Annotated in this window: 58 protein-coding genes (1 of these 58 running past the window's edge); 19 read left to right on the top strand and 39 right to left on the bottom strand. The window is 39.6% G+C overall.

Annotated elements, in window-relative coordinates; translation table 11 throughout:
• The 3 genes in view from H5092_RS18695 to speA are tightly spaced (at most 60 nt apart) and all read right to left on the bottom strand, a layout consistent with a single transcriptional unit that may run on beyond the window.
• Positions 1–816, bottom strand: partial view of an acetyltransferase gene (locus tag H5092_RS18695; RefSeq protein WP_182734556.1) — the 5' portion only. Its footprint begins 105 nt before the window's first position; the window shows 816 of its 921 coding nt (coding positions 1–816); its start codon is at positions 814–816; the stop codon falls past the left edge of the window.
• 18 nt (positions 817–834) lie between these two features.
• Entirely contained in the window at positions 835–1,719 is an 885-nt protein-coding gene (locus H5092_RS18690; protein ID WP_182734575.1) for an acyltransferase, read from the bottom strand.
• A 60-nt stretch (positions 1,720–1,779) separates the two neighbouring features.
• The gene (gene speA / locus H5092_RS18685; protein WP_002959544.1) at positions 1,780–3,660 is read right to left on the bottom strand and encodes a biosynthetic arginine decarboxylase; all 1,881 of its coding nucleotides are present in this window, start codon (positions 3,658–3,660) and stop codon (positions 1,780–1,782) included.
• 199 nt (positions 3,661–3,859) lie between these two features.
• Here speA and speE point away from each other — a divergent pair, with 199 nt between their 5' ends.
• Positions 3,860–4,723 (top strand): polyamine aminopropyltransferase, encoded by an 864-nt coding sequence (gene speE / locus H5092_RS18680; RefSeq protein ID WP_182712831.1) that lies wholly within the window; start codon positions 3,860–3,862, stop codon positions 4,721–4,723.
• A 180-nt stretch (positions 4,724–4,903) separates the two neighbouring features.
• Here speE and H5092_RS18675 read toward each other — a convergent pair whose 3' ends face one another.
• The 3 genes from H5092_RS18675 to H5092_RS18665 all read right to left on the bottom strand — a co-directional run bounded on the left by H5092_RS18675 (position 4,904) and on the right by H5092_RS18665 (position 8,416).
• Positions 4,904–6,505, bottom strand: coding sequence for a methyl-accepting chemotaxis protein (locus H5092_RS18675; RefSeq protein ID WP_182734554.1), 1,602 nt, complete (start codon positions 6,503–6,505; stop codon positions 4,904–4,906).
• A 65-nt stretch (positions 6,506–6,570) separates the two neighbouring features.
• On the bottom strand, positions 6,571–7,803 hold the full coding sequence (locus tag H5092_RS18670; protein WP_182734552.1) for a hypothetical protein: 1,233 nt from the start codon (positions 7,801–7,803) through the stop codon (positions 6,571–6,573).
• On the bottom strand, positions 7,793–8,416 hold the full coding sequence (locus H5092_RS18665) for a methylamine utilization protein (protein ID WP_182734550.1): 624 nt from the start codon (positions 8,414–8,416) through the stop codon (positions 7,793–7,795). Before H5092_RS18665 ends, H5092_RS18670 begins: the two co-directional genes overlap by 11 nt.
• A 158-nt stretch (positions 8,417–8,574) precedes the next feature.
• On the opposite strand from H5092_RS18665, the gene H5092_RS18660 reads away from it, so the two are divergent.
• Positions 8,575–10,617, top strand: a complete 2,043-nt coding sequence (locus H5092_RS18660; protein ID WP_182734548.1) for a glycoside hydrolase family 97 protein — start codon at positions 8,575–8,577, stop codon at positions 10,615–10,617.
• 19 nt (positions 10,618–10,636) lie between these two features.
• On the opposite strand, the gene envZ is transcribed toward H5092_RS18660, so the two are convergent.
• Positions 10,637–11,953, bottom strand: coding sequence for a two-component system sensor histidine kinase EnvZ (gene envZ / locus H5092_RS18655; protein ID WP_182734546.1), 1,317 nt, complete (start codon positions 11,951–11,953; stop codon positions 10,637–10,639).
• A gap of 5 nt (positions 11,954–11,958) precedes the next feature.
• A complete protein-coding gene (gene ompR, locus H5092_RS18650) occupies positions 11,959–12,678 on the bottom strand; it encodes a two-component system response regulator OmpR (protein WP_182734543.1) in 720 nt (239 codons plus the stop codon).
• 195 nt (positions 12,679–12,873) lie between these two features.
• On the opposite strand from ompR, the gene greB reads away from it, so the two are divergent.
• The 4 genes from greB (at position 12,874) to H5092_RS18630 (ending at position 16,909) form a co-directional block, all read left to right on the top strand.
• Complete coding sequence (gene greB / locus H5092_RS18645) at positions 12,874–13,353, top strand: transcription elongation factor GreB (RefSeq protein ID WP_002959554.1); 480 nt, start codon at positions 12,874–12,876, stop codon at positions 13,351–13,353.
• 116 nt (positions 13,354–13,469) lie between these two features.
• Complete coding sequence (locus tag H5092_RS18640; protein ID WP_182734534.1) at positions 13,470–13,781, top strand: hypothetical protein; 312 nt, start codon at positions 13,470–13,472, stop codon at positions 13,779–13,781.
• A 50-nt stretch (positions 13,782–13,831) separates the two neighbouring features.
• On the top strand, positions 13,832–14,413 hold the full coding sequence (locus H5092_RS18635; protein WP_182694446.1) for a CBS domain-containing protein: 582 nt from the start codon (positions 13,832–13,834) through the stop codon (positions 14,411–14,413).
• Between the two features lie 168 nt (positions 14,414–14,581).
• Positions 14,582–16,909 carry a Tex family protein gene (locus H5092_RS18630; RefSeq protein ID WP_182734532.1) on the top strand — a complete coding sequence of 776 codons (2,328 nt, stop codon included), beginning with the start codon at positions 14,582–14,584 and terminating at the stop codon, positions 16,907–16,909.
• Positions 16,910–16,980: 71 nt separating this feature from the next.
• Here the strand turns inward: H5092_RS18630 and H5092_RS18625 are convergent, their stop codons facing one another.
• The 3 genes from H5092_RS18625 to bioH form a co-directional block, all read right to left on the bottom strand.
• Positions 16,981–17,835, bottom strand: coding sequence for a putative metalloprotease CJM1_0395 family protein (locus H5092_RS18625; RefSeq protein ID WP_182734530.1), 855 nt, complete (start codon positions 17,833–17,835; stop codon positions 16,981–16,983).
• A gap of 4 nt (positions 17,836–17,839) precedes the next feature.
• Positions 17,840–18,148 (bottom strand): hypothetical protein, encoded by a 309-nt coding sequence (locus H5092_RS18620; protein WP_002959563.1) that lies wholly within the window; start codon positions 18,146–18,148, stop codon positions 17,840–17,842.
• Between the two features lie 90 nt (positions 18,149–18,238).
• Positions 18,239–18,976 carry a pimeloyl-ACP methyl ester esterase BioH gene (gene bioH, locus H5092_RS18615; protein WP_182694084.1) on the bottom strand — a complete coding sequence of 246 codons (738 nt, stop codon included), beginning with the start codon at positions 18,974–18,976 and terminating at the stop codon, positions 18,239–18,241.
• Positions 18,977–19,050: 74 nt separating this feature from the next.
• Here bioH and H5092_RS18610 point away from each other — a divergent pair, with 74 nt between their 5' ends.
• Complete coding sequence (locus H5092_RS18610) at positions 19,051–19,728, top strand: ComF family protein (RefSeq protein WP_182694083.1); 678 nt, start codon at positions 19,051–19,053, stop codon at positions 19,726–19,728.
• Between the two features lie 212 nt (positions 19,729–19,940).
• On the opposite strand, the gene H5092_RS18605 is transcribed toward H5092_RS18610, so the two are convergent.
• Positions 19,941–22,496, bottom strand: coding sequence for a M14 family zinc carboxypeptidase (locus H5092_RS18605; protein ID WP_182734528.1), 2,556 nt, complete (start codon positions 22,494–22,496; stop codon positions 19,941–19,943).
• Between the two features lie 146 nt (positions 22,497–22,642).
• On the opposite strand from H5092_RS18605, the gene nfuA reads away from it, so the two are divergent.
• Both nfuA and H5092_RS18595 read left to right on the top strand, forming a co-directional pair.
• Positions 22,643–23,218, top strand: a complete 576-nt coding sequence (nfuA, locus tag H5092_RS18600) for a Fe-S biogenesis protein NfuA (RefSeq protein ID WP_002959571.1) — start codon at positions 22,643–22,645, stop codon at positions 23,216–23,218.
• Positions 23,219–23,227: 9 nt separating this feature from the next.
• A complete protein-coding gene (locus tag H5092_RS18595; RefSeq protein ID WP_002959572.1) occupies positions 23,228–23,497 on the top strand; it encodes a hypothetical protein in 270 nt (89 codons plus the stop codon).
• A 9-nt stretch (positions 23,498–23,506) separates the two neighbouring features.
• Here the strand turns inward: H5092_RS18595 and H5092_RS18590 are convergent, their stop codons facing one another.
• Positions 23,507–24,841 carry an MATE family efflux transporter gene (locus tag H5092_RS18590; protein WP_259398401.1) on the bottom strand — a complete coding sequence of 445 codons (1,335 nt, stop codon included), beginning with the start codon at positions 24,839–24,841 and terminating at the stop codon, positions 23,507–23,509.
• Between H5092_RS18590 and H5092_RS18585 the strand changes: the two genes are divergently transcribed.
• On the top strand, positions 24,821–25,858 hold the full coding sequence (locus H5092_RS18585; protein WP_182734526.1) for a polysaccharide deacetylase family protein: 1,038 nt from the start codon (positions 24,821–24,823) through the stop codon (positions 25,856–25,858). The two genes, H5092_RS18590 and H5092_RS18585, sit on opposite strands and share 21 nt — an antisense overlap.
• On the opposite strand, the gene H5092_RS18580 is transcribed toward H5092_RS18585, so the two are convergent.
• From H5092_RS18580 to H5092_RS18520, 13 genes are all read right to left on the bottom strand, one after another.
• Positions 25,848–26,879, bottom strand: coding sequence for a chemotaxis response regulator protein-glutamate methylesterase (locus H5092_RS18580; protein WP_182734524.1), 1,032 nt, complete (start codon positions 26,877–26,879; stop codon positions 25,848–25,850). The genes H5092_RS18585 and H5092_RS18580 overlap by 11 nt on opposite strands.
• A gap of 8 nt (positions 26,880–26,887) precedes the next feature.
• The gene (cheD, locus tag H5092_RS18575; RefSeq protein WP_039489124.1) at positions 26,888–27,505 is read right to left on the bottom strand and encodes a chemoreceptor glutamine deamidase CheD; all 618 of its coding nucleotides are present in this window, start codon (positions 27,503–27,505) and stop codon (positions 26,888–26,890) included.
• Positions 27,495–28,319, bottom strand: coding sequence for a protein-glutamate O-methyltransferase CheR (locus H5092_RS18570; RefSeq protein WP_033020851.1), 825 nt, complete (start codon positions 28,317–28,319; stop codon positions 27,495–27,497). Before H5092_RS18570 ends, cheD begins: the two co-directional genes overlap by 11 nt.
• Positions 28,320–28,402: 83 nt before the next feature.
• Positions 28,403–30,709 (bottom strand): methyl-accepting chemotaxis protein, encoded by a 2,307-nt coding sequence (locus H5092_RS18565; RefSeq protein ID WP_182734522.1) that lies wholly within the window; start codon positions 30,707–30,709, stop codon positions 28,403–28,405.
• Between the two features lie 45 nt (positions 30,710–30,754).
• Positions 30,755–31,240 (bottom strand): chemotaxis protein CheW, encoded by a 486-nt coding sequence (locus tag H5092_RS18560; protein WP_002959588.1) that lies wholly within the window; start codon positions 31,238–31,240, stop codon positions 30,755–30,757.
• On the bottom strand, positions 31,237–33,327 hold the full coding sequence (locus H5092_RS18555; protein WP_182716561.1) for a chemotaxis protein CheA: 2,091 nt from the start codon (positions 33,325–33,327) through the stop codon (positions 31,237–31,239). Before H5092_RS18555 ends, H5092_RS18560 begins: the two co-directional genes overlap by 4 nt.
• 10 nt (positions 33,328–33,337) lie before the next feature.
• Positions 33,338–33,700: a response regulator gene (locus H5092_RS18550; RefSeq protein WP_002959593.1), complete on the bottom strand. Its 363-nt coding sequence runs from the start codon at positions 33,698–33,700 to the stop codon at positions 33,338–33,340.
• A gap of 8 nt (positions 33,701–33,708) precedes the next feature.
• The gene (locus H5092_RS18545; RefSeq protein ID WP_002959595.1) at positions 33,709–33,981 is read right to left on the bottom strand and encodes an STAS domain-containing protein; all 273 of its coding nucleotides are present in this window, start codon (positions 33,979–33,981) and stop codon (positions 33,709–33,711) included.
• 151 nt (positions 33,982–34,132) lie between these two features.
• Entirely contained in the window at positions 34,133–34,750 is a 618-nt protein-coding gene (locus H5092_RS18540; protein WP_024595084.1) for an SCO family protein, read from the bottom strand.
• Positions 34,747–35,676 carry a heme o synthase gene (gene cyoE, locus H5092_RS18535; RefSeq protein WP_182716562.1) on the bottom strand — a complete coding sequence of 310 codons (930 nt, stop codon included), beginning with the start codon at positions 35,674–35,676 and terminating at the stop codon, positions 34,747–34,749. The genes H5092_RS18540 and cyoE overlap by 4 nt, the downstream gene beginning before the upstream one ends.
• A gap of 12 nt (positions 35,677–35,688) precedes the next feature.
• Positions 35,689–36,678, bottom strand: coding sequence for a heme A synthase (locus H5092_RS18530; protein ID WP_165744789.1), 990 nt, complete (start codon positions 36,676–36,678; stop codon positions 35,689–35,691).
• A 38-nt stretch (positions 36,679–36,716) separates the two neighbouring features.
• Positions 36,717–37,211, bottom strand: a complete 495-nt coding sequence (locus H5092_RS18525) for a hypothetical protein (RefSeq protein WP_024595087.1) — start codon at positions 37,209–37,211, stop codon at positions 36,717–36,719.
• On the bottom strand, positions 37,201–37,941 hold the full coding sequence (locus H5092_RS18520) for an SURF1 family protein (protein ID WP_182720115.1): 741 nt from the start codon (positions 37,939–37,941) through the stop codon (positions 37,201–37,203). The genes H5092_RS18525 and H5092_RS18520 overlap by 11 nt, the downstream gene beginning before the upstream one ends.
• Positions 37,942–37,955: 14 nt before the next feature.
• Here H5092_RS18520 and H5092_RS20845 point away from each other — a divergent pair, with 14 nt between their 5' ends.
• Positions 37,956–38,264 carry a DUF2909 domain-containing protein gene (locus H5092_RS20845; RefSeq protein ID WP_182693455.1) on the top strand — a complete coding sequence of 103 codons (309 nt, stop codon included), beginning with the start codon at positions 37,956–37,958 and terminating at the stop codon, positions 38,262–38,264.
• Here the strand turns inward: H5092_RS20845 and H5092_RS18510 are convergent.
• The 5 genes from H5092_RS18510 to lexA form a co-directional block, all read right to left on the bottom strand.
• The gene (locus H5092_RS18510; protein ID WP_002959610.1) at positions 38,167–39,042 is read right to left on the bottom strand and encodes a cytochrome c oxidase subunit 3; all 876 of its coding nucleotides are present in this window, start codon (positions 39,040–39,042) and stop codon (positions 38,167–38,169) included. The two genes, H5092_RS20845 and H5092_RS18510, sit on opposite strands and share 98 nt — an antisense overlap.
• Positions 39,043–39,077: 35 nt before the next feature.
• Positions 39,078–39,608 carry a cytochrome c oxidase assembly protein gene (locus H5092_RS18505; RefSeq protein ID WP_182693454.1) on the bottom strand — a complete coding sequence of 177 codons (531 nt, stop codon included), beginning with the start codon at positions 39,606–39,608 and terminating at the stop codon, positions 39,078–39,080.
• The gene (gene ctaD / locus H5092_RS18500) at positions 39,608–41,200 is read right to left on the bottom strand and encodes a cytochrome c oxidase subunit I (protein WP_002959615.1); all 1,593 of its coding nucleotides are present in this window, start codon (positions 41,198–41,200) and stop codon (positions 39,608–39,610) included. The genes H5092_RS18505 and ctaD overlap by 1 nt, the downstream gene beginning before the upstream one ends.
• Positions 41,200–42,342, bottom strand: coding sequence for a cytochrome c oxidase subunit II (gene coxB / locus H5092_RS18495; protein ID WP_182693453.1), 1,143 nt, complete (start codon positions 42,340–42,342; stop codon positions 41,200–41,202). Before coxB ends, ctaD begins: the two co-directional genes overlap by 1 nt.
• A gap of 481 nt (positions 42,343–42,823) precedes the next feature.
• Positions 42,824–43,441: a transcriptional repressor LexA gene (gene lexA / locus H5092_RS18490; protein WP_024595093.1), complete on the bottom strand. Its 618-nt coding sequence runs from the start codon at positions 43,439–43,441 to the stop codon at positions 42,824–42,826.
• A 167-nt stretch (positions 43,442–43,608) separates the two neighbouring features.
• Between lexA and H5092_RS18485 the strand changes: the two genes are divergently transcribed.
• Positions 43,609–44,049: a PaaI family thioesterase gene (locus H5092_RS18485; RefSeq protein WP_149603343.1), complete on the top strand. Its 441-nt coding sequence runs from the start codon at positions 43,609–43,611 to the stop codon at positions 44,047–44,049.
• On the opposite strand, the gene H5092_RS18480 is transcribed toward H5092_RS18485, so the two are convergent.
• Positions 44,050–44,430, bottom strand: coding sequence for a hypothetical protein (locus H5092_RS18480; RefSeq protein WP_024595094.1), 381 nt, complete (start codon positions 44,428–44,430; stop codon positions 44,050–44,052).
• Positions 44,431–44,743: 313 nt separating this feature from the next.
• Here H5092_RS18480 and H5092_RS18475 point away from each other — a divergent pair, with 313 nt between their 5' ends.
• On the top strand, positions 44,744–45,469 hold the full coding sequence (locus H5092_RS18475; RefSeq protein ID WP_182734520.1) for a hypothetical protein: 726 nt from the start codon (positions 44,744–44,746) through the stop codon (positions 45,467–45,469).
• Between the two features lie 62 nt (positions 45,470–45,531).
• Here the strand turns inward: H5092_RS18475 and H5092_RS18470 are convergent, their stop codons facing one another.
• Complete coding sequence (locus H5092_RS18470; RefSeq protein ID WP_024599636.1) at positions 45,532–45,852, bottom strand: chaperone modulator CbpM; 321 nt, start codon at positions 45,850–45,852, stop codon at positions 45,532–45,534.
• Positions 45,852–46,820, bottom strand: coding sequence for a DnaJ C-terminal domain-containing protein (locus H5092_RS18465; RefSeq protein ID WP_182734518.1), 969 nt, complete (start codon positions 46,818–46,820; stop codon positions 45,852–45,854). The genes H5092_RS18470 and H5092_RS18465 overlap by 1 nt, the downstream gene beginning before the upstream one ends.
• A 231-nt stretch (positions 46,821–47,051) precedes the next feature.
• Here H5092_RS18465 and H5092_RS18460 point away from each other — a divergent pair, with 231 nt between their 5' ends.
• The 3 genes from H5092_RS18460 (at position 47,052) to H5092_RS18450 (ending at position 49,784) form a co-directional block, all read left to right on the top strand.
• The gene (locus H5092_RS18460; protein ID WP_149603346.1) at positions 47,052–47,705 is read left to right on the top strand and encodes an endonuclease; all 654 of its coding nucleotides are present in this window, start codon (positions 47,052–47,054) and stop codon (positions 47,703–47,705) included.
• 100 nt (positions 47,706–47,805) lie between these two features.
• A complete protein-coding gene (locus H5092_RS18455; protein ID WP_182692764.1) occupies positions 47,806–49,413 on the top strand; it encodes a S41 family peptidase in 1,608 nt (535 codons plus the stop codon).
• Positions 49,413–49,784, top strand: a complete 372-nt coding sequence (locus H5092_RS18450) for a hypothetical protein (protein ID WP_182712894.1) — start codon at positions 49,413–49,415, stop codon at positions 49,782–49,784. Before H5092_RS18455 ends, H5092_RS18450 begins: the two co-directional genes overlap by 1 nt.
• A gap of 71 nt (positions 49,785–49,855) precedes the next feature.
• Here the strand turns inward: H5092_RS18450 and hmpA are convergent, their stop codons facing one another.
• Both hmpA and H5092_RS18440 read right to left on the bottom strand, forming a co-directional pair.
• Positions 49,856–51,037 (bottom strand): NO-inducible flavohemoprotein, encoded by a 1,182-nt coding sequence (gene hmpA, locus H5092_RS18445; RefSeq protein WP_182734516.1) that lies wholly within the window; start codon positions 51,035–51,037, stop codon positions 49,856–49,858.
• A 20-nt stretch (positions 51,038–51,057) separates the two neighbouring features.
• Positions 51,058–52,290 carry an NnrS family protein gene (locus tag H5092_RS18440; RefSeq protein WP_182716568.1) on the bottom strand — a complete coding sequence of 411 codons (1,233 nt, stop codon included), beginning with the start codon at positions 52,288–52,290 and terminating at the stop codon, positions 51,058–51,060.
• A 279-nt stretch (positions 52,291–52,569) separates the two neighbouring features.
• Here H5092_RS18440 and norR point away from each other — a divergent pair, with 279 nt between their 5' ends.
• The gene (gene norR, locus H5092_RS18435; protein WP_182716569.1) at positions 52,570–54,126 is read left to right on the top strand and encodes a nitric oxide reductase transcriptional regulator NorR; all 1,557 of its coding nucleotides are present in this window, start codon (positions 52,570–52,572) and stop codon (positions 54,124–54,126) included.
• A gap of 32 nt (positions 54,127–54,158) precedes the next feature.
• Here norR and H5092_RS18430 read toward each other — a convergent pair whose 3' ends face one another.
• Positions 54,159–55,058 (bottom strand): LysR family transcriptional regulator, encoded by a 900-nt coding sequence (locus H5092_RS18430; protein WP_138489798.1) that lies wholly within the window; start codon positions 55,056–55,058, stop codon positions 54,159–54,161.
• A gap of 119 nt (positions 55,059–55,177) precedes the next feature.
• Between H5092_RS18430 and H5092_RS18425 the strand changes: the two genes are divergently transcribed.
• Positions 55,178–55,744 (top strand): NADPH-dependent FMN reductase, encoded by a 567-nt coding sequence (locus H5092_RS18425; RefSeq protein ID WP_008138682.1) that lies wholly within the window; start codon positions 55,178–55,180, stop codon positions 55,742–55,744.
• A gap of 21 nt (positions 55,745–55,765) precedes the next feature.
• On the opposite strand, the gene H5092_RS18420 is transcribed toward H5092_RS18425, so the two are convergent.
• On the bottom strand, positions 55,766–56,206 hold the full coding sequence (locus H5092_RS18420) for a TerB family tellurite resistance protein (protein ID WP_154904115.1): 441 nt from the start codon (positions 56,204–56,206) through the stop codon (positions 55,766–55,768).
• Positions 56,207–56,305: 99 nt separating this feature from the next.
• Here H5092_RS18420 and H5092_RS18415 point away from each other — a divergent pair, with 99 nt between their 5' ends.
• On the top strand, positions 56,306–56,686 hold the full coding sequence (locus H5092_RS18415; RefSeq protein ID WP_039489163.1) for a hypothetical protein: 381 nt from the start codon (positions 56,306–56,308) through the stop codon (positions 56,684–56,686).
• 2 nt (positions 56,687–56,688) lie between these two features.
• Here the strand turns inward: H5092_RS18415 and H5092_RS18410 are convergent, their stop codons facing one another.
• A complete protein-coding gene (locus tag H5092_RS18410) occupies positions 56,689–57,279 on the bottom strand; it encodes a hypothetical protein (RefSeq protein WP_182734514.1) in 591 nt (196 codons plus the stop codon).
• Between the last annotated feature and the right edge of the window lie 392 nt (positions 57,280–57,671).

The raw sequence follows: 57,671 nt of genomic DNA, 5'->3' as shown, positions 1-57,671 counted from the left end.
ATGTTGAAAATTAACTTTAAATACGTCATCGCTTTGATAGCTGCCCTGCATGCTTTTATTAATGGGCGTTACGTTTATTGAAACATAAATAGAATCTAGCTCACCTTTTAACAAGTTACGACAAACATGATCTGTTTTACCGCTATACACTAAACTTGTATTAAGCATGGCATCAAATTGGTTGGCTAATACTTCAAGCGCAAAAGCGATGCCGCCAGCTTTAGGCTTTAATAAATACTTAAAAGGACTTTGTTGCAGATTATGTTTGGCTGGCGTATAGCGTGTACCTTCAACAAAATTAATGATGGTAGTAGGATGATGACGAAAATTACGACAGCTACGCTTGGTGCGCTCTACATCTAATCCTTTCAACTTTGGGTTTTTAGCTAGTTGCGCTTTGCTTACCCGTTTCATAAACGGCATACCCATAGCCCACGCACCAGTCCCAATAAAAGGCATGTATTTTAACCCGTCTTTTAAAAAGAACTTAGGGGCAGGCAATGCATGTAATGAGCTAAGTACGGTTATATCTAACCAACTCGCGTGGTTACAAATAAGTAAATACCAACTTTTTGAGTTTAAGTCGCCACTTATATCAACCACAATATTAGGGCAACCTAACCAAAGCCCTAAACGGTTGCCGTTACACCAACCTCGGTAAGCGCTGTGTAATATAGAGTTAACCACAGGCAAAGGCAGTAATAACTTAATAAGGCCCAGTACAAATACTAGCGAGCCAAAAAATATCATGTTAGAAAACAATACGCAGCCTACAATTAAGCCGTTAAGCCAATTGGGTAACCACTTTTTTAGCATAACTGTAAGCTCATATTTTTACCTTTTACTTATGGTTTTTTCGAGCGATTGCAGTGTTTGCTCTTTGTTTTCCCATAAGCGGTTTAACTCGCTTTGAAAGCGAACTCTAAATTCAGAATCACCTGTGTAGTCACCAATAAGTTCTTCGCTTACCGGCCTTACTTCCACGTGTACGTTGATATTTTTTACCTTACCACCAGCAAAATCCATAAAAGTAGGAATGCCATCAGGGTAGTGAATTGTTACGTTAACCACTTTAGTAATTTGCTCGCCCATTGCTTGCATTACAAAAGCAATCCCGCCCGCTTTTGGTTTTAATAAATGTGGGAACGGGCTATTTTGACGCGCATGCTTTTGCGTAGTAAAACGAGTGCCTTCTACAAAGTTAACTACGGTTACTGGCATTTCTTTAAATTTTTCACACGCTTTACTCGTGGTTTCTAAATCTTTGCCACGCAACTTTGGATTCTTTTTTAATTGGCTTTTGCTCGTGCGAGTCATAAACGGAAAATCAAGCGCCCACCAACACAAACCTAAAATAGGCACGTAAATAAGCTCTTTTTTCAAAAAGAAGTTTAAAAATGGAATTTTTCGATTAAACACACGTTGTAATACTAAAATATCGACCCAGCTTTGGTGATTTGCTATTACTAGGTACCAATCCTTTAGTTTAAGGTCTTCAAGGCCAGTTACATTAAGTTTAGTTGGCGTAAATAACTTTTGATTTAAGCTATTAAAGGTAACCCAAATAGTTGCAAATTGCTTAGCTGCCCAGCTCATAAGCTTTTGTAAAGGCTTAATAGGGATAAGCTTTATAAGCCCACAAACAAAAATAGGCACAAACCAAAAAAGTGTGTTTATTGTGTAAAAAATAATACTAAATACACTGCGAATAACTGACATTACTTCCATTCCTTTAAACATTGCGCAGCCACTAATACTGCGCTTTCAGTTGCTTACAAATTAATCTTCAAAATAGGTATAGCCTTCAAGGCCTGCATTAAGCTCAGCTAAGTAACCTTCTTTACACTGCGCTGATACATCAAGCTTATTAACTTGGTACGCAAAGTTGTCAGCTAAAATGGCGCTATCATAGTCAACAAACTTTAATACATCCTTAACGCTATCACCTTTTATAGCATTGGTTAACACATAACCTTCATCGTTAAGCTCTACATGCACTGAATCAGTGTCACCAAATAGGTTATGTAAATCGCCTAAAATTTCTTGATATGCACCCACCATAAACATCGCAATATGGTATTGCTCGCCATGTTTATATTCTGGAATGGGTAAGCTAGTTTCGATACCAGCACCTTCAACGTATTCACGGATTTGCCCGTCAGAGTCACAGGTAATATCTTGAATAATCGCGCGCTGAGTCAATGGTTGAGTTAAGTTTTCGATTGGCATAACCGGAAACAACTGCTGAATACCCCATACATCAGGCAATGACTGAAATAATGAAAAGTTAACAAAGAGTTTATCGGCAAGCTTTTCGTTTAAATCGTCGAGGACTTCACGGTGCGCGCGCGCGTTATTACTAAGCGATGCACGTACACGATGTAAAATAGTAAAGTAAAGCTGCTCTATTTTCGCCCACTCTAGCATGCTTACTAAGCCATGAACGTACTGATCGTGCGCTTCGCTAAATAAGTGCATAGCGTCGTGATAAATCTCAAGTGCCATACGCGGGTTTAAACGCTGTAAACACTGCCACATTTCATCAAGCACTAACGCGCTATTTTCAAGCGGTGGCTCTGGATTTAAATGATTGGGCGCTTTTTCTACGTCAATTACATCGGTAATTAATACCGCATGGTGAGCGGTTAAAGCGCGCCCCGATTCGGTGATAATGGCCGGATGCGTAAGGTTATGCTGATCGCACACCTCTGCAAATGCATTCACTACATTACGCGCGTACTCTTCTACGGTGTAATTCATTGAACACGCACTGCGTGAGCCTGAGCCCTCGTAATCAACGCCTAAGCCGCCTCCTACATCAACGGTGTTTAACGGTACGTTTAATTGTGTAAGCTCAGCAAAGTGGCGTGCACATTCACGCAAAGCACGGTGAATATCACGAATGTTGGCAATTTGAGAACCAATATGAAAATGCACCATTTGCATTAAGTGCAGCTTATTATGCTTTTTCAGCACTTCAACAGCACTTAGTACTTGGCCTGCCGTTAAACCAAACTTACCTTTTTCGCCGCCCGTGTTTTGCCACTTGCCTTTGCCTACTGAGTTTAGGCGAATGCGAATACCAATAGCAGGTTCTATGCCTAGGTTGTCTATTTCTTCAAGTAGTGTGGTTAGTTCTGAAAGCTTCTCTACCACAATTTTTACGCTGTGGCCCATTGCTTGACCAATACATGCTAAGCGTAAAAACTCACTGTCTTTATAGCCGTTACACACAATAGTGATTGGCTCTTTTGCTACGCCCAAAATAGCCATAAGTTCTGGCTTTGAGCCTGCTTCTAGGCCAACAAGCCCGCTTGGATGCGCTAATAGCTTACTTACTACAGAGCGTTGCTGATTTACTTTAATTGGGTAAACACAGGTGTATTTGCCATTATATTCACGATTTGCTCGCGCTTGCGTAAACGCATTAGTAAGTGTGTCTACACGATTTTTTAAAATATCGGTAAAGCGCACTAAAACCGGCAACGTTAAACCTTGTTGTTTAAACTGCTCAGTTAATTGCGTTAAAGAAATGGCCGGTTTTGTTTGGTCGCCATCTGGGTAAGCCACCAGTTCGCCTTGTGCGTTAATATCAAAATAACCATCACTCCAATGAGCAACGTTATAAGTGGCGCGTGCTGTTTCTAAACCCCAGGTCATGGCAACTCTTCTTTAGTCAATTAGGTATAAAGGCGCATTTTAATACGTCACTATCCACTAGGCTAACAAAAATTGAACTTTCACTCACTCCTAACTAACTTTATTCGTCAAATCAGTTAAAATGTCATTGAGCAAAACGCCAAGCACTGGCAGAATTGCCCCTTTTTCATACTCAACCTAAAAAAGTGTAATAGTAACTATGGCAAATTTAGATCAAAGTAAGTGGTTTACTGAAATTAGCGACCGCGATGGCAGCGCATTTTCATTACGTATTAATAAAAAGTTAGATGAAAAACAGTCTCCTTTTCAAAAGGTAGAAATGTTTGAAACCACAGACTTTGGTAATTTAATGATCATCGACGGGTGTACTATGGTAACAACCCGCGAAAACTTCTTTTATCATGAGATGATCAGCCACCCTGCACTTTTAGCGCACCCAAACCCTAAAAACGTCGTTATTATTGGCGGCGGCGACTGCGGTACTTTACGCGAAGTATTAAAACACCCAGGCGTAGAAACTGTAACGCAAATAGATATAGACGAAGTAGTAACGCAAATGTCGTTAAAATACTTCCCAGAGCTTTGTGAATCTAACAACGACGCCCGTGCAACGGTTATGTTTGACGACGGTATTAAATACATGCGCGAAGCCGCTGGCGAATCTATCGACGTGGTTATTGTTGATGGCACCGATCCGGTGGGTCCAGGTGAAGGTTTATTTAATCATGCGTTTTACACAAGCTGTTTAGATGCACTGCGCCCAGGTGGTGTTTTAGTACAACAAAGCGAATCACCTCTTATGCATATGCCATTATTAGTTGAAATGCGCGAAGCAATGCTAAGCGTAGGCTTTAACGATTTACAAACACTGCCATTCCCGCAACCAATTTACCCAAGCGGTTTATGGTCGGTAACACTTGCACGTAAATCACAAGCATTTGACGGTTTTAGAGAAGACGGCGCAGCACAAATAGCTGAGCAAAGTGAATACTACAACAGCGGTATTCATCATGGTGCACTCGCTACACCTAACTACATGAAACGCGCTTTTGATAAAAAATAATACTAATTCACTTTAGGCTTTGTTGACTTCTCAAGGTTAAAATTGCATTAAAAAAGGGACTTTTAAAGTCCCTTTTTATTTTTATAATGACGATTCAAACTGAACTCGAGCTGGCAAACAACATAAGTACAGTTATATTTCAAAACCTTAAAGAGCTATCTAACCAAATAATCAGTTTATTTAAACTTTAAATCGATGCACTAAGTGATTTAGCTCATCAGTCAATTGTTCCATTTTTTTAGATACATCCTCAGTAGTTCGAGCAAGCGCCCCCCCTTCTAAAGTTTGATCGTTTAATGATGATAGGTTTTGACTTATTTCATCTGCAACCGTTGTCTGCTCTTCAGTCGCTTGCGCTGTTTGCATCGCCATATCATTTACTTTAGTAGACGAGCTTTGCATTGCATTAAGCACATCATTAGTTTGACTAAACGAACCAACCGCATCATCTGCAAATTGCTTACCTTCATCTATCGCTTTAATTGATTGTTCTACGCTCGTTGCAAATTGCTCTATCATTTTTTGAATATCGTTTGTGCTTACTTGCGTGCGTGTAGCCAATGTTCTTACTTCATCTGCTACCACAGCAAAACCTCTGCCATATTCACCAGCTCGCGCGGCTTCAATAGCAGCATTAAGCGCCAGCAGATTTGTTTGCTCTGCAATTGCACGAATAACCTCAAGTACTTTGGCAATGTTATCAGAACTTTGTTGTAGCTCTGTAGAGCGCGCCATAGCTTGCTCCATATTTTGCGACAAAGAAATAATACGAGAACTAGAGTGCGCAACCGCTGTTAGTCCTTGCTGAGCTAAATTTAACGATTTATCAGCTTCTGTTGATGATTGCTGAGCAACACCTGCAACTTCTCTACTTGCTACACTCATCTCATGCACTGCACTTACTATTGACTCAGAGGCTTGGCTGAGCGTTTGATTTACAGCATTGTTTTTATTTGCAACCTGACTTAACTCACCTCCTAATTCACTTAGTTCTTTTGATTGCTCTAAAATATCGCGAATTAATTGCTGTAAGTTGTCGAGAAAACGATTGAACTGCGTTGCAAGTTCAGAAAACTCATCTTTAGACGTTATAGAGATCCTGCCAGTTAAATCGCCATCACCAGAGGCTATATCGTTAATACGAGAAGTTACATAGTTAATTTGCTGTGTTAATTGCTTAGGAATAAGGTAACTAAACCAACACGCCACTAATAAAATTAATATGACAAAAATAAGCATAGTTAACTTAGTTGAAGCAATTGTGTCTGATAGTTTTTGAACTTCTTCAACCGATGTTTGCTCTGCTAATTCACCAGCTTGATCAAGCGTAGCTCTTAATTCGTTAAATGCTTTTTCTGATTGAGACTGTTTTTTTAGATTTGTTTTATCATTCATATAGGCCAGTGAAGCGTTTAACCAAGTATTATAAGCACCATCAAAACCGCGAAGCCCATTTATAGCTTTTGGATAGTCCGATAACAAAGCTAAGTACTGCTCTAACCTTTGCGTTACTTGCTCAGCATTTTCTTTATGCTCTTGCAAATAAGCTTCTTTATTGTCGTTATGTGCGACTAAATTTAACTCAGCAACCTTTGCTTGATACAAATCCCTGTCGGCACTCAAAGCAAGAGACACAGCCTTAATAAATTTATCCGATTGCACATCTAATGCATTTTTTTGTAAGTTAATTAAGTATGAATACCCAATAATTAACGACAAGATAGCAATACCTAAAATAACAATAGGAAAAGAGACTTTGACGCGGATACTATTCAAATTCATTACTTACTCCAAAAAAAACCATATTTAATACCTACCTTTTTGATAATAAATATAGTTTATAAAACCTAAAATCGCCATTGAGCGTTTAGCATTATTTGCTGCTGCGAGATTCGTTCATTAAATCCAATTGGCTCTCTATTTTTTGCAACACTTTTAAGTGCAGAACCTTCAACCCCTATTTGTAGTTTATTAGTGAGCTGGTAGCGCCATGTTGCGGTTAAACCTTCCCCATTGCTTGCATTAGGATCAAACGCAGTAGTGTCGTTATCTGTCACTTTAAAGTAATCGTAGCGTACAGAAACTCGATGCTTGCCTTCTTTATGGCTTAACATTAAATAATGGCTGTAAAAGGCATTATCTATTAAAGCATTAGCGCCCATTTCGGTTTTACCATTGAGCACCTGTGCTATAAAGCGGGTTTTACTATTAAACTTATAAAGCCAAGCGGCGCTTGTAAAGCGAGTATCCCAAGCATACTGCCCTGTACTAATATTAAGCGTGGTTGGGTCGCCATTATTGTTGTAATAATAAATTCGAAATTGTGATTTTTTTAAGTAATCCCAGTGTACGCCAGCGTAATAGCCAAAACGTCCGTCTACTTCTTCAAACGGTAAAACCTGATTAGCTTGCCAGCGTAATTCATACGTATTTAATGCCGCTACAGGCGCAAATTTAACACTTTCGTTAAATGTAGTTTGCCTATCGTGTAATGCAAAACCACGCCAAGCAAGTAAAGTACCGGCAGGGTCATTGCCTTTAAATGTAGCACCTACAAAACTAAAGCTATGAGCGCTGTTAAAACGTTTTGCTGGGCGCTTAATAGTTACCTCTGCGCCAACAGTGCGTACTTCCTCGCCTATCCAGCTATTAATAGCTGAGTTTGTATAGTTATAAGGAGAAGTCCATCCTATATCAGGGTTTTCAAGCGACATAAGTGGATAAAAGCCCCCTACACGCACATGCCATTTATAGTTGCTGTTAGATAGCGGCTGATACTTTATATAAGCTTGCGTAAAACCAAGGCCAACGTCAGGATCTTGATTCGCATTTAACACCCCATGAGCCGACCAACTAGATGCTAAATCAACATTAAAATCTAAAATACCTTGGGATAAAATAAGTTCGTCGCTTTTAGTATCGTGCCGATATAGCCCAAGGCCGCCCTCTTGGAAGCTACGTGTATCGTCACCCTGCACGGCTCTAATTTGTATCAAGCCTTTTACTTGTGCATACAATGCATTACTAAAACATAAAGCACCGGCTAAAAATATCAGCCTCGTTAAACGATTAATAGTCATCAAATTCATCCGTTGCAAAGTCAATTTGCTCCGCAATTTCCTGCTTTACTTTATAATTGATCGGGTTAGTCGCCACAGTAATAGTTTGAGATTCAACCTTACTAATATCACTAAACCCAGAATGCCAAACACTTAACGTGTATTCGCCTACATTGGCATTTAAATCAACATGACCATTTTCATCAGTGATTGCAAAAATAGTACTATCGACCACCACAATATAACCTAACATCCAATCATGAATATTACAGCCAAGCTCAACAACCCCTGTTTGATCAAAAGTAATGGGCGCTTTTGGGTGCTCCTTATATAGCTTTAATTCAAATGTTTTAGCTTTAGAAAATGAATAAACATGATGCATGATTGAGTCCGCATTCGGAAACTCTACCTTTGCATTTTGTGGGACAACTAAAATACGCGGCTTAAATTCTCGATTTTGCTGGGTCATCGCATAAGGTGCTTCTGGAGGAATAATGCTAGAGGAGTCTCCTGCAGTTAGCCACACAACAGCATTAGGTAATGGGCCATTATTAGCATTTTTAATTGTTATATTTGCTGCAAAAACTCCAGTACTAACACTTAGTAAAAATACACAAAGTAAGCTTTTTATCATTTTCTTGTCGCTATTATCAATTTGTTTACATTATAGACCGATTAAACCACTAAATTCTTTCTATTTTTTAAAACATTGAATACGTATGTAGGCAGTCGTATTAATCATCAACAGTCATTATCCTTAGATGTCACCACCGACTCATCTAAGGACACACCATGAGAATCCCTGCACTTGTGCTTTTAGCCTTTGCTAGTAATAGCTACGGACAAACTGTAGAGCTAAAATCGCCAGACACACAAATAACAGTAAGCATCTCTGACGAAAACAACACGCCAAGCTACGCAATAAAATTTAAAAACAAAGCGGTTATAAACAAATCTTTACTGGGGTTTGAATTTAAAACACAAGCGGCCTTTAGCGACGGTTTTAAAATTAAAAGCATTGAACAACAAAGCGTTAACTCGCAGTGGCAACAACCTTGGGGCGAACGCCAAAACGTTGTTGACGAATATAACGAAGTAGCCGTTACCTTTACAAAAAACGAGCCAAATAAAGGTACCTACACTATTCGATTTAAAGCATTTGATAGTGGTGTAGGTTTTAGATACGAAGTGCCACAACAAACCGGCTTCGAACATACAGAAATAACCAAAGAGCTGACTGAGTTTGCAATAAACAATAGCCATGATGCAGCAGCATGGTGGATACCTGCTCGTGGCTGGAACCGCTACGAATATGTTTACAACACTACTCCACTTAACGAAGCTCCACTAGCTCACACACCATTTACGTTTAAAACAAGTGACGGTACTCATATTAGTATTCATGAAGCCGCTCTTGTTGATTACGCGGGTATGGTGCTTAATCAGCGCCGTCCAGGCACATTTACAGCAGACTTAACCCCTTGGTCAGATGGTATTGCCGTTAAAAAGCAAGGCGCTTTTAAAACACCATGGCGCACCATTCAAATAGCCGACAGCGCTGTTGGCCTAGTTAATTCAGATATAATACTAAATTTAAACGAGCCTAATAAACTCGGTGACGTGTCGTGGGTTAAACCTGGCAAATACGTCGGTATTTGGTGGGGTATGCATATAAACACGCAAACTTGGGGTAGCGGTAAAAAACACGGCGCCACTACGCAAACCACAAAATACTATATGGATTTTGCAGCGCAGTATGGTTTTGATGGCGTACTCGTTGAAGGCTGGAATATTGGCTGGGATGGCGATTGGTACTTTAATGGCGATGTATTTAACTTTACCAAACCGTACGATGATTTTGATATAGCAGCGCTGACTCAATACGGCAAAGAAAAAGGCGTACAGCTCATTGGCCATCACGAAACATCAGGCAATGTAAGCAACTACCGAGACCAAATGGAAGATGCCTTTACACTTTACGAAAAATCAAACGTCAGCCAAGTAAAAACAGGTTATGTAGCCGATGGCGGAAATATAAAACGTATAGACAAAAACGGTATTGCTCGCCACGAATGGCATGACGGCCAGTTTATGGTTAACGAATACCTTTATAACGTAAAACTTGCAGCTAAACATAAAATTAGCATTAACACTCACGAGCCAATTAAAGATACAGGCCTGCGCCGTACTTATCCAAACTGGATTGCGCGCGAAGGCGCTCGCGGACAAGAATACAATGCATGGGGTTCACCACCTAACCCACCAGAGCATGTACCAATGCTTGCTTTTACCCGCATGCTATCTGGGCCGATGGATTTTACGCCAGGTATTTTTGATATGAGCTTTAATGGTTTAGGAGGCGATACAAACCGCCCACAAACTACACTTGCCAAACAACTTGCACTTTATGTTGTGTTGTATAGCCCAATTCAAATGGCTGCCGACTTACCTAAAAACTATTTGGCTAAGCCCGACGCATTTCAATTTATTCAAGACGTACCAACAGATTGGCAGCAAAGTATTGCCCTTGATGGCGAAGTAGGCGACTTTATTGTATTTGCCCGTAAAGAACGTAAAAGCACTAAATACTCAGGAAACGATTGGTACCTAGGTGCTGTTACTGACGAGAAAGCTAGAACTATTGAGGTGAAACTCGACTTTTTAGAGCAAGGCAAGAAGTTTGAAGCACAAATTTATAAAGATGGTAAAAACGCAGAGTGGAAAAACAATCCGTACGATATAGCTATCGAAAAACGTATTGTAACTGCAAACGATAAACTTACGCTTAAACTGGCCACCAGTGGCGGTACAGCTATTCGTTTTAAAGCACTTTAATACAATAAAACCCCTGCATTTATTGTGCAGGAGTTGATACCTTGATTGGCAAATATACTTGTGCACTTAAACCGCCTTCTGGGCGGTTTTCTAGTTTTACTTTACCGTCGTGCATATCAACAATGCGTTTAATAATGGCAAGGCCTAAGCCACTACCTTCACTGCCACGTGCAGCATCGCCTTGCTTAAAGGGCTCAAACACAGACTCTAATTCGTTTTCAGGGATCCCAGGACCACTATCGTTTACAGCGATAATTACATATTTTTTGTTTGAATTAAAGTAACTAAGTACTTCAACATCGCCTTCAGAATAACGCAGCGCATTACCAATCATGTTGGTAATTACACGTTTAATAGCCACAGAGCTTAAGGGTATATTGCCTATATTTGGATTACTTTTAAACGTAATAGTACGTTGATGCTGAAGCTCAGAATTAACAACCTCGGCAACTAAAGCATTTATATCTTCGCAACTTAGTTCTTCACGTTTATGGTGGCGTAAATACTCAATAAACTGATCGATAATCCCGTTCATATCTTCTATATCGTAAATAATACCTTCACGAAGATAGTCATCTTCATCAACCATCATTTCGGTGGCTAAACGGATACGCGTAAGCGGCGTACGTAAATCATGCGATACACCAGCCATTAGTAAACGGCGGTCGTTTTCAAGTGCGGCAATTCCGCGCGACATTTGATTAAACGCGCGCGTTACTTCTATTACTTCTGTTGAGCCTTCTTCTTCTAATTTGGTAGAAAAATCGCCTTTGCCTACTTTTACTGCAGCTTGTTGCAGTGCTTTTAATGGCCTATTAAGGTGCCTTGCAAACAACCACCCACCCAGCACACTTAAAAAGCCAATACTTGATAAGTAAAAAGTTAAAAACTCTAAGTTATTCTCTTTAAAGCCTTTAAGCGGTACTTTTACCCAATAACCTGGCGCTTGCGGTGCTTCAACCCAATAAATTAATGGATCAGTTTGGCTAATACGTACACGAGAATAACCACCAAGTTGCTCAGTCATGCTGCGCGATAGCATAGAATATTCGCGGCTTTGTCCAAGCCCTTGACGCATTGCTTCGCGCTGCGTCATTACTTCAATGCCGGTAATTTCAAAAAACTTCGCAGATACTTCGTCGTTTATTTCAACGCCATCTTCCCAGTCAATAAATACCGTTTTAATTTGCTTAGCAAGCATCAAGTTAACTTGCTCAATAGTTGGTTTTACAACATAAAAACTAACCGTAACATAAGAGACTATTTGATTTATTAGCAGCAAAGCCGCCACTAAAAAAACAGTTTGCCCAAAAGCACTTCGCGGAAACATGCCCATAAATATTACTTTTCACCATCGGGAACAAACACATAGCCCAAACCCCAAACGGTTTGAATATATCGAGGATTAGCAGCATCTACTTCAATCATGCGGCGAAGTCGCGATACTTGCACATCAATACTTCGCTCAAGCGCACTGTAATCGCGGCCACGCGCTAAGTTCATTAGCTTATCGCGGCTAAGTGGCTCACGCGGATGCGAAACAAGCGCTTTAAGCACTGCAAACTCACCACTGGTAAGCGATATTGTTTTATTCCCTTCACTCATTTCGCGCGTTGCTAAATTAAGCGTAAATTTACCAAAAGCGATTAAGTTTTCTTCAGCAGCTGGAGCACCTGGCACTTCTTTTGCGCGGCGGCGTAAAATTGCTTTTATGCGCGCAAGTAGCTCACGTGGATTAAATGGTTTTGGAATGTAATCGTCAGCGCCAAGTTCAAGACCAATAATACGGTCTACTTCGTCGCCCTTTGCAGTAAGCATAACAATAGGAATTTCATTTTCTTTTTGGCGTAGTCGGCGGCAAATAGATAAACCATCCTCGCCTGGAAGCATTAAATCGAGAACCATTAAGTGAAAGTTTTCACGCTCTAGGAGTCTATCCATTTGCTCCGAGTTTCCTGCGGTTCTAACAATAAAGCCTTGCTCTACTAAGTAACGTTCAAGCAAACTGCGTAAGCGCATATCGTCATCAACAACTAATACTTTTGTGGTCTCGTGTCCCATAATCTCTTTCTTATTTTTATATCCAATTACTAGTTAATATAAATGAAAAACTTAATAATCAAAAACTAATTACTTGCTTAGATTGTTACTGAACATTTCAAAGCTTCCTTACTCGTACTTTATTAAATTTTACGCTCGACAAATTTTGGCAAATTTAATAACGTGCACACCATTAGAGTTAATAAAGAATTCACCATGAAAACAAATTTAGTTACCCGCGAAGGTTACTTGCAATTACAACAAGAACACGATCAACTATGGAACGTAAAACGCCCAGAAGTAACAAAAATAGTAAGCTGGGCAGCCAGCCTCGGAGATCGCTCTGAGAACGCAGACTATCAATATAACAAGCGATTGCTGCGCCAAATTGACCGCCGGGTACGCTACTTACGCAAACGCATACCTGATTTAAAAATTATTGACTACTCTCCCGTGCAAGATGGAAAAGTATTTTTTGGTGCATGGGTTGAAATTGAAAACGAAGAAGGTGAAGTTAAAAAGTTCAGAATTGTAGGTCCTGATGAAATTTACGACCGTAAAGATTACATATCAATAGACTCACCTATGGCGCGTGCGTTGATTAAAAAACAAGTAGATGACGAATTTGAAGTGACCACACCTCAAGGAAAAAAGCAGTGGTATGTAAACAGTATCGATTACCAAAAAAAGAAATAAAAAGTTTTGATTCAGATCATGTTAACTTTTGATTGTGTAAATTAAAGCAATAAGCTATAACTGAATTATTCAAGTTGATTTGTTTAATTTGAAAGCAGTTAATTAAGGTCGTGATTATGTCAAACATGGTACAGCGCATATTTAGTAATGCCGTATTGTTTGCACTTTTAATGAGTGTAAGTTTGACGCTGCATGCCAGCAACACTGACGTAAACCTTGATAACGCTAAACTATCTAATCACTTTATTACTTGTGATATTCCTGACCAAGCAAACCTCGATTTTGACGTGGACTCTCACGTTAACACTATTACCTTTAGGTCGCCTCAACCACTTCCTAATGTCGTAGGTTCTTTTTATAAGAGCGCTAATCTAAACAGACCTTTTAGCACTGCATACCAACGCGGACCACCTAGCTATTTAATTTAATTCATTATTTTACAACTTAATTAAATTTTATAACTACTAAGGTGACTACTATGTCTAACTTTAAAGAATTACGTACCCAAAATATTTCTCATGGCGTTATTGCTAGCACATTTGCAGATGATCAACCATTAATCGATTTATCTTCTCCAGCGCTAAAAATGGTGAATAACTTTACTCAAAAAACACCTATTCGTGCAGAGCATGGAACAACGATTACAGAGGCACTTAAACAAGTAAGTGCACAACAATCTGACTTTGTTTTAGTAACAGACGAACACCAAAAATTAATTGGCCTAGTTTCTAGCGCCGATTTACAAAGCTCTAAAATTACTATTATTGCAGAGCGCTTAAATATGCAACGAAGCGAAGTAAGCTTACGTGACATTATGACACCAGTTAGCCGCCTTACAGGTGTAAGTATGCAAAGCTTAAGCTACGCATGCATTGGTGATGCGCTGCAAACGATGGAGCATCAGGGCACAATGTTTTTATTAGTTACAACAGCGAGTAACGAAATTTGTGGTTTAATTTCAGCTCGCCAAATAGCTAAAACATTACATATTCCTGTACATATCTCACCTATTGCTCACTCTTTCAGTGAGGTATTAGAAAACATTGAGCACCCTCACTAGGGCGCTCTTTTAGTTGAATTGATTTGCTCCCGACCCAACCATCTTAAAGCAAGTAAAATAGCTTGCTTTAAGAGCTTTTCATTACTACCTCCTGTGATATTATTCAAGCAATTAACAGCGCCAGTAACACGCTTCTGGTCTTATTTTATTGTATAAAAAGGTTTTTGCATGAGCGATATCTCTGCACGTTTAGCCGGTGAGTTAAACGCACAGCAGCAACAGGTTGTTGCTGCAACAAAGTTACTTGATGAAGGCGCAACTGTTCCTTTTATTGCCCGCTACAGAAAAGAAGTTACAGGCGGCCTAGACGACACCCAATTACGCCTTTTAGAGCAGCGTTTATCGTATTTACGTGAACTAGAAGAGCGCCGTAGTTTTATTTTATCGACAATCGAATCGCAAAATAAATTAACGCCAGAGCTAAGTGCCGATATAACCAATGCACAAAGTAAAACAGAACTTGAAGATTTGTACCTACCATATAAAGCTAAGCGCCGCACTAAAGGCCAAATAGCAATTGAAGCTGGTTTAGAGCCTCTTGCAGATGCACTATTTAAAGATGCTAACCTTGACCCAGAGCAACAAGCGGAACAGTTTGTAAGTGCTGAAAAAGGTTTTGCAGATACAAAAGCGGTACTTGAAGGCGCTAAATTCATCTTAATGGAACGCTTTGCTGAAGACGCAAAATTACTTGCTAAATTTAGAAGCCACATTAGCCAAAATGGCGCAATTGAAAGTACTGTGATTAAAGGCCAAGAGCAAGCCGGTGCAAAATACCGTGATTACTTTGAGCATCAAGAACTTCTTAAAAAAGTACCTTCTCACCGTGCGCTTGCAATGCTTAGAGCTCGAAATGAAGGTGTACTTCAGTTAAATATAAACCCAGAGCCTAGTGCAGAAAATTCAGCACAATTATGTGCAAACATGATTGCTGAGCATTACCGTTTAGATATTAAATATAAAGCGGCAAGTCCTTGGTTATTAAACGTTGTTCAATGGGCGTGGAAAGTTAAGCTAGGGTTACACCTAGAGAATGAGTTTTTTGCAGCAATGCGCGAAAAAGCAGAAGCCGGTGCAATAGATGTATTTGCTAAAAACTTAAAAGATTTATTAATGGCTGCACCTGCAGGCCCTCGTACTACTTTAGGTCTTGATCCAGGCCTTCGTACTGGCTGTAAGATTGCCGTTGTTGATAGCACAGGTAAATTACTAGCTACACAAACTATTTTCCCTCATGCACCACAAAATCATTGGGATAAATCAGTGCGTACGTTAGAGCAACTTTGCCGTCAGCATAAAGTTGAGCTAATTGCGATTGGTAACGGTACTGCATCACGCGAATCAGATAAGTTGGTTGCTGAGCTTATCAAAGCAAACAGCGAACTTAAGCTTAGTAAAATTATGGTTAGCGAAGCGGGTGCATCGGTTTACTCAGCTTCTGAATTTGCAGCTAATGAATTTCCAGGTTTAGATGTTTCTATACGAGGGGCTGTCTCTATTGCACGCCGCCTTCAAGATCCTCTTGCTGAACTTGTTAAAATTGAGCCAAAATCAATTGGTGTTGGCCAATACCAACATGATGTATCGCAAAGCCAATTAGGCCAGAGCCTTATTTCAGTAGTTGAAGACTGTGTAAACTCAGTAGGCGTAGATTTAAACATGGCCTCGGTACCCTTACTTACACGCGTATCTGGTTTAAACAAAACATTAGCGCAAAATATCGTTAATTATCGCGATGCTAACGGCACATTTACTAAACGTAGTGAGCTTAAAAAGGTTGAGCGTTTAGGGCCAAAAGCATTTGAACAAGCGGCTGGTTTTTTACGTATTAACAATGGTAGCGATCCACTAGATAACTCATCAGTTCACCCTGAAGCTTATCCTGTTGTTAAACGCATTTGTGAACGTAATAGCGTAGATGTCAGTAACCTAATTGGTAACAGCGACTTTTTAACTAAACTTGCTGCTAACGATTACACTGACGAAAAGTTTGGCTTACCAACCGTTACCGACATTATCACTGAGCTTGATAAACCTGGTCGAGATCCTCGACCTGAATTTAAAACAGCTGAGTTTAAAGCCGGTGTTGAAAAAATTAGTGACCTAAAACCAGGTATGATTTTAGAAGGCGTGGTTTCAAACGTTGCTAATTTTGGTGCGTTTGTTGATGTAGGTGTTCACCAAGATGGTTTAGTGCATATTTCAGCAATCACGAATAAATTTATATCAGATCCGCGTGAAGTTGTTAAAGCTGGTGATATTGTAAAGGTTAAAGTTGTTGAAGTAGACGCTGCACGTAAACGCATAAGCTTTACTATGCGCTTAGATGACGATATTGACACAAGTAATAAGTCAGCAGCTCCAGCTACGCAAAAGCCACAAGCACGTGCTAATAATTCGCAACCTCGCGCTGCAAAGCCTAAACGTGACAACGGTAATGCGTTAATGGGCAATGCATTTGCCGATGCGTTCGCTAATGCTAAAGTAAAAAAATAATACTTGTGCAACTAAGCTAAAACGAAAAAAACCGCGTAAGCGGTTTTTTTGTGGTTATGTTTTGCTAATTATTAACTTAACGCTGAAAAACTACTTTGGCTCGCTGGCGATGTAGCCATTTGATAAAAGTTAGCAATACGCCCCGCCCGTGCTTCAACATCGGCATCACGTGTTTGCTCGTCACTTTTAGCTGTTTTTGTATCGCTGCTTTCATCGCTAGAGAATGATGCTTCAAGTTTACTTTTTGCGTCTTCGTCGTCTTCTTTTTCAGGTTGTGCAAGCTCAGCTTGAGCCGCTGCTAGCTTTTGCGTAGCATCTGCGGCAATAGAGCGATCAGCTCCCGAAGGCTCTGCAGGCGCTAATGCGGCAGCGCGTACTGTTTGCATTTTGTCTATAGTCGCTTGCGGGTCACCCGGAATCTCTGATACATCTATTTGTACTTCTCCGCCAACTGCGTAGTTAGTACCATTTGGGCCACGTTGGTATTCATAGCTTGGCGAGCCAGCATATTGCCCGCCTACAGAAGCGTGTGCTTGTTCGTGTATTCGTACTTCAGTATCCCGTGCTTTTAGCTCTGTAATTTGTTGTTGTTCTTGTTCTAATTGCAGCTCTTCTTGCTCAGATTCTTTTTTCTCAATTGCTTCACTTTCTTGCTCAGTGCCCTCAGGATTTTCTGAGTTTCCATCGCGCTGCTGAACTGACTTTTCGTCTGCTATTTTTCCCGTTGCGTTATACGTCGCACCATCGCTACTGCCTGGCAATTTTGCTTTTTCAGCATCACTTTGCGCTTTGGTTTCTGTATTACTTGCGCTACTAGATGCGGGAGCCGGAATAACTTCGCGTAGTTGGTTGTCACGCCGTGCGGTTTCCGTATAAACATTTGCGGTGTTTATATTGATAGACGGAAATGGCGTGACAATATTCATAATACTAAACTTTAATATCGATTAACGTGCCAAGTACATCATCGGCCGTTTGAATTGATTGCGTATTTGCCTTGGCATTAAACTCTTCAACTTTTAAGTTAACAAGCGCTTCATCAACACGAGCTGGTTGTGCTACTGGTGCAGTAATCGCTTCTTCAGGGCGTGCTGCCGTAAGCTGACGTTGCTGCGCTAATTGCGCGTCATCTTGTTGTTCTATACTGGCACGGTTAATCTCAGCACTGGCTTTTTCAATACCTTGGCTAGCTCGGTTAAACCCTTCTATACCACTATTAAATACTGATCCGATTGGCATATTAAAACCTCCACCAAATAAACATTGTTTAATTATCGCTCAGGTTCTGCTCAAAATAAAGCTTTAAACAGCGCTATTCTTAGCTCTATTTTAAAGCATTGATTTAACGACAGATAAAAACTCACTTTTATGAGAAATAAATGGTGCATGGGATGCTTTATCTAGTACTTCATATTCAAACTCAGTATTTAGTGCTGACATTTTGCTAATAGCTTTATAAGGTACTAAAGCATCAAGCCGGCCAAATACTCCTCTAATAGGGACTGGGCAATGAGTAAATAAGTCACGTAAATCGTCGTTTTGTAAAATATCTAAACCAGCACTCAGGGCATCGCTTTGGGGTGCGCTGTACTGATTTAGCAATTGTTTAAGCTGCTTTATATCATCACGCGCCGACTCGCTACCCATTGCTTGAATAGCTAAAAAGCGCTCTATTGTTTTTTCTCGATGATTAACTAACTGCTCTTTAAACTGCGCCAATACATTCGCTTTTATTCCAGGCCAATTATCTGCCTCTGCAAAAAAAGGAGTCGATGCTATTAAAATAACTTTAGATACCTTTTCAGGCCAATGCTTCGCAATATAAAGTGCAAATAATCCACCTAACGACCATCCCATTAAAATGCTCTTCGGCTTTAATTGCTTACTCAAAATTTCTGCTGCATCATGCAAAGTATAAGGGCTTGGGCACACATCGCTATTACCAAACCCAGGTAGGTCATGGCTACGTACATTTCCTGAATATAAAAACTCAAGTTCTGGCTGTACTAACTGCCATACGCCCTGATTCATTCCCCAACCATGTAATAACACTAACTCATTTTGCATATTTGCCTAACCTTTACCAAACTTAGGCTCATCATAACGTTTAGAAAGGCGATTGCAATGCAAGGAGCGAGTCTGTGAAACAAGCCGTTTTAAATTGGTTATTTCCCTCTTATTGCGTGCAGTGTCAAAACTCGATTGCGACCTCTTTAGGGCTATGTGATTATTGCCTTGAAGATTTACCATTGTTTGATTTTAGTAAGCATACGAGTTTATTGCATCGACCTGATATTATTGAGATGTTTCCTAATTGCGAGTTTGATAAATTATTTGCATGCGCTTTTTATCAGCCTCCCTTTGAGCATTGGCTTAAAAGGCTAAAATTTAATAATCAAATTCATTATAAAAAGGCATTGCAGCAAATTATACAAAAACAGTTAACGCAGTTTTTTGAGCAAAGCCCTAACTTGCCAGATACCTTTATTATTTTACCTCTTCATAAAAGCCGCTTTATTACTCGTGGATTTAATCAGGTAAGCCAAGTTTGGCAACCCTGTTTAGCTAATTACGCCCCACTAAGTAATGTTCTTATTCGCGATAAAAAAACACAAGCTCAGTCGGAGCTATCCAAAGCAAAGCGTATAAGAAACTTAAAAAATGCCTTTATTTGTACACAAGACATGGCCGGTAAAACAGTCGCTATTGTTGATGATGTGATGACGACAGGGGCAACATTAAACGCAGCTACTAGTGCACTAAAACAAGCAGGCGCTAAACAAGTGTGGGCTTTTACAACTTGCTTAACGCCTATTTAATTATTAAAAAGTATTAAACCAATCCGCAATAATACTTAATCATTTTGCGGGGCTAAACGTGTCGCTACCTGTGTTAAAAAATTCTCATTTACGACTGCATGGATGCAGAAGGTAGAGCAATTGCCTAGAACAACTAATTAGCGAATTTTTTGCCTAGCTATCAACACGTTTTTCCATCCTCAAAATAGATTACTTAATTAAGCTAATTGGTATTATTCGCCATTTGCACGAAACGTATGACCAAAAAATAACGCATTGCTTAGTAGTCGACTAGTCCCATACCAGTAACCCCTAAATACAGGATCGTCGGTCATGCCTATTACTGTACCTCGTCCATATGAGTGCGCAATTAAGCCAGCGCCACCAGCAACTTGCTCAACATTAACAGCATCGGTAAAACCCGCTAACAATGGCTTTTTAGTATAGGTAAGTACATTTACAAACGGTGCATCGGAAGCTTCTAGCAACCAAGTACTGTTTTTGAATACGGGCAATGTATTGCGTTTAAGTGAAAATGTAAGTGGGTGAGTTAAATCTACATTAGTATTAAAAATAGCTCCTGCAATGCGTTGACGTCCTGCTAAATGGTCCTTATCGCCATAACTTAAACCTGTCGTTTTAAATGCACTCGCTACATCTTGTCTTGATAGATAGCTTGCTTTGAGTAATTGCTGATCAGCTAAAAATTTAGCGCCGCCTTTGTGACCCCAAATAACGCCGCCTTTTCTTACCCAGCTTTTTATAGCCACTTTGTCGGTATCAGATAAGCTGTTGTAGTTACCATGAGCAAGTACTATATGGCTGTAATTACTGAGTTCAATAGAGTTTAAACGCTCCATTTCAACAATTGTTGGCGCAACACCTACAAAGCGATCGAGGTAGTACCATACTTCCCCAGCTTCGTACTGGCTTACGCCTTTACCACCTACCAATAATACTTTTGGCTCGCTAACAACCGCCATTGTACGAGACCCTAAATCGGCTCCTTTGCTTGTAAGACCTGAGTTAATAGGCTTGATTGCAATTCCAAACTCGTTTTGTGCTTTATTTAATATTCCAACCCAATCATTATTCGTTTGTAAGCCTGCTGGCACAATAATACTACCAGCATCAAAGCTTACTTCACTTGAGTTTGATTTGGCTGTTAATGGGCTTAGCGCTACACGCGCTTTAATACCTTGCTTTAAAAGGCTGTTTAGCATTTTAGGTGCTAGGTAATCATCCCACGAAAAGCCAAACGCATAGCCTTGCTCAAGTGAAGCAAAAGAAGGTTTTACCGCTTTTTGCCACGGTGTACTTGCAACCTCTAAACCCCAACTGCTTTTTACTTTTGCAAAAGGTAAGTTAAACGCATGCGCTAAAGTCCAGCCAGATACGTCATAAAAGGTGTTATCAGCAAAGTTTTTTTGCTCGCTAAAAATAGCTTTTATTAGGCGGTACTGTGGCTGGGCTAAGGGCACAAAGTAGCTATTGGTTGTATAGTTGTTGCCATTTGCCTTGAGTGATTTAGTAAGCGAAAAAGCATCTATTTGATGCTGTTTCAACAACCCTAAAAAATCTTTAATACGAGTGTTGTCATCCGCGCCCTCAATAACATAACCTTCAAAGCTTTCATCACTGGCTAAATCAGTAGCTTGATTATAAAACTTAGCTTGGTAATCAAGTAATGCTTGGCGGTTATCAACAGCGGCTTTAAAGGTAGATAAACTCGTTAATAGTTGATTTTTAATAGTAAAGGGAAAGCTCAAAGGTCCATTTATAGTGTCTTGGATATGCCCGCGAGAACTTGCTTGCTCAAATAAAATGCCTATGCCACCATTTACATCGGGATAGGTTGAACCTTTACCGTAATAGAAGTCGTCAAAGCTTTCTTCAGTAAAGTACAGTGCGTTGTTTTCATCTAACGTTTTTGCGTGATAGTTAGCAATCGCTTTAGTTAACGTTACATTTTCATCCGGTGTTATAGGATGCTTACGACTAGGAATACCTGGCTGAAAAAAGTAACTGCTGTTTGGTCCCATTTCATGAAAATCGGTTAAGACATTTGGTTTCCACTGATGAAATTTAGCAATACGCGAGCGCGATTCAGGATGTTGTAGTAATAACCAGTCACGATTTAAATCAAACCAGTAATGATTGGTACGACTACTTGGCCAGTTTTCAACATGTTCACGGGTTTTAGGGTCGCTTGATAAGTTCATACCTCGGTTACTGTTGGCCCAGTTAGCAAAACGAGCAAGTCCGTCAGGATTAAGCGAAGGGTCGAGTAAAATAACCGTGTTGTTTAATAACTCATCTATTTCAGCACCTTGTGCAGCAGCTAAGTAATATGCCACCAGCAAAGATGAGTTACTACCTGATGACTCATTACCATGCACACTATACCCCATCCATACAACGGCAGGCTGCTTTGTAGAATTAGCATCTGATCCATCGTTACTTAAGCGTGCTAAGTGAGCTTGGCGTGTCTGCTCTATGCTTGATAACTTATCAGCTGCTGTAATTGTTAGCATGACAAGGGGGCGTTGTTCATGTGTGCGGCCAATCACTTCAAAATTTATACGGTCGCTTTTATCAGCAAGTATTTCCATATAACGTACGAGCTGATCGTGTCTCACGTGCCACTCTCCTACTTCGTAACCGAGTACTTGCTCAGGAGTAGGAATTGAAGGGTCAAATTTTACATCTTGTTCAAAATAATACGAAAGTGGCTTAGCTACACTTGAAAAGCTAAGCAACACCACCATTAATGTTAATACCAAACGCATATAAATCACTCAAAAAATGTTCGTTGTTTGCACGCTACCATTGCTTAAAATAGATGCCAACTTTTTACGCTCAACACTAGCCGCAACACGATGAGCGGAGTATGATACGCAGTATCCGAGTAATTTAGTCAAGTATAGATGGTTTTATGATTTCTATTTCCGAAACAGCGCAAGCGCATTTTGCTAAACTATTAGCAGATCAATCACAACAAACCAATATTCGTGTGTTTGTTGTAAACCCTGGTTCATCACAAGCGGAATGTGGTGTGTCTTATTGTCCAGAAGACGCTGTAGAAGCGAGCGATATTCGCCTAAACTTTAACGGTTTTGATGCCGTTGTAGATGCAGAAAGTGCTCCATTTTTAGAAGAAGCTGAAATCGATTTTGTTACCGACAAAATGGGTACTCAGTTAACGCTAAAAGCACCAAATGCAAAGGCGCGTAAAATAGGTGACGATGCATCGTTAAACGAACGTGTACAGCACATGCTAGAAACCGAAGTAAATCCACAACTTGCTAACCACGGTGGTCAAGTAAGCCTTGTTGAGATTACAGCTGCAGGTATAGCTATACTTCAGTTTGGTGGTGGTTGTAATGGTTGTTCTATGATCGATGTAACACTAAAAGAAGGCATTGAAAAAGAAATGATAGCTAAGTTTGAAGAAATCACCGGTGTTGCTGATATAACAGAACACGAAGCGGGCGATCACTCTTACTATTAGGCCTTGTAAATGCTAAAGCAGCTTATCTATCGCTTAGGGAGCAATCCTAAGCTGAGCTTAAAGCGCTTTTTTCGCGGCTTAGCACTGTTTGTGCTAGCCGTGATATTCATATCTATTGGGTATTACACCCACTACAGCTTACAAATAATTGGCGTTATAATTTTACTCCCCGCATTATTTTTTGCCGGTTGGGGCTACTGCGGTATTTTTGCCAATCGTTTTTCACAAGTTTTAAAAGATATGGGCCCTAAACACCATGACCCCGATCTCTGGAAATAAACCATTTATTTAATCTAATAGCTGATTATTTATTTTTAAGTGGTGATATTTAATTATTAATGTAACCCCGCGCATTAACATAAAACAGCTCATAGCCAGCCATAACCCGTTATTTTGCAAGTCTATAAACACCCAAAACACACCAAAAAAGCCAACTCCAGCTGAAAGTATCATACTGTTACGCATGTTCTTTGCTCGCGTAAGCCCTACAAAAACACCATCAAACAAAAAGCAACTCATGGCCAAAATTGGTAATACTACTATCCATGGTAAATAATGCGTTGCCTCTTGAATAACCTCTGGGACATTGGTTAAAAGCTTGATTATGGTGTTGCCAAATAATGCAAAAAATAGGCTATATAACACACCAAAAAGCATACCCCAAAATACGCTTATCTTAACCCACAGCTCTATGTTTTTAACACTTCCTTGGCCTTTCGCTTGCCCTACTTTTGCCTCAGAGGCGTAAGCAACGCCATCAAGAGCAAAGCTCACCAACATTAAAAAATTAAGTAAGACAGCATTAGCGGCGAGTGTAGTTTCGCCTATACGCGCCGCGTAAAATGTCATAAAACTAAAGCATAATTGCAGTATTAAAGAGCGAATAAATATATCTCTATTCAAACTCAATAATTCAGCCATTTTGCTAATACTCAACCAATTCGGTACATTTAGATCAATGTCTTGTTTTTTAGCTAGTTTAGCCACTAAAAACAGTGCAAATACTAGTGCTGTATAGTCAGCAATAAGTGACGCCCATGCAGCGCCTGCAACTGCCCAATCTAAATAAACAACAAAATAAATATCGAGCACTATATTAACGATATTAGTGACGAGTAATAAATAAAATGGACCTCGACCATAATGCACACCAAGCATCCAACCCAGTAACACTAAATTACATAATGCTGCTGGAGCACTAAAAATACGAATGCTAAAATACTGATAAGCTTGGTTAAGTACGTCGCCATTGGCTGCGGAGAGGTAAGCTATAGCGTGCTTTATTAATGGGGATAACACAATTAATAGCACGGCCACTGCGCTTGCAAGCAATAGGCTTCGTTTAAGTAAGGCGGCAAGTTGGGTTAAATCGTTTTTTCCGTATGCTTGTGCCACGAGTCCCGTGGTGCTCATTCTTAAAAAACCAGCAAGCCAAAATAAAATAGATATAACTGCAGAGCCAAGGGCAATTCCAGCTAAGTAATGAGCGCTTCCTAAGTGCCCAATTACAGCAGTATCAACAATTCCTAACAACGGCACTGTGATATTTGATAGTATCATCGGACCCGCTAACAACAGCAAGCTTTTATGGTGTGCCTTATTATGTATAAGAAATTGTTTCATTTAGTGTTATTTATCCTCATTAGTATATCTGTGCGGGCTCAAGCAGCCATTATTTTACAGTATCATCATGTTAGTGAAACCCTACCCGCTGTCACGAGCGTTAGCGCAAATACATTTACGGAGCATTTAAGCTATTTAAAAGAGCACAACTTTAACGTTATTCCTCTTAATGAGTTAATTAGCGCGCTTCAACAAGGTGAAACTTTACCTGATAAAACACTCGCCATCACCTTTGATGATGGTTATAACAATAACTATGAACAAGCCGCACCTATTTTAGAAAAGTTTGGCTACCCGTACACTATCTTTGTAAATCCTAAATTAATAGACGAAGGTATGAGTTACGTAATGGGGTGGGATAAGCTCAAAGAATTATCTAAAAAAGGGGCATTAATAGCCAATCATAGCGGACAACATGATTACTTACACCTTAAGCTTGAAAACGAAACCGATGCACAATGGCAATCACGTATTAAGCAAGATATTCTTAACTCTCAAAAGCGCATAAAAGAAGAAATAGGCCACAACTATAAATACTTAGCATACCCGTATGGTGAGTTTAATAACGAGCTGCAAGCACTCGTGACAGAGCTTGGCTTTGTAGGTATTGGCCAGCACTCAGGCGCTGTAAATAAAGATTCTAATTTTAGCCGCTTGCCGCGTTTTCCTGCATCAGGCTTTTACAGCAAGCTAGAAACCCTTATTACTAAGCTTAACTCACGCGCGTTTAATATCACCAATTTAACTTATCAAGATAGCGTTACACAGCAAAATCCACCCACGCTCACAATTGAATTTAAGATGGGTGATTTTCATAAGAGCCAATTTGCCTGTTATGTATCAAGCGTAGGCCAAGCAGATTTAAAATGGATAACTAAAAATACTGTCGAAATCACCTCACCAAAGGTGCTTAATAAAGGGCGTTCTCGTTTTAATTGCACGGCCCCTTCTATTTCAAGCCCTGGTGATTACTTTTGGTTTTCGCAGCCTTGGGTAATTGAAGCGCCTAAACCTTAACGGCCTGATGTAAAAGCCGCTGGGTTATTTTATCCAGCGCAACTATCTCGTCAGCTGCATTTAGCTCAGCAGCTGCTTTAGGCATACCCCATACCACAGACGAATACTCATCTTGAGCCAAGGTATGTGCTCCGTTTTGTTTTAGTGCAAGTAACCCTTTTGCGCCATCACTCCCCATCCCTGTTAGTATGGCTGCAACTACGTTTTTAGCTCCTGTCTCAACTAATGAGTTAAACAGCACATCTACCGCAGGTTTATGTCTGTTGACCGGCTCGCCATCATCAAGCTGGCAATACAAGCTAACACCTCGCTTTTTAATACTTAAATGAAAACCACCTGGTGCTATATAAGCCCAGCCAGTGCTAAGCTTATCGCCATGTTCAGCCTCTTTCACATTTATCGTGCATGTACGATTCATTCGCTCAGCAAATGAGGCGCTAAACACAGGAGGAATATGCTGAGTAATTACAATGGGCGGGCAATTTTGTGGCATTTTAATAAGTACTTCTTTAATAGCCTCAGTACCACCCGTTGAAGCACCTATCGCTATTACTTTATTAAGTAAAAACTGAGAATGAGTATTAATAGGCTCGTTTGTGACGACCGTTTTTTTATAGCTTCTTACTCTTGCTCCAGCAGCTATTCGCACCTTTTGTTGGACAAGTGATGCATATTGGCTCAATTGCTCTCTTACGTTATTAGTGGGCTTAGCTATAAAATCAACAGCTCCTAATTCGAGTGCTTCTAGTGTAATAGGAGAGCCTTTTTGTGTCAGTGTTGAAATCATCACTACTGGCATTGGTCTTAATCGCATTAAGTTTTTTAAAAAACTAATACCATCCATTTTTGGCATTTCTACGTCGAGCGTTAATACATCAGGACTGAGTTTTTTTATCATTTCGCGAGCTTCATAGGGGTCCTCTGCGCTCCCCACTACTGTAATGTCTTTAGCTTGTTGTAATATTTCAGTGAGTAAACGCCTAATTAAAGGGGAGTCGTCAATTATTAATACTTTAATCATGCATACTCCTAAAACAGCTCTATATCGGTTACTACTTCTTGCTTTTTAAGGTTTTGTAAGTAACGGACTTCGCGTTTTTCAATCGTATTATTATGTAGGTTTTTAAGTTTTTTCATGTGAACTTTACCGGTGTTCGGATGAAAAAATATTTTTCGCGGCCACGGGCCCCCCATATCATGGGCAACTAGATTTAATGCCTCTTCTTTAATATACGCTGCTGCAAAACTAATATTACCCAGCCCTATATCAGTCATCGCACTAATAATTTTCCCCCCGCCAAAAAGTTTTACTTTTAGGTTACACCGAGACGCGCCATTTTTTAAAACTTCGTTTATAAGATACTCCATAGCCCAATTACCGTAGCGACAACTTAAACTATGCGCATTTTTAAGTTCTACTCCCTTTTGAATTGGTAACATAAAGTGATTCATCCCGCCAATACCAAGTACTTCATCGTATACACAAGCCGCAATACACGAACCCAGAACTGTAGAGATCAGTTCATTATTTTTAGAAACATAAAACTCACCCGGAAGTACTTTAGCAACAACGCTACCTCGGCCCGAATCCCAATATCGTTTAATATGTTCAAAGTTAGGTAATACCGGCCTAAACTCAGCGTGCATTTTGTCCCTTTTGGTACATAGTTTTCCCTAAGTTTTTGAATTGTGAATGCTCTTTACCCATACTTTCTGAGTGACCTAAAAACAAATAACCTTGTTCATTTAATATATTAGCGTAGCGCTTAAAAAGCTGATCTTTTGTTTCTTTATCAAAGTAAATAACAACATTACGACATAAAATAAGATCAAATGATCCTTTCATTGGCCAGTCTTGCAATAAGTTTAAACGCTTGAAAGAAATAGACTCTTTTAGTTTATCTCTAACTTTATAGTTTTCACCGTCTTTACTTTTTAAAAACCAACGCTTAAGTTGCACGTCATCTAAGCCATTAACATTCGCTGCGGTGTAAATACCTTTTTGTGCTTTTGCCAATACATTAGAATCTAAATCGGTTGCTAGTATTTTTACATCCCAATTGCTCGGAAATGCGTTATTTAAAGTCATCGCCAAACTGTAAGGCTCTTCCCCTGTGGAGCAACCTGCAGACCAGATTCTTACTCGCTTACTGTTTTTATTTGCCTTTAAAAGAGCAGGTACAAGCTCAGATTTTATAAATTCAAAGTGATGTATTTCACGAAAAAAAGACGTTAAGTTCGTTGTTATTGCATTAATAAAGGCATCAAACTCCTGGTCTTTATGACTATTCAGATACTCTAAGTAAGCTTTAAAATCAGTTAATTTACGCTCCCTAATACGTCTTGCTAAGCGTGAATAAACCATCTCTCGCTTATGATCCCCTAATACAATTCCACATGCGCTGTAAACTAAACTGGCAATTTCCTTAAAGTCGCGGTCGGTACACAAAAACTCTTTCATTGTTCGCTCTCAATTAAACCTAACGCTAACAAGTAGTGCCTCGCTGTAACTATTTATTAGACGAGGCATAAAAAGGCTAAATATTAAAACTCTTCCCACTCATCAGCTGAGTCTACAAAGTTATCGCCCCTTGGCTTGTTACTCACAAAACGACTTTGCGGCTTATGATATAGTTCAGGGGTTCGCATAGTTGATGACATCATTGTCATCTCTTGCTGATCTACTGAGAAAAAGTTAAGTAATCGGCGCATCTCATTAGCTTGCTCAGCCATAGACTCACCAGCAGCAGAGGCTTGCTCTACTAGAGCGGCATTTTGTTGCGTCATTTCGTCCATTTGAGAAATAGCTTTATTAACTTGTTCAATACCTGCACTTTGCTCTTCAGATGCCTCTGTAATATCAGAAATCATTTGCGTCACTCTTTGCACCGACACAACAATCTCTTTAAGTGTAGCGCCCGACTCATTAACTAATTGAGAGCCATCAGCTACTTTGCCTACACTATCTCGTATTAACTCTTTAATTTCTTTCGCTGCGCCCGCAGAGCGCTGCGCTAAGTTACGAACCTCACCTGCAACAACCGCAAAGCCTCGACCTTGCTCACCCGCTCTTGCTGCCTCCACTGCGGCATTAAGCGCTAATAAGTTCGTTTGAAACGCGATTTCGTCTATTACACCGATAATATCTGCAATTTTTTTGCTCGACTCATTAATTGCCGACATGCTCGTAACTGCTCTATTAACAACTTCACCACCTTGAATTGCTTTTTCACAGGTTTCTTCTGCTAAGTCGTTTGCTACTTTTGCGTTATCAGCATTTTGACGAACGGTACTGGTCATTTCCTCCATACTTGAAGCTGTTTCTTCAAGTGACGAGGCTTGCTCTTCTGTACGTTGGCTTAAATCAGCATTACCTTGAGAAATTTCTTCTGCACCACTGGCTACTAACGTTGCCGATGAATTTATGCGATTAATCACTTCTGTTAATTTATCTGCCGTAGCATTTGCGTCGCGTTTAAGTTTATCAAATGAACCTTTGTATTCTTTTTCAATACGTTTTGATAAATCACCACTTGCCATCGCATCGAGCATATTGCCAGTGTCGGCAACGGCATCATCAACTATTTTAACTAAGCTATTTAATCCTTGAGCCAAACGTAAAAAGAACCCTTCCTTCCCATCTTCCGCAACTCTTGTATCTAATTCGCCATTACCTGCAGCACCAATAAGCTCAGCGATTTCTTTTTCAAGCGCAACTTCATTGGTTCTATCTTCCCACTCAACAATGGTGCCTAAATGCTTTCCGTCTTGACTGATCCAAGGTGAAGCAATCAAGGTAAAAGTGACACCAGCTAACAGTAGCTCGGCTTTATAGGGCTTATCTAGGTTTTTTAATAAATCACGTTGATGATTAGGGCGCTTATGAAAATCATCAACACAGGTGCCAATTAAATTATCAACAGAAAAGCTTGGCAATACGGTTTGTAATTCTTTTTCGCGGACTTTTAGCATTTGCTGAACACGGTCGTTCACAAATACTATTTTAAGGTTTTCATCAGCAATCATTACGTTTGCTTGGCAAACTTTAAGCGCATTTGCTAAATCGGCTGCTTTGCGAGATGCCTTTTCAAGCTCTTTTTGTTCAGTAATATCAGATGCATATTTAATCACTTTAAACGGCTTGCCGTTCATATCATAAATTGGATTATAAGATGCTTGAATCCAAACCTCCTGACCCTGCTTTCCTATTCTTAAATATTCCCCTGAATCAAATTCACCGCGACCTAGTTTGGCCCAAAATTCTTTATATTCGATACTATTTGCATGTTCGGGATCAATAAAAAGCCTATGGTGCTGGCCTTTAATCTCGCTAAGTTGATAGCCAAGCGCATTTAAAAAGTTAGCATTGGCATCAATAATAGTGCCATCTAAATTAAATTCGATAACCGCTTGAGATTTACTTATAGCACTAATTTGCCCTGAAGCTTCTGCTGTTATTAACTTTTGCTCAGTCACGTCGGTGGCAAACTTAACTACTTTTAATACTTGCCCTTGCTCATCAACAATTGGGTTATAAGTTGCTTGGATCCATACCTCAGTTCCACCTTTAGCATTACGCTTAAACTCATCTGAGATAAACTCGCCATTACGCAGGCGTTGCCAAAAGTTTTTATAATCGTTGCCCTGAGCTTCATCTGGGTCAACAAACATCGAGTGATGCTGACCTTGAACCTCCTCAAGACGATAGCCCATCGCGTTTAGAAAATTCATATTTGCAGTAATTATTTTTCCGTTAGGTTCAAATTCAATCACCGCTAATGATTTATTCAATGCGTCTACAATTAAATCATTACTTGATTTTGACTGCTTTGGATTACTAAACCATCCCATGCTCATCACCACCTTTAAGTTTATTATTCATTTAGTTTCTATTTGCTAAATATTCATTGTTTTTTGCAGGTCAATTAGCGCTACCATTTTTTCACCAACATTCACCAACCCAGCTACATATTCACAATTACTCGATTCAGACAAACTAGGAACCGCTTTCGCATCTTGCTCCGCAATACTGTAAACATCAGAGACGGCATCAACAGCAACACCTATAATTTTACTACCTAGTTCAAATTCTATTTTGACAACGATAACCACCGTTAATGGTCCATAGTCGACACTTGGTAATCCAAAGCGCAACCGTAAATCAATAATTGGCACTATTGTTCCGCGTAAATTAATAACGCCTTTTACAAATTCAGGTGCATTGGGCAGTACTGTAATTTCTTCCCAACTGCGAATTTCTTGTACTGTTAAAATATCAACGCCATATTCTTCATCAGCCATAATAAAAGTTAAAAACTGTTTTACACCTTGCTGTTGCTGAAGATTTAATTGGTTACTTAACTGGCTTTGATCTGAGCTCATAACGCCTCCAAAGTGGCTTGCGTTTCAATAGTTAGTTCTTGGCTACCTGGCTTTTTTAAGCCTGAGAGCTTTATTAAGCCGCTAATATCCACAATCAGCGATACACGCCCATCTCCTAAAATGGTAGCACCCGATACGCCATCCACTTTATGGTAGTTTGCCTCTAAACTTTTAATAACAACCTGCTGTTGAGACAGTAAATCATCAACTAATAAACCCACCTTTTGGTTATCTGTTTCTACAACAACAAGCAGCGTTTTATCGAGTGATTCAATAGCATTTTTATGATTAAAAATATCGTAGAGTCTTAATATAGGAATGTATTCGTCTCGAAGCCTCAATACATCAAGGCTTTTACCCACTCGACTCACTTTTGCAATATCAATTTGCAGTGACTCCACAATAGAAATGAGCGGAATAATATAAGTATGCTGAGCCACCTTAACTAATTGCCCATCTAAAATAGCGAGAGTAAGGGGTAATCTAATAGTAAACGTAGAACCAACACCGGGCGCTGAGGTTACTTCCACTGAGCCATTTAATGATTGGATATTTCGCTTAACAACATCCATCCCAACTCCACGACCAGATAAGTCACTTACCTCATCCATTGTCGAAAAGCCGGGCATAAAAATAAGCTCATTTATTTCATCGTCACTGAGATGGTTATCAGCTGAGATTAATTCGTTAGCGATGGCTTTTTCTTTTATTTTTTTTGTATTTAACCCTTGCCCATCATCCATTATTTCAATAACGATGTTTCCACCCTGATGAAATGCATTTAAGGTTACTGTGCCAACGGGATCTTTACCTGCCGCCAGTCTTTGCTCAACAGTCTCTAACCCATGATCAAGTGAGTTTCTTACTAAATGCACCATAGGGTCAGATATTTTTTCCATTACTGTTTTATCAAGCTCGGTTTGCTCTCCAATCAGCTTTAGCTCAACCTGCTTATTTAGCTTTTGCGCTATATCTCGCACTAATCGAGGAAAACGACTAAATACAAAATTAATTGGGAGCATACGAATACGCATCACATTTTCTTGTAAATCACGCGTATTATGTGCAAGTTGTGCTAAGCCTTCTTGTAGTAAAGTGATTGTGGCTGGTGTGATTTCTTGTTCGCTGAGTTGATTTAGCATGGCTTGTGTAATAACAAGTTCACCTACCATATTTATTAACGAATCAACTTTATCAATGCCAACACGTATAGAGGTAGATTCTGGTGCACTTGTAGGTTTTTTATCTTTATTAGCAACGGGTTGCTGTGGCTTACTTGGTAACTCAGCTACTTTTATTGAATCGGGTTCTTCAAGCTCAACAGCTTTAGGTATCTCATCTTGATTAGGTTGTATTGGCTCATCATTGCCAAATAAGCCGCCACATAATTCAACTTTTATATCGGCATCGTCTTCAACCCATTCAAACACTTCTTTTATGGCCTTTTCATCATGGCTAGTGCTTAAAAAAAAGCGCCAATGTAAAAAACATTCATCACTACTTAAATCGGTGATTTCTGGAACTTCATCGTAAAATACTGTGGTTTCTAACTCACCTAGCTCTTCAAGCTCACTGATCATATACAGTGGCTCGTTTCCTGTTTTAAATAAATGATGATGAGGTTTAAAGTCTATTTGATAGGTATTACTACTTGTTTGCTCTTCACAGCTTTGAGGTTTATTCTCATGTGTTTCATTTTTCATTCCAAGTACATGTTCAAATTGTACTTTTAACAAATCTGCTTCGGTTAAATCTGGCTCTTGTTCACCTTGAAGTGCAGCAAGTAAAGCGCGTAAGCAATCCACAGCTTTGAGTAATAAATTAACATGCTCGGTACTAAGCTCTCGTTCACCTTGGCGAATTTGATCTAGTAATGTTTCAAGTACATGAGTAAAGTCAGCAACGGAGCTAAAACCAAATGTCCCACTGCCTCCTTTTATTGAGTGAGCAGCTCTAAAAATAGTGTTGATAGTTTCTAAGTCTTCCTCACCTGGCACTAAGTTTAATAGCTCAGCCTCCATGGTATCTAGGCCTTCAAAACTCTCTTCAAAGAAAACTTCAAAAAATTGACTTAAATCTATACTCACACTGCGCTCCTTAGCGAATAACTTTTTTAATTACCGCTAGTAGCTGATCGGGATTAAATGGTTTAACAATCCAGCCTGTTGCCCCAGCAGCTTTACCTTCTACTTTTTTTTCTAAACCCGACTCAGTTGTAAGCATCAGTAATGGTGTAAATTTATAACTAGGCAAAGTACGCAGCTCTCGTATTAATGTAATTCCATCCATTATTGGCATGTTTACATCTGAGATCACGGCATCAAAGTCTTGCTGCTTGGCAATAGCGAGAGCTTCACTGCCATCTTTAGCTTCGGTTACATCAAACCCTGCGGTTTTTAATGTAAAGCTCACCATTTGACGCATCGATGCTGAGTCATCAACCGCTAAAATTCTTTTCATATATACCCCTAACTTTTACTTTCGGTTGTTAAGTATTGGCTTAAGCCAAGTTTATTGATTGTATGCGTTAAGGCCTCGCTACTGCCTACCCAAATGATTTTGTGCTGTATGGTAAGTAGGTGTTTTTGTAAGGCGCATAAAAGTTGAATTGAGGCAGTATCAGCAGAAATCACATCGTTAATATCAAGACAGATATCATCGTTGCTATTGAGTTCGTGCAGTAAATCTTGATGTAGTGTTTCAACTTGCGTAATAGCAAGTTCGCTTGGAAGTTTTAGCATTTAGTAGGTGCATTCCCTGTCAATTCAATTCATAACAAAAGCTTAGCCCTAGTTATTAAAATTGCCATAAAATGCTTAATTAAATTTAAATCGTCGTTAAAAAACAAAAAAAGGAGCCTAAAGCTCCTTTCAAATTGGTAAAAAGTAAAAACTAGTTTTTGTAGTAATCGGCTATTTTTTTAAACTCTTTCGTTAAAGTCGTCGCATTAATTAATGGCACACTACCTTGTTTGAATTCTGGTTTAAAAATAGCTCTAACCGCTCCATTTTGATCAACCATAGCGACCGAAGCACTATGATCAACTGCATATTCTGATTCACTACTATCGCTAATGGCGTAAATTAAACCAAGCTCTCTAACAACAGGAAAAAGGTGTTTATGCTCCCCTGATACAGCTAAAAAGTCAGGATTAAAGTAATCTATATATTGCTTTCGTTTAGCTGGTGTATCGCGTTTTGGATCAACCGATAAAAACCAAATTTGCAGCGGATAATCTGCTTGTAAGTTTTTATAAACAGCATTTAACTTAGCAAGTGTTAATGGACAAATATCTGGGCAGCTTGTGTAGCCTAAAAATACTAAATTCCACTGTCCTAAAAATTGTTGCTTAGTCACTAATTCGCCGCGCTGATCGTTTAGCGTAAAATCAGACAATGGCTTTGCATTTTCGTAAACTAATGCATCTACATCTGGTGGACTATTTTCATTTGAACATGCTGATAAAAACAAAACTAAAACAACAATTAATCCAAGCCATAACTGCTTCATAAAGTGAGCCATTTATCTATAAATAAGATTACAAAGAGTACCATTAAATGAATAATCGAAAAACGAAATAAGTCCATTGCAGTCTCATCATTTCCAGCAATTTTTAATTTGACGGCTTTATATATAAACACTGCATTTAATACACACGCACCTATTAAATATATTAATCCAGACATACCAATTAAATAAGGTAATACGCAAACTACAGCGAGTAAAACAGAGTAGGCAACGACGCACGTTTTACAAAAGTCGATTCCATGGGTTACTGGTAACATAGGAATTTTAGCGCGTTCATAATCACTTTTTCGCGCTATAGCCAGCGCCCAAAAGTGTGGCGGAGTCCAGGTAAATATTATCATTACAAGTAACCAAGGGGCTGCTGCCATTTGGTTTGTTTCTGACACCCAACCTAATAATGGAGGCATTGCGCCAGCCAACCCACCTATAACAATATTTTGCGGTGTAGCACGCTTTAAAAATGATGTATAAACAAATGCATAACCTACCAATGCAAATAACGTTAATATAGCGGTTAAGGTATTAGCCCACACCATTAGCATAATAAAACCCGCAACCCCAATAACAGCTGCAAAACTAAGCGCATGTGTTTTACTTAAACGCCCTTTAGCCACAGGACGATGACGAGTCCTTGCCATTTTTGAGTCTATCTCACTATCAACCACATGATTAATAACCGCTGCAGCAGCAGAAAGTAGCCCTATACCTAACAAGCTAATAAACTGTACAGCCATACCGCGCCCTACATCAGGAGCCAGCGCTAAACCAACCCAAGCTGTTAGTACCAGCATGGCTACCACTTTAAATTTACTAATTGCTAAGTAGTCTTGCAGCAAATTATGAGTACGCGAAATTAGCGATTGAGTATTAACGGGTAGCAGTATTTTTTTATCAATTATAAGTGCCATTATATTTCCCCTTTATGTGCGTGATTTTAGGTAATAACACAACCTAACCATGCTTAATAATAGTATGGCAGCCATCAAGTTATGCGCCAGTGCAACTCCCAACGGAATATGCCAATGTACTAAAATAAGCCCTAAGCTAATTTGGCAAAGCAGGGTAAGCAATACGCTCACCACGCAATTTTTAATTTTTTTAGAGTACGCTTGGCTGTATATTTTCCACATAATTAGCGCCAGAACGATGCAAGTAACCAGTGCCCAAATGCGGTGTAATAAATGAATAGACATACGCGCTTGCTGCGATAACACACCAAATTCATAATTACTGTGCTCAAGTGGTAATTGAAATACGCTACTCAATGAAAACGGTTGTGCGTAATTACACAATGGCAAACCACTACAATGAGGAGCGGCGTAATTTGCAGCCAGCCAACCACCAAGTGCAATTTGGATAATCAATACACTGAGCGCTACTAAACTTAAACCAAAATAGCGTTTTGCGCCGCTATCGCCACCCATAATAGGTTTTGCGGTTAGCCGTAAATATAAAAGCGTTATAAGTGACAAAATACTAAAGCCACCTAATAAGTGGCCCATTACAATAAGCGGCTGAAGGTTCATGGTTACTGTCCACATACCAAGGGCAGCCTGAAATACCACTAGTAGAAGTAAAGCCAAAGGCAATTTAACTGGCGTAGTTGGATATTGGCGTTTTAAAAAAGCCAACACAAATAAACCTAAAATAAGTAAACCTAAAGCACCTGCAAAGTAGCGATGAATCATTTCTTTCCACGCTTTTGCGGTTTCGAACATCATATCGGGGTAGCTTTGAGTTGCTAAGGCTATGTCAGCCTCATGCTTAGGTACCGTTAAAAAGCCATAACAACCAGGCCAATCGGGGCACCCTAATCCTGCATCACTTAAGCGGGTGTACGCACCTAAAGCAACTACAATCAAAGCGAGTAATCCTGTTATTAATACTAAGTTTTTATAATTTTTATACATCTGATACTCCAACTTAATTAGCTAGAACGAGAACTTAATTAGCTAGAACGAGAATAGTTAAGTAATTTTTTTAGATCTTTTAATAGCCCTTTTTGTACTAAACGGTTTTCTTGTGGCTCGACCTTAAAGGGATATTCAAGTACCACTAACCCCATATGATCAATTAAATATAAACTTGCAGGATTTAAACTCTGTTGCTCGGTAATAATTTTCCATGGTAGATTTTTATTGTCGGGGCTTCCCATTACAGCCATATCAACCTTGCCTTGGTTTTTACCAAGTGCCACATATAAGTTATTAAGTGCATTGAGTTGTTCGCTGCATGGGGTGTTACATTCGTTTGAATAATTAAGTGCGATAGTCCATTGTTTGGGATTATTTTGCGGCCAATTTTTAAGTTTTATTTCTTGGCTTAAAAACTCGCCATTATTAGTAATTGCAGTAGGCAACCAATCAAACTTTAATGCGCCATATGCCAAAATTAATGGGATAGCGCAGCAACCCACAAACAACAAAAGGGGATTATTTTTCATTATGTGTCCTTTTTTTACTCGCAAAAATAGCCACAACAGCACATGCAACAGCAATTAAAAACCATTGCAAAGCGTAGGCATTATGCTTTTGAGGGCTCATAACAACGGCCTCATAATGAGGTGTTGCAATCTCATCACCAGTACCTTGTCTGTAAGCCATAAAATTAATTAATGATTGCTGGCTTTGGGTGCTCAGCATATTCAAGTCGATAGATTGGATTCTTGTAGGTAAGTCGTTATTTGTCGTTTTATCTTCAAGCGTAAAGCTACTTAAGTTATTTTCTTTTATTTGCGCTTTAAGAATAAAAACACCTGTAGGCAGAGTAACCTTTGGCAGTGCATCTCTAGATATAGGCGCTTTTACCCATCCTAAATTAACTAAAATCACTTTTTCTTCGGTGTCTGGCTTTAGTAAAGCAAGTAGGTCGTACCCTACTTGTCCGTTATAAACTTGATTATCTAAAAGCCAATATTGGTTTTGTACAAACCGCCCTTTTAACTCAACCAATACACCAGTTTTGTTCCAGCTATCAGGTAAGTTAAGTAATTGAGACCAGCTCATCACACCACGAGTCTGTTGCTTAGCAATGGCGGTTAGTTGTTGCTGCTTTTGCTCACCTCGCTCCAACTGCCAAAACCCCAATCGCACACACACAAGTACAACAACCACAACCATACAAAGTGTGATTAGTGAGCTAAGCTTTTGTTTGTGCCATAAAACTAACTGCATAAAGGGTCAACTCAGTGATTATTAAAATTATTATCGTACTGTTGTTAATATTTATACTTTTTAACTTATTTAGAGCATTGTTTATTATGGTGTCAGGGAAAACAGGGGGACGACCTATGTCTCACTTTTTAGGTCGTCGCGTATTGTTTTCGTTCGTTGTTTTAATTGTTGTTATTGCAGCGCTTAAACTTGGTTTTATTAAAGCGAATAATTCGCCAATAAACGCTACAGCACATATACAAATACAAACAAACACAGCCACACCACATCAACAAAGTGCCAATACCAAGCAGCTGCTTGAAAAGCAAAGTGCTTATCTTTAGTAAAGTGCCCTTTTAATATCCGTAAAAATATTACAAATAAAAGTACGGTTCCTAGCGTTACATGCATGCCATGAAAACCAGTCAATAAAAAAAACGTATTACCGTAAATACCCGCATCTAGCGTTAGATTAAGGTCATTATATGCATGCATGTACTCCTCAACTTGCAGCCCTAAAAAGCAAACACCCAGTAAAATAGTAGCGCCTAAAAAAACCTTAAGTGGAGTACGTTTATTGTTTTCCATCGCTACGTGGGCAAAATGTAAAGTAACTGAGGAAGTAAGCAGTATTAAGGTATTTATAAGTGGTAAGCCTTGCCAGCCCATAGCCTGAGTAGTTTCGCCAGCAGGTGTTGAAACTAGCGGCCAAACAGCTTCAAAAGTTGGCCATAAAACCTCGTTAGTCATTGCATTATTGCCTGCACCTCCAAGCCAAGGTACCGACAATACCCGTGCATAAAAAAGCGCACCAAAAAAGGCCATAAAAAACATAACTTCAGAAAAAATAAACCAGCTCATACCTTGTCTAAAAGAGCGATCCATTTGTGCTGAGTACAAACCTTGGTCTGACTCACTAATTACATTTTTAAACCAGCTAAACAACATATACACAAGCACAGCAATACCGGCATAAAGCAGATAAACCCCGCTACCACCTTCTTTACCTACACTCATAACAGTCAAGCCTGCCCCTACTGCAATAAAAAACAATGCAACTGCACCTACAATAGGCCACGGGCTTTGCTCAGGTACGTAATAATGCTCATATTCTTGATTCATTTTATTTACTCCTAGTTTCACACTAGTTTAAAAAGCTAGTTATTACTTGCCACCAGCTGTTCACTAATATCAAATACGGTATAAGATAAAGTTAATTCTTCAATGTCGCTTGGCAATGCGGTATCAACATAAAAAAGTAATTTAAATTCAAGCTCTTCCCCTGCTTTTAGAGGTTGCTGATCAAAGCAAAAACAAGCTATTTTATGTAAATACTTTGCCGCTTTACCTGGCGAGACTGATGGTACAGCCTGCATTACTTTATCTAGATTGCTGTTATTTTTAGCACTAAACATTACTTCACGCATTGCACCGGGTTTTACCACTACACTGTATTCTTTTGATTTAACTTTAAACGGTGCACCACTTTGTGCGTGAGTAGTAAAGCTAACGCCAACTTCTCGGTTTTGTACTATTTGTGTACTTTGCTCTGCTTGCTCAAGCGAAGGCTTTCCATTAAGCCCTGTTACATCACAAAACACGTCATACAAAGGTACTAAAGCAAAGGCAAAGGCAAACATGCCTATGCAAATAAGTACCAAACGTTTGAGTAGCGGTGCATGTGTCATTACTTAATAACCGGCGGCGTAGAAAAAGTATGATATGGCGCTGGAGAGTCAACTTCCCACTCAAGGCCTTCTGCCCCTTCCCATACTTTTGCAGGCACTTTATCACCGCCACGCGCGCATTTAATTACCACAGCTACAAACAACAATTGCGATAAACCAAAGGCAAACCCACCAATACTTATGATTGCGTTAAAGTCGGCAAATTGAAGAGCGTAATCGGGAATTCGACGCGGCATACCAGCAAGCCCTACAAAATGCATAGGAAAAAACAGTACGTTCACGCTCACCAGCGATAGCCAAAAATGCCATTTAGCCAATGTGATATTAAACATATTGCCCGTCCACTTGGGCAGCCAGTAATAAGCCCCCGCCATTATCGAAAATACAGCCCCTGTTACTAATACATAATGAAAGTGCGCCACTACAAAATAAGTATCGTGATATTGAAAATCAGCAGGTGTAATTGCCAGCATCAATCCCGAAAAACCACCCAAGGTAAACAGCACAATAAACGCAATACTAAAAAGCATTGGCACTTCAAAAGTTATTGAGCCTTTCCACATTGTGGCAACCCAATTAAATACTTTTACTCCTGTAGGTACCGATATAAGCATGGTCGCGTACATAAAAAACAACTCGCCAGCGACCGGCATCCCAGTGGTAAACATATGATGAGCCCATACAATAAAGCTCAATAGTGCTATGGAGGATGTGGCGTATACCATTGAGGCATAGCCAAAAAGTTTTTTACGAGAAAAGGTAGGTACTATTGTAGATATAATGCCAAAGGCAGGAAGAATCATTATGTATACTTCGGGGTGACCAAAAAACCAAAAAATGTGTTGGAACATCACCGGGTCGCCACCGCCTGCGGCATCAAAAAAGCTGGTCGCAAAATACTTATCGGTAAGTACCATAGTGACAGCCCCTGCAAGCACTGGCATTACGGCTATTAATAAAAAGGCAGTAATTAACCACGTCCATACAAATAAGGGCAACTTCATCCATGTCATGCCTGGGGCACGTAAGTTCACTATGGTTACAATCACATTGATTGCGCCCATTATTGAGCTAATTCCCATAATATGTACGGCAAATACAAACAATGCAGTATTATCATTACTGTATGTTGTGGACAGTGGTGCATAAAAAGTCCAACCAAATGCAGGACCCCCACCAGGCATAAATAACGATGCCAATAGGATTAAAAACGCAAACGGTAAAATCCAAAAGCTCCAGTTATTCATTCTTGGCAATGCCATATCTGGCGCGCCAATCATGAGTGGTATCATCCAGTTAGCAAGGCCTGTAAAGGCGGGCATAACCGCACCAAACACCATAATTAAACCATGCACTGTGGTCATTTGATTAAAAAAGTGAGGGTCGACCAACTGTAAACCTGGTTGAAATAATTCAGCCCTGATCACCATGGCCATTGCGCCACCAATTAAGAACATGGTCAGCGAAAAAATTAAATATAAACTACCTATATCTTTATGATTAGTTGTGTAAAGCCAGCGTTTAAAACCTTTAGCTGGGTGATGAGCATGATGAGCTTCATTGGCGTTAGGTTGTTCTACTATGCTACTCATTAGTTCGCCTCCACTTTGGCATCAAGTGCTGTCTGTATTTGACTCGGTTGAATAACATCACCCGTATCATTACCCCACGCATTACGTTTATAAGTAATAACCGCAGCTAATTGCTTTATAGATAACTGCTTGGCAAAAGCTTGCATTGCCGTACCGGGTCGTCCATGGATAACTACATCAATGTGATCTTTTATATCGCCAAGCACTATCGGGCTGCCTTTAAGTGCAGGAAATACGCCCGGTAACCCCATGCCAGTAGGTTGATGACATGCAGCACAATTAGCCATATATACTTGTTCGCCTAAAGTCATTAACTCTTCTTTTGGGAGGGTTTTATCAAGTAATGCAGCATCTGCTAATGCTGCTTTTTGTTTAGCCTGCTTTGCATCTGTAAGCCATGTTTTAAAATCAGCCTCAGATTTAGCGACCACCACAACGGGCATAAAGCCATGGTCTTTACCACACAACTCAGCACATTGGCCTCGGTAAGTACCTTCTTCGTTTATGTTCGTCCATGTTTCGTTTATAAAGCCGGGGTTCGCATCTTTTTTAACTGCAAAATCAGGTACCCACCAAGAGTGAATAACATCGTCAGAAGTCATTAAAAATCGTACTTTTTGATTTATTGGCAGTACAAGAGGCTTATCAACCTCAAGTAAGTAGTTAGGATTTTTATCTGCAAGATTCGCGATTTCATCTTGCGGGGTAGATAAAATAGAGTAGAACTCTACATCTTCACCCATATATTCATAATGCCATTTCCATTGCGAACCCGTAATTTTAATAGTGAGATCAGCTTTGCTGGCATCTTCCATTGCAATTAGGGTTTTAGTGGCTGGTACTGCCATAGCAATTAAAATAACAAACGGAATTGCAGTCCAAAGTATTTCTACTTTAGTGCTTTCGTGAAATTGGGCAGGTACAGCCCCTTTAGATTTACGGTGATGAATAAGTGCCCAAAACATAATTGCGAACACTATCACCCCAATCACACAACATATTATAAATATGGTCATGTGCAGCTGATATACATTATTGCTTATATCGGTTACGCCTTTGCGCATATTGTATTGGCTGTTAGCCAAAACTGGGTGCGAAAAAACACATAATATAAGCCACAAGGTAGAGGTCAGTTTACCCATGTGACGGCTCCTTTGATGCTATTGCGAATGCAAAGCGAAGAGGCATACGGCTTAAACGCCAATTCGTTATTTTTATTTTTTTAGCCAATCTTATTTAATATTGATTGGTTTTGCTGCGCCAACAACGAGTTTGTGTATATTGTGTGTTCTCAAAACTAAAAAGCTGTGAGTTATTATTAGCTCAGCACATTAACAATTAGCTAAAAAACGAACAACAAGCAAGTTTTAGTATAAAAAACAATCAGGTGATATTGAATAATTAATAAAAATCGGTAATCAACTGGGCAACAGGAAGTTCAAAATATGAGCAAAACAAAGGGTTTAACGCATTCGGAGGGGGAAATATAAGTGCAAAAAAGTTTACAGCTTAAATAGTCAGTGGGCTGTTTACGCCCTATTTTTTAGTACAAATTTTAAAACAAAAATGCGTACTAATTAGTACGCATTTATAAAACTGCTTGTTTAAAAGCTATTTTTAAAGTCACATCCAATCAGCGTTTCTTATAACGCCAACGGCTAAGCCTTCAATATTAAAAGACTCATTCTCAAGATCTACTTCAATAGAGTCAAAATCGTCGTTTTCAGCATGAAGTAATACTTTACGACCCGCTTTCTCAAGACGTTTTACAGTTACGTCTTCGTCTAGGCGAGCAACAACAACTTGTCCATTTTCAGCGGTTTGAGTACGATGTACAGCAAGTAAATCACCATCCATAATACCAATATCTTTCATGCTCATACCGTTAACGCGTAGTAAAAAATCTGCAGCCGGTTTAAACATTAATGGATCGATTTTGCAGTGACTTTCAACGTGCTCTTGCGCCAAAATAGGTGAACCAGCAGCAACACGCCCTATAAGCGGTAAACCTAATTGTTCTGGCTCTTCTTCTTCAATTAATTGAATACCACGGCTTGCACCTGGTTTCATTTTAATTGCGCCTTTTTTAGCAAGTGCTTTTAAATGTTCTTCAGCAGCATTGGCACTTTTAAAACCTAATGTTTGCGCTATTTCAGCACGTGTAGGAGGCATACCAGTGTCTTTAATAAAAACTTTAATTAGTTCGAGTATTTGAGCTTGGCGGTTCGTTAATGGTCGCATACAACTGGTTTTCCATACAGTACATTTAACTGTGAGTATATACAGTTAAATAAAAATCGCAAATTTAAATTAAGCCTTAAAATAGCTAAAGTAATTTCACTTGTGTACATTTTAGGGATATAACTAAAGCTAAGTTTATAAATGATTAAAAATGCAAAGGAGACATTATGAGTATTTGGTACCAGCCCATCACCTTAGAGCTGTGCAAGCAGTTAGAACAAGGCATTAATGGCCAAGGAACATTAATGAAAACTATGGGGATAGAAGTCACAGAAATTGGCGATGATTATTTGGTTGCCACAATGCCGGCAATTCCTGAGCATCATAACCCAATGGGGATGGTTCACGGCGGTGCTAACGTTGTACTTGCCGAAACAGTTGCCAGCTATGCCGCTAACTTTGTTGTCGATTTTACTAAATTTTACTGTGTAGGACAGGAGATTAGCGCAAGTCATTTAAAAGCATCTCGCAACGGCACTTTAACAGCAACGGCAAGAGCGTTTCATATTGGCAAACGTAGTTCAGTGTGGGAAATAAAAATTACAAATAGCCGCAATGAGCTGTGCTGCGTATCAAAAATGACCGCAGCAGTCGTAGAGCGAAGATAGTTACTTTTCGATTGGGTAAATGGTAATTTCCATACCCGCACCAATCGCAGATATACGCAATAATGTATCTGCATCTAAGGCTTGATTAAAGCACTTAGGAGAAGTCCCTGATTCAAAACCAATATCAAACGTTCTACGTGAACAGCTTAACCATTGCTTTAGCGCGTTACGCGAACACGATTCAATAAGCTCACATATATGGTTTATGGCTTTATCAGGTGTGCTCACCTCACCTGTAGCTTCAATACGCGCTAGTTGACGGTATTCGTCTTTGTCATAATGTAAAATCGTCGCGACTTTTTTCAAGTCCGCCACTAGCAAACTAATATCTTGCTTTGATTCAAGCTCAAGATCTACATTTAAAAATTGAATTTCCGACATCGTTTCGTATTTATCCTCTAATAATTTCATTGCAAACTTTAACGCAGTTTTACCGTTATACCAAATCAACTATGCCCTAATAACCACTTTATATGGATATTTCGCAGCTTTTAAGTATTTTTTAGCATTTAAAGCTAGCTGGATATCAAACATCCAGCTCAATTAAACAGATAAGTCATGTTAGGAATTTAAGTGTAATCTTTTTTATTTTTAAATGATTACAGTAAGCTATAGTTTAAACTGCGACAAAATGTCGCAGTAACTTATCCCATTAATGTAATAAACTAGCCTCTAAAAATAATAAGACTAAAACATGAATAAAAAAATATTTAAACATGCTCGCAAGTTACATAAATGGTTAGGATATTTATTAGCACTACAAATTTTAGCATGGTTACTAGGTGGTTTAATTATGAGTGCAATCCCTCTTGATAAAGTTCATGGGGAGCATCTTGCAACACGTACTCTTAATAACCCATTTACGCAGGCTGATTATGTTGCCTCCCTTGACGATATTGCCTCTCAGGTGGTTAATCCAACACAAATAATTTTTGAGAACTTCTTAACTACACCACTTATTACTGTCTTTAGTAATAACGAGCAGCAAAGCTTCAATGGAATAACAGGCCGACCATTTGAACCGCCAACTAAAATACAAATTACCGCAAATGCTAAAGCACACTTACTTATTGACGCTCAAGTAACAAGCGCTGTACTACTAAAGCAAGGTATGCGAGAAGTTGGATATAAAACCAATGTTTGGCAGGTACAATTTGACGACACATTTAACACAACACTGTACTTGTCAGAAAATAACGGCAAAGTTGTTACCGTTCGCAGCACGCTATGGCGAATATTCGACTTTTTTTGGATGTTACATATTATGGATTACGATGAGCGAGAGGATTTTAATAATCCACTGCTTATTAGCTTTTCAGCAACCAGTGTACTTTTTTGTTTAAGTGGAATATTACTACTTATACAAAATATACGACTAAAACGATTTATCCGAATTAAAAATAAGAATAAATCAAAGTAGTCATATTGGTTTTTGAAAGCTAGCGCCCACTTATCAAAGAGTAAATAAGCCTAGGGCTTATTTTATTCCAAGTGCTTAAATCGACTCAAATGTCGCTTTAACATTTCGTTTTCGAAAATCAACTCATCACGCTCATCCAGCAATTGTAAAACTAAAGCTATTGCCGACCAATCTAACGAAAAGTCATGTTGGATACGGGCCGCTTTTTTAACTAAGGTCACTGCAGATACCGTAAATTGCCACTGCGTAACATGATCCCCCTCAATTGGAACCGCAATATTATGCTCAACTAGCTCATATAAAATTGCTTCGCTAATATCACTGCTCAAACATAGCTCTTTGCTAGTAAGTAAATCGTCTTTTTGTGTCACGATAATTTGCATTATGGCTTGCTCCAGTTATTACGGGGATCAAAGTGAGCTTTTTTGGCTAATTCTTCCCACAGTTTTTTACTGGCATCATCAACAGATGTTGGATTAACAATTTTAAGCACAGCAAATAAATCACCTTTAGCTTTTTTACTCATTAATCCCTTACCTTTAATACGCAAGCGTTGACCAGACTGACTATTAGAAGGAATAGTTAATTGGATGTTTCCTGTCAACGTAGGTAAATTTAGCTTTGTACCAAGAGCCGCTTCCCATGGTGCAAGAGGGACAACTATATTTAGGTTATGACCTTCAACATCAAATAATGGGTGAGGCACTAAACTAATTTGTAAATACAAGTCGCCATTTTGCCCATTAGCTGACCCTAATCCGCCTTGCCCTTTTAGTCGAATTCGCTCGCCATTTACTGAGCCTGCAGGAATTTTCACTTTAAGTGATTTTTTAATTTCAGTGACACGGCCACTGCTGTCTCGCTGCGGTAACATAAACTCAACAGGCTTAACGGTATCAACTAAAGTCTCTTCAAGAAAAATTGGGAACTCTATTTCCACATCTTGTCCTTTTTGCGCGCGAGCGGCGTTACTTCTGCTCTGCCCGGAACGATCGAATCCACCAGCTCCGCCAAACATTGAATTAATAAAGTCAGAAAACTCTTGGTCGGTTTGAGGATCGCTTTGCTGATAATTACTTTGCGAAGAGGCATTGTTACCACAATAATGGCCTTGCTGTTGACGAGCACGATTTTGTTGGTGACGACGTAACTCGTCGTATTTAGTGCGTTCTTCTTTGTTATGGATGACTTCGTAAGCTTCTGCTATTTCTTTAAACTTATCTTCTGCTTGAGGCTCTTTGCTTACATCTGGGTGATATTTTCTGGCTAACTTTTTATAAGCTACTTTAACCGCTTTATCATCTGCATCAGGCGATATTCCAAGCACTGCATAATAATCAACAAATTTCATTTGCAATCCAAATCCTCATATTGAGTAAGCTTTAAGCATACTCCTTAACGGGTAACCTTGTGTGGTTAAAATACGATAAATAGTGAGAAATAAATGAATAGTGAAAATAACTTTGAGTAAAAAATTAATCAGGCACTTTTTATTAATATAAGCGTAGGCCTTAAGTTAACTTTATCTTTTATCTTCAAGGCTTTAAACTGCCTATTCCTGTAGTTCACATTTGTGATGGATATGACTCGATTTATTCTGGCCTTATTGGCTTGTTGTGTGTGCGTTTCGGTATCAGCCGAACAATTTACCCGTTTTTCAACGGCTAAAAGACATTTAATTAAAACCCTACCTGACAACGCCAAAAGCATTTACTGCGGCTGTGATATTAAAAAAGAAGGCAAAAAACTCGTTCCTGACCCGTCTAACTGTGGTTACATTCCTCGAAATACCCTTACCCGCTCAGGTAAAGTAAATGTGCGAGCACTACGCATTGAGTGGGAGCACATTGTTCCGGCGTGGGAATTTGGTCACCAGCTACAATGCTGGCAAGATGGCGGGCGTAAAAACTGCCGTAAAGTAAGTGCTAAATTTAGAAAAATGGAAGCTGATATAAATAACTTAGCGCCAGCTATTGGCGAAATTAATGCCGATCGCTCTAATTATCGTTTTGGTATGCTTAGCGAAAACGCCACACAATATGGTCGTTGCGAAGTAAAAGTAAACTTTAAGCAACGTGTAGTTGAACCGCCTGTTTATGCACGAAAACGTATAGCTGACACCTACGCTTACATGCAAAAAACATACGGTTTAAAAATCTCTGATAAACAGCAAAAGTTATTTAATGCATGGCAAAAGCAAGCATTCGCAGATACAAGTAGTGCGAGCAAGCTCTAAGCTTTAACACTCATTTACATAAATCAAAGTTATAAATGTTGAATAAACGAGCGAGTGTTGTAATATTTTAAACAACTTATTTACAAAAAAGCCCTTACCTATGTTTAAAAATAATAAAACCTCGCTTGCCATTTTCACTGCATTTGCGGGCTTTGCTTTGACCGGTTGTGGCGGCGGCGGTAGCGGTATCGACTCAGCCCCTGTAGTTACAACACCTGTTAGTAGCAGTCCAACATGGACTGCGGGTGTATTTGAACCCTCTAACGATTTAAAAAACTTTTGCGAAACCCCGCGTACGGGTAACGATCCCTTTAATAACAACGAGCCTTACCCAGATCAAGCCGGTTCTGCCCTTTACGAAAAACTCTGGCTTCGTTCTTGGAGCGACGAAACCTACCTTTGGTATGATGAGATTGCCGATAACGATCCTGAAAGCTTTGCCACAGTAGCCGATTATTTTGCCCAATTAAAAACAGAGCAGCTTACCGACTCAGGAGCAAAAAAAGATAACTTTCATTTTTCAGAACCTACTGAAGATTACTTTCAAGAAGCGCAATCGGGCGTTACTTCTGGTTACGGTATAAATTGGGCGTTTATTGGCGATACAGCCGACCGTATTTTACGCGTCGCTTATCTTGAAGATGATTCACCTGCAAGCCAAATAGGCTTTCAACGTGGTGATACTGTACTTTCAGTTGACGGTGTTAGCATTAATACCAATACACAGTCGGGTGTAGATACGCTTAACGAAGGTTTATTTAGTCCTACTAACGGCGACTCACATACTATTGTTGTACGCAGTAACGATGGCGCCGAAAAAACATTTAATGTAACCGCTGGCAATATTGAACAAACACCGGTTCAAAATGTTAAAACGATTACAACCGCAAATGGTTCAAGCGTGGGTTACATGCAATTTAATAGCCATATAAGCATTGCCCAAGAAGGGCTTATTGATGCAGTAAATAAGTTTAAAACCGATGGTATTGATGAGCTTGTAATCGACTTTAGATATAACGGTGGTGGTTTATTAGCACTGTCGGCACAATTAGCTTATATGGTTGCCGGTAATGCCAACGTTAACAACCGCTTTTATTATCAAACTCAACAAAACGATAAACAACCCGTTGATTCGCCTTTTCCATTTATTGATGAAGAAATAGATTACTCTACTTTTTTTAGCACAGGTGAAAACCTACCTGATTTAAACTTATCGAAGGTTTATGTATTAAGCACATCAGGCACCTGTTCGGCATCAGAAGCTTTTATTAATGGTTTAAAAGGTATAGACGCAGAAGTTATTTTAATTGGCGATACAACCTGCGGTAAGCCCTATGGCTTTACCCCAACTCATAACTGCGCAACAACCTATTACACTATTCAATTTAGTGGGGTAAATAGCAAAGGATTTGGCGAATACGCTGCGGGTTTTACACCAACCCCTACGCCACAATTTGATGCTGATGTTCAAGGTTGTGAAATTGAGGACGACTTTGATCATCAGTTAGGCGACAGTGACGAGGCCGTTTTAGCCACCGCATTGTTTCATGTTGAAAATGGCAATTGCCCAATTAGAACGGCTGCTGCAAAAGCAGAGCCAGCTAATTTTTCAAGCTCTCGTGAATCTCTCATTCCTTTAAATATGCCTGAGCAATTTACCCAGCGTAATATGGACTTAACTTGGCCAACACTGAGTGAGGAAAGGTAATGGATAAATTATTACTCCCATTAGCTACCTTATTCGCTTTAGGTGGATGCCAAAGTGTAAATAGTGATCCCGCTAAACCCGCTATATTAACGAGCGTTAATCCTAGCGTTATTGCAACACTACAACAGGCAATTCAACAAGCTAAGGGAGGCGCATTAGTAACACTTTCCGATTCCGTATTTACTAAACGTAGCGAACTGCTAATTGATCATGCAATGAGTAAAGGGTCTGATGGCAGAGTAATTATGGGCGCGCATAATATAAAATCTGAGAAGTTTATTTTGCAACTACGTAATAACCAATGCGAGCTTTACTATCCTAAAAAAGAGCTTACTACAGTACTTGAAGGTGTGACCTGTAAAGAGTTATAAAGCACTTTATTAGCGTTTATAAAAAGGCGCGCAGCACATCGCTGTACGCCTTTTTCTATTTTAAAGCGTTATTACAAGTCTTCATGCGGACCAAACACTTCATAATGAATCTGCTCGTTTTTAACACCTAGTTCAAGTAACTGCTTTTTTATAAATGCCATAAAACCGGCAGGACCACATAAGTAAAAGTCGCCATTACTCAATGGTAGCTGTGCTTGTACTGCATTTAGGTTCATTAACCCAGTAAAGTCAGCGCCCTCTGTCGCTTGGTTAAACCACGTTATTGTTTTCAAGTGGTTATTCTGCGCTGTTAGATCATATAAATATTTTGAAAACGAATGTTGCTGAGTATTTTCGCAAGCATGTAAATACATAATCTCTTGATTAGAATTGTCACTTAATAACGTTTCAAGCATAGCCAGCATTGGCGTTTGCCCAACACCTGCTGAAATGAGAACCACTGGACTTGTGTTATTGCGTAAAAAGAAGTCTCCTGCCGGCGGGTATAACTCAACAATAGTGCCATGCTCTAATGAGTGTAAATAATTAGACACCATGCCAGGCTTTGGCTGTAGCTCTTTTTTAACACTAATACGGTAGTTTTTAGCGTTACTTTTTTGTGAAATAGAATACTGGCGAATTTCTTCATATTCAGCGCCCTCTGGCTTAACTTTAATACCTAAATACTGCCCTGGTTTATGTGTAATAACAGCTTCGCCATCAACTGGCGTAAGTGTAAAACTCGTTACTAGTTCTGATTCGGCCTGTTTGTTGGTTATTTCAAATTGCCGAGTTCCCGCCCAACCACCGTGTTTATTTTTACTGTGCTCATACAAAGCAGCTTCTTCGGTTATACAAATATCAGCAAGTACGCCGTAAGCTTCGCGCCAAGCGTATTCAACATCGGGAGTAAATTGCTCAGGAAGAAGCTCTTTAAGCGTACCAATTAAGTGTGCACCTACAATAGGGTAATGCTCAGGTAAAATATTCAAGCTTGTATGCTTATGATTAATACGTGTTAGCGCTTCTTTTAATACGGCTAAATTATCAATATTTTGTGCATACGCAGCCAATGCATTAAAAAGTGCAAATTGCTGACGACCTGTATCTTGGTTCGCCATATTAAAAATATTTTTAAGCTCAGGATTATGACTAAATAAACGCTTATAAAAATGATCGGTAACAACCGTACCCGCCTGCGCTAATAACGGAACTGTGCTTTTTACAATCTCAATGGTTTTATCAGATAACATATGTATTTCCTATGGATGAACTAACCACGACGCCCATCAACACGACGCCGCGTTAATATAGGTGTGCAGTGAATTAAAAATAATGAAAAAGCTACTAACCACAGCAAAGCACTTATTTGCCAAGCAAGGTGAGGCCTAATAATAAAAGGGAGTAATGAACGAGTAATAGCGGCCACAAGCAAAAATGCAAAAGCAACAGCCATGTAATGAGGAATAGCGAGTATCCGCCCTGTATGACCATGCGATACACGCGTCATCATTGCTAAAATCATCATACCTATTGTGCCAATAGTGATTAAGTGCAGCGCATCTTTAAATTGCATTGCACTGCTATAAAAGCTAAATGCAACCATCATTAACCCTACGCCTAACGCTAAGTAGGAAAAATGTAAAGACCATAACAACGGCACTCTCAATACCTTGCTATCCCACCAACAACCAGCCCTAAGCAGGTGAAGCGCAGCAACAGTTGCAACAACTAACGCAGGATTAATCGTGTTCAAAAACAACTTGTTGATGAAAAATAAAGTGATAGCCACAATAGATAAATACATAACAGCTTTATCTATTTTAGGAGTGCGAACTTGTGCGGCTAACCCCAGACCTTTAGCGGTAAAAAATGGTAAAACGCGGCCCGCAACAATGCCAACTAGTAAAGTAATAACCAGCACTGCGGTATCAACCACACCAAGTGCAAGCTGCATGTTTTGTTGTAAAACAAGTATTAAATACAATACATTGAGCCCACAAAGCACAGCTAAAATAGCTAAAAACGGATAGTTACTTTTGCTATTGGCTTTTAATAACATATTAGCCAACGCGGTTATGGCGCCTAGCCACCAAATAACTTGTAATGTAAGTGCAGCATATAAATTAAAATGAGCAATATCTGGCAGTACTACAAAAAATGCTAAGCGCGCTGCAAGCCATATAAACGTAAGCCACATAAGGGCTTTGCCACTTATGCTCGGCACGCCTGTCCACGTTTGTGCTGCGGTAAGTAAAAAGCCAACAGCTACAACTCCTGCAAAGCCAAACAGCATTTCGTGCGCGTGCCATAATGTCGCAGGTATCGATAAGTGCCAACTTGCATGGCCTGTTAAAATAAGTAGCCAATACCCCACTGACAAAAATGCCAATAAGCCACCGCCTAAAAAGAAAGGCCTAAAAGCTAGCATCCATAACGACCATTGAGATACTTGATGAATAGCAACGCGTGCTGGCATTGGCTCAGTTAAGTTTATAGGGCGCATTATTTTATTTCCTGCCCTACACCATACTGAGCAAAAAAGTATTCAGCGCACGCTAGTGCCTCATGCAGTGAACTAAACTGTGTTTGATTATTTAAATTATTCAGCATTAGTGTGTTCATGGCGATCTCTGTAACTAACTACGTTACTTAGCTATTACACATACTGTGCCAACAAGTTTAATTAATTAAATTCAACAAGTTAAATTAAATCACTTTACAGTGTGAGTCTTTATGACCTACTATAAATTAACTCATAAAAACACAAATAGGTCATTTTGACGTGAACCAGCAATTCAACCTTACACAAGTTGCTCTAGAGCTTGCTCAAAGTACACTACACGAGCATAGCTTTGATAAATTACTAGCAACGGTTGAGCGGGTTATTCCAAGTGATGCAAGTGCGTTATTAGTGCTTCAGGGCGAACAATTAAAACCACTGGCAATTAAAGGATTAATGCCCGACAGTTTAGGCAGACGATTTAAAATAGTAGAACACCCTCGCCTAGAAGCTATTTGCAAAAGCACACTCGCGCTTCAATTTGCGCACGACTGCCCACTACCCGATCCATACGACGGATTACTATTAGCTAAAACCGGCGACATACCGGTACATGCATGTTTAGGTTTACCTCTTTATGATAAAAACGCGCTACTTGGCGTACTTACGTTTGATAGCCTTAACGCCAATGCATTTAACAGCATAAGCGCTGATACACTCAATACCTTACAAACGCTGTGTAGCGCGCACTTTAAAACGGCCTTAGAACTTGCCCATTACAAACAGCATGCACAGCACTCAAGTGCATTAGTACAAGAACTAAATCGTGAAGCATTAACACGTGACGGCGGTGAAATTATTGGTCAAAGTCCACTAATGCAAACACTTAAAAACGAAATTAAACTCGTTGCAGCATCTAACTTTAGCGTGCTTATATTAGGTGAAACAGGGGTAGGGAAAGAGCTTGTTGCACGTAATATTCACTTAAATTCAGCTCGCAAAGATCAACTGCTTATTCACTTAAATTGTGCATCGCTTCCCGAAAACCTCGCTGAAAGTGAATTTTTTGGTCATGCGAAAGGGGCTTTTACAGGCGCACAAAATTCGCGCCAAGGTAAATTTCAATTAGCTGATGGCGGCACGTTATTTTTAGATGAAATTGGGGAACTACCCCTTGCCATGCAAAGTAAACTATTACGAGTGCTACAAAGTGGCGAAATACAAACGGTAGGAGAAGACACGCCAAAGTACGTAGATGTACGCGTCATTGCCGCAACCAACAGAAATTTAAAAGAAGAAGTAGCTCAAGGTCGCTTTAGAGCCGATTTATACCATCGCCTCAGTGTCTACCCTATTACTGTGCCACCACTTAGTAAACGCGAGCACGACATAACACTCTTAGCTGGTTATTTTATTGAGCAAACAGCCCGTAAATTAGGGATAAAACAATTAAAACTAAGCCCTGAAGCGCAAGTACTGCTTAATCAGTACAGCTGGCCAGGTAACGTGCGCGAGCTTGAACATGTCATTAGCCGCAGCGCCCTAAAAGAAAAACAAAGCCAATGGCAAAATCCAATAATAACCATTACAAGCGAGCACTGTGACTTAACACCGAGTGCGCCGCAAAACTCTCTAGTAGCAAGCCAAAGTACAACCAACACCTTAATCAACCAACCTTTAAAGCAAGCTGTAGAATCGTTGCAATACAACGTAATTACCGAGCAATTAAAGAAGCATAACTACAACTGGTCAGCAGCAGCAAGAGTACTTGAATTAGATAGAGCAAACTTAGTACGCTTGGCTAAACGCCTAGGGATAGAAGTAAAAAAAACACTATAATCATTTAAAATACAGCTAACACGCTGCTAAAACTATTGATTAGCAGCTAACTTACTAAAGTGTGTTTTTAACAACCCTGCAAAAGCTTGTACTTTAGCAGTACGATGCACTAAGTGATGCGTGACTAACCATACATCGGTAGGCCAGCTTAACTCACTGTGCAATATAGGCACTAAATCAGGATATTGCGCCGCTACGTCATGTTGTAATCCGCCAATGCCTAGCCCTTTAATGATTGCACGAGTCGCTTCTGCAGTTTCAGATACTCGCAGCTTTATTTGCGATGCAGGAATGTGCTCATCAGCCCATGCAAAATAAGGCACGCGGGCATTAAAACCTGCCACGCCCGATACAAAGTTATGTTGTTGTAAATCAATTAATAATTTAGGCATACCGTATTTATTAATGTAACGTTTATTAGCGTATAAACCCGATGAAAGCTGCGCCAAATGCTGAGCAATATAATCGCCTTCATCAGGTCTTGGGCCTGCACGCACTGCAATATGTGCTTGTCCGTGATCGAGCCTTAGCCTTTTTTGTTCTAAAATAACCTCAAGCTGCACTTGTGGATGTAGCGCCTGAAATTGCTCACATACATCACCAAGGACATCCATGAAGCCACTTACCGTCGTTAGCAACAAACTACCTCTAAGGGTGCTATCGGCCGCTACTATATCGTTATGTAACTGCTCTAAGGAGCTATGGATTGTTTGTGCTGTTGCAAATAACTTGGTGCCAATTTCAGTAACCTTGTAGCCACGAGCATGGCGATGAAAAAGCCGTGCATTTAAGTTTTTTTCAAGATTATTAATTCGCCTAAGCACTGTGCTGTGGTGCACATTAAGCTCCTCGGCCGCTGCTGTTAGCGTGCCTAACCGTGCTACTTCGAACGCAACTTTAACGTCTTGCCAATCTTCAAATTTTATCGCCATGCTGCCTACCTTTTACTTATGTGCATATACGCACACAAGTGTTGCGTTTATTAGGGTTTTCTACAAGTGAAATTTTGCTACATTAGTCATGTAACTTAAAACATTAAAAGGCCACTACCATGTCAGCACCAAAAATTATCGCCCTAGCTGGAAGCCTTCGCCAAGAAAGCTTTAACCAAAAAATTATTAATGAGGCAGCACGTTTTGCTCTACAAACAGGTGCTGAAGTAGAAGTAATAAAACTAAACGAATTAAACATCCCACTATTTAACGAAGATATTGAAGCGCAAGGTACACCAAGCGATGTACAGCTTTTAAAAGATAAGCTACGTACAGCCGACGGTATTTTACTAGCAAGCCCAGAGTACAACGGCTCTATTACCGCAGCACTAAAAAATGCGATTGATTGGGCATCGCGTACAGAGCAAGGTGCTGTTCCTGCTTTTCGTAATAAAGTGGTTGCTTTGTTTGCAGCATCGCCTGGTGGGCTTGGCGGCTTACGCGGTTTAAATCATGTGCGTGATATATTAAGCGGCATTGGATCGTTAGTACTTGCCGATCAACTTGCAGTACCCGCTGTGCACACACTGTTTAATGAGAATGGGCAAATAAATGAACCTGTAACGGCTGAAAAAGTATCAGCCCTCGCTCATCAGTTAGTAAGCGTTGCAAGTAAGTTAAGATAACTTGCACGCCTAAATAACTAATTACTTTGTCGCTGCTATTTTGGCGGCGATAAAGTCGGTATGCGTTACATATAAAAGCCCTGCTACTTTACGTATAACGTAGTCTTCTTGGGGATCTATTTCTCCATCGGCATACGCTAAGCGCCATAATAACTCTATTATTTCTATTCGCTGCTCCGCGCTACAATGCTCATTAATCTGTTTTGAAAACTGAAAGTAATCTATCGAATCATCTAAGCTACTTGCCGCATTATTAGTAAGCTCATTAACCTCAGTGTCTGTTAAATTAAAGTACTTTTTTAAGGTTACAGTCAGGGTTCGTTGTTCATCATGTTCAAGCTTGGTATCTGCGCGCATAACTTCAATTAATAATGCAGCAACCGCTGTTTTTAAGTCGTGCTCTTGCATACTTGGCTGCTGTTCATCGAATACAGCAAAAAGTTGTTTTATTTGTTTGAACATCACACTTTCCCTTTTTGGGTGTTAGACTAATACGTAAAGAAATCGACCTTATTACTCTTATTAATGGGTATAAAGTTCGCAAATTAAAGGATACATTTTATGAAAGGAATAAACACACCACGCTTATTTATAGGCGCTACGCTGGTGGCCCTTTCGAGTGCAAATACTGCACTTGCTGAAAAAGCCGAAACCGAGAAGCTCTACGACTTTGATAACAAAGTACATTACTACCAAACACAAATTGGCGAAGACAACTATAAAATAGAAATCCAGTCAGACGATTACAAACACTTTACCAATCAAAGTGTATTTTTGTTACGTCATGCTGACCGTCTATGCCGCGGCAATACCTTTATGTTGAAAGTACTTGAAGGCGTGCAAGAGTACGAACGCTTTCCAACAAAACCACGCGCTTACCAACCTGATTTAAGTGTTTTACTCCAATGCGAAACTAAAGAAGATACAAGTAAGGGTAAGTAACCTTATTTATAACCCCAAGGTGCTGATGGTGGAGTAATCGGTTTAGTTAAATCAAAATCCACCTTAAACTCACGTCCTTGGCGAATTAATCGATAAGTAAATACTTCTGGGTAAATATACATTTGCCATGTATTACCTACAGACTGCGCAAGACCTTGTTTTACAAATAACTCTTTAGAGTATTGGTCTGCTGGAAACGACTGTATCTGCGCAGACCCTGCATCAAGCGTATGGCCACCATACATAGTTGATGCGTCGTCTGTTCCATCTTTATGACGATGATCGTGCTTTAAACTCAAGCCGCTACCCATTTTAGTTATGATCCACGTACGTGATGCATCGTCTCCTACATGAAACGGTACTTGTAACTCAGTCTCACCACATTTACGTACATGCATAACCAGTTTTTTATCTGTAAATGAGCTTGGGCCTTTCGCGTTATCTACCGCTACTTCACCTTCAAAAGCTTTACCACAATGCGCTGCAATACTATTAAAAAAGGCATCATGAGTAGGAATAGACACTAACGGTGCAGGGCGTGCAAAGGCTGTCGATGAAGCAAGTAATAAAGTTGCTGCAGTTAATAATTTCATTTGTTTCTCGTTATAGTTATTTTAAAACACCTGTAATAGTACAGTTTTCTTAAGTACTTTATTAGAAGTATCTAAATAAAAATGAGAACAGGACAACTAGATAAAATTTTAAGTAATGATTAACGACTAAATACCTCTGCACTCATTAACAATCCTACTTTTATAAATATTAATTGCACACTTCTAGATGTGATTTTAACGTCGGGAGTCGCTACGCTCGCCCGGCCTACGTGATAGGTGTTGATGTGAGTGTGTGTTAATTGCGCGTATTTCACTTTTCTGCAGACGTAAAAAAGCCCGACTATTTCTAGTCGGGCTCTCTACAATTTGAAGCCTGGTAATGTCCTACTTTCACATAGCAAATGCTACACTATCATCGGCGCTGTTTCGTT

It is taken from the genome of Pseudoalteromonas sp. SR41-7 (assembly GCF_014163935.1).
Classification (GTDB): domain Bacteria; phylum Pseudomonadota; class Gammaproteobacteria; order Enterobacterales; family Alteromonadaceae; genus Pseudoalteromonas; species Pseudoalteromonas distincta.
Note: the sequence above shows the minus strand (reverse complement) of the source record. Positions and strands in the feature narration are given on the sequence as shown.

Coding starts and splice junctions, on each gene's coding strand:
- H5092_RS18690 (WP_182734575.1), bottom strand. CDS start 1,719: ATGTCAGTTATTCGCAGTGTATTTAGTATTATTTTTTACACAATAAAC.
- speA (WP_002959544.1), bottom strand. CDS start 3,660: ATGACCTGGGGTTTAGAAACAGCACGCGCCACTTATAACGTTGCTCAT.
- speE (WP_182712831.1), top strand. CDS start 3,860: ATGGCAAATTTAGATCAAAGTAAGTGGTTTACTGAAATTAGCGACCGC.
- H5092_RS18675 (WP_182734554.1), bottom strand. CDS start 6,505: ATGAATTTGAATAGTATCCGCGTCAAAGTCTCTTTTCCTATTGTTATT.
- H5092_RS18670 (WP_182734552.1), bottom strand. CDS start 7,803: ATGACTATTAATCGTTTAACGAGGCTGATATTTTTAGCCGGTGCTTTA.
- H5092_RS18665 (WP_182734550.1), bottom strand. CDS start 8,416: ATGATAAAAAGCTTACTTTGTGTATTTTTACTAAGTGTTAGTACTGGA.
- H5092_RS18660 (WP_182734548.1), top strand. CDS start 8,575: ATGAGAATCCCTGCACTTGTGCTTTTAGCCTTTGCTAGTAATAGCTAC.
- envZ (WP_182734546.1), bottom strand. CDS start 11,953: ATGGGCATGTTTCCGCGAAGTGCTTTTGGGCAAACTGTTTTTTTAGTG.
- ompR (WP_182734543.1), bottom strand. CDS start 12,678: ATGGGACACGAGACCACAAAAGTATTAGTTGTTGATGACGATATGCGC.
- greB (WP_002959554.1), top strand. CDS start 12,874: ATGAAAACAAATTTAGTTACCCGCGAAGGTTACTTGCAATTACAACAA.
- H5092_RS18640 (WP_182734534.1), top strand. CDS start 13,470: ATGTCAAACATGGTACAGCGCATATTTAGTAATGCCGTATTGTTTGCA.
- H5092_RS18635 (WP_182694446.1), top strand. CDS start 13,832: ATGTCTAACTTTAAAGAATTACGTACCCAAAATATTTCTCATGGCGTT.
- H5092_RS18630 (WP_182734532.1), top strand. CDS start 14,582: ATGAGCGATATCTCTGCACGTTTAGCCGGTGAGTTAAACGCACAGCAG.
- H5092_RS18625 (WP_182734530.1), bottom strand. CDS start 17,835: ATGAATATTGTCACGCCATTTCCGTCTATCAATATAAACACCGCAAAT.
- H5092_RS18620 (WP_002959563.1), bottom strand. CDS start 18,148: ATGCCAATCGGATCAGTATTTAATAGTGGTATAGAAGGGTTTAACCGA.
- bioH (WP_182694084.1), bottom strand. CDS start 18,976: ATGCAAAATGAGTTAGTGTTATTACATGGTTGGGGAATGAATCAGGGC.
- H5092_RS18605 (WP_182734528.1), bottom strand. CDS start 22,496: ATGCGTTTGGTATTAACATTAATGGTGGTGTTGCTTAGCTTTTCAAGT.
- nfuA (WP_002959571.1), top strand. CDS start 22,643: ATGATTTCTATTTCCGAAACAGCGCAAGCGCATTTTGCTAAACTATTA.
- H5092_RS18595 (WP_002959572.1), top strand. CDS start 23,228: ATGCTAAAGCAGCTTATCTATCGCTTAGGGAGCAATCCTAAGCTGAGC.
- H5092_RS18585 (WP_182734526.1), top strand. CDS start 24,821: ATGTATAAGAAATTGTTTCATTTAGTGTTATTTATCCTCATTAGTATA.
- H5092_RS18590 (WP_259398401.1), bottom strand. CDS start 24,841: ATGAAACAATTTCTTATACATAATAAGGCACACCATAAAAGCTTGCTG.
- H5092_RS18580 (WP_182734524.1), bottom strand. CDS start 26,879: ATGATTAAAGTATTAATAATTGACGACTCCCCTTTAATTAGGCGTTTA.
- cheD (WP_039489124.1), bottom strand. CDS start 27,505: ATGCACGCTGAGTTTAGGCCGGTATTACCTAACTTTGAACATATTAAA.
- H5092_RS18570 (WP_033020851.1), bottom strand. CDS start 28,319: ATGAAAGAGTTTTTGTGTACCGACCGCGACTTTAAGGAAATTGCCAGT.
- H5092_RS18565 (WP_182734522.1), bottom strand. CDS start 30,709: ATGGGATGGTTTAGTAATCCAAAGCAGTCAAAATCAAGTAATGATTTA.
- H5092_RS18560 (WP_002959588.1), bottom strand. CDS start 31,240: ATGAGCTCAGATCAAAGCCAGTTAAGTAACCAATTAAATCTTCAGCAA.
- H5092_RS18550 (WP_002959593.1), bottom strand. CDS start 33,700: ATGAAAAGAATTTTAGCGGTTGATGACTCAGCATCGATGCGTCAAATG.
- H5092_RS18545 (WP_002959595.1), bottom strand. CDS start 33,981: ATGCTAAAACTTCCAAGCGAACTTGCTATTACGCAAGTTGAAACACTA.
- H5092_RS18540 (WP_024595084.1), bottom strand. CDS start 34,750: ATGAAGCAGTTATGGCTTGGATTAATTGTTGTTTTAGTTTTGTTTTTA.
- cyoE (WP_182716562.1), bottom strand. CDS start 35,676: ATGGCACTTATAATTGATAAAAAAATACTGCTACCCGTTAATACTCAA.
- H5092_RS18530 (WP_165744789.1), bottom strand. CDS start 36,678: ATGTATAAAAATTATAAAAACTTAGTATTAATAACAGGATTACTCGCT.
- H5092_RS18525 (WP_024595087.1), bottom strand. CDS start 37,211: ATGAAAAATAATCCCCTTTTGTTGTTTGTGGGTTGCTGCGCTATCCCA.
- H5092_RS18520 (WP_182720115.1), bottom strand. CDS start 37,941: ATGCAGTTAGTTTTATGGCACAAACAAAAGCTTAGCTCACTAATCACA.
- H5092_RS18510 (WP_002959610.1), bottom strand. CDS start 39,042: ATGAATCAAGAATATGAGCATTATTACGTACCTGAGCAAAGCCCGTGG.
- H5092_RS18505 (WP_182693454.1), bottom strand. CDS start 39,608: ATGACACATGCACCGCTACTCAAACGTTTGGTACTTATTTGCATAGGC.
- ctaD (WP_002959615.1), bottom strand. CDS start 41,200: ATGAGTAGCATAGTAGAACAACCTAACGCCAATGAAGCTCATCATGCT.
- coxB (WP_182693453.1), bottom strand. CDS start 42,342: ATGGGTAAACTGACCTCTACCTTGTGGCTTATATTATGTGTTTTTTCG.
- lexA (WP_024595093.1), bottom strand. CDS start 43,441: ATGCGACCATTAACGAACCGCCAAGCTCAAATACTCGAACTAATTAAA.
- H5092_RS18485 (WP_149603343.1), top strand. CDS start 43,609: ATGAGTATTTGGTACCAGCCCATCACCTTAGAGCTGTGCAAGCAGTTA.
- H5092_RS18480 (WP_024595094.1), bottom strand. CDS start 44,430: ATGTCGGAAATTCAATTTTTAAATGTAGATCTTGAGCTTGAATCAAAG.
- H5092_RS18475 (WP_182734520.1), top strand. CDS start 44,744: ATGAATAAAAAAATATTTAAACATGCTCGCAAGTTACATAAATGGTTA.
- H5092_RS18470 (WP_024599636.1), bottom strand. CDS start 45,852: ATGCAAATTATCGTGACACAAAAAGACGATTTACTTACTAGCAAAGAG.
- H5092_RS18465 (WP_182734518.1), bottom strand. CDS start 46,820: ATGAAATTTGTTGATTATTATGCAGTGCTTGGAATATCGCCTGATGCA.
- H5092_RS18460 (WP_149603346.1), top strand. CDS start 47,052: ATGACTCGATTTATTCTGGCCTTATTGGCTTGTTGTGTGTGCGTTTCG.
- H5092_RS18455 (WP_182692764.1), top strand. CDS start 47,806: ATGTTTAAAAATAATAAAACCTCGCTTGCCATTTTCACTGCATTTGCG.
- H5092_RS18450 (WP_182712894.1), top strand. CDS start 49,413: ATGGATAAATTATTACTCCCATTAGCTACCTTATTCGCTTTAGGTGGA.
- hmpA (WP_182734516.1), bottom strand. CDS start 51,037: ATGTTATCTGATAAAACCATTGAGATTGTAAAAAGCACAGTTCCGTTA.
- H5092_RS18440 (WP_182716568.1), bottom strand. CDS start 52,290: ATGCGCCCTATAAACTTAACTGAGCCAATGCCAGCACGCGTTGCTATT.
- H5092_RS18430 (WP_138489798.1), bottom strand. CDS start 55,058: ATGGCGATAAAATTTGAAGATTGGCAAGACGTTAAAGTTGCGTTCGAA.
- H5092_RS18425 (WP_008138682.1), top strand. CDS start 55,178: ATGTCAGCACCAAAAATTATCGCCCTAGCTGGAAGCCTTCGCCAAGAA.
- H5092_RS18420 (WP_154904115.1), bottom strand. CDS start 56,206: ATGTTCAAACAAATAAAACAACTTTTTGCTGTATTCGATGAACAGCAG.
- H5092_RS18415 (WP_039489163.1), top strand. CDS start 56,306: ATGAAAGGAATAAACACACCACGCTTATTTATAGGCGCTACGCTGGTG.
- H5092_RS18410 (WP_182734514.1), bottom strand. CDS start 57,279: ATGAAATTATTAACTGCAGCAACTTTATTACTTGCTTCATCGACAGCC.